59 protein-coding genes (2 of these 59 cut by a window edge) are annotated in these 54,708 nt (G+C 61.4%); 23 read left to right on the top strand and 36 right to left on the bottom strand.

Annotated features, from left to right (window positions below; all coding sequences use genetic code 11):
* The 4 genes from SIB46_RS01940 to SIB46_RS01925 form a co-directional block, all read right to left on the bottom strand.
* On the bottom strand, positions 1–108 hold the 5' end (the start) of the coding sequence (locus SIB46_RS01940; RefSeq protein ID WP_413296875.1) for an LptA/OstA family protein. Its footprint begins 360 nt before the window's first position; the window shows 108 of its 468 coding nt (coding positions 1–108); it begins with the start codon at positions 106–108; the stop codon falls past the left edge of the window.
* 38 nt (positions 109–146) lie between these two features.
* Positions 147–515: a DUF309 domain-containing protein gene (locus tag SIB46_RS01935; protein ID WP_413296874.1), complete on the bottom strand. Its 369-nt coding sequence runs from the start codon at positions 513–515 to the stop codon at positions 147–149.
* A gap of 2 nt (positions 516–517) precedes the next feature.
* Complete coding sequence (gene typA / locus SIB46_RS01930; RefSeq protein ID WP_413296873.1) at positions 518–2,326, bottom strand: translational GTPase TypA; 1,809 nt, start codon at positions 2,324–2,326, stop codon at positions 518–520.
* A 64-nt stretch (positions 2,327–2,390) separates the two neighbouring features.
* Positions 2,391–3,125 carry a D-alanyl-D-alanine carboxypeptidase family protein gene (locus tag SIB46_RS01925; RefSeq protein WP_413296872.1) on the bottom strand — a complete coding sequence of 245 codons (735 nt, stop codon included), beginning with the start codon at positions 3,123–3,125 and terminating at the stop codon, positions 2,391–2,393.
* A 117-nt stretch (positions 3,126–3,242) separates the two neighbouring features.
* Between SIB46_RS01925 and chlP the strand changes: the two genes are divergently transcribed.
* Positions 3,243–4,646, top strand: coding sequence for a geranylgeranyl reductase (gene chlP, locus SIB46_RS01920; protein ID WP_413296871.1), 1,404 nt, complete (start codon positions 3,243–3,245; stop codon positions 4,644–4,646).
* Here the strand turns inward: chlP and glyS are convergent.
* On the bottom strand, positions 4,636–6,849 hold the full coding sequence (glyS, locus tag SIB46_RS01915; RefSeq protein WP_413296870.1) for a glycine--tRNA ligase subunit beta: 2,214 nt from the start codon (positions 6,847–6,849) through the stop codon (positions 4,636–4,638). The two genes, chlP and glyS, sit on opposite strands and share 11 nt — an antisense overlap.
* A 44-nt stretch (positions 6,850–6,893) precedes the next feature.
* Between glyS and SIB46_RS01910 the strand changes: the two genes are divergently transcribed.
* Positions 6,894–8,630, top strand: coding sequence for an NADPH-dependent assimilatory sulfite reductase hemoprotein subunit (locus SIB46_RS01910; RefSeq protein WP_413296869.1), 1,737 nt, complete (start codon positions 6,894–6,896; stop codon positions 8,628–8,630).
* On the opposite strand, the gene SIB46_RS01905 is transcribed toward SIB46_RS01910, so the two are convergent.
* The 11 genes from SIB46_RS01905 to SIB46_RS01855 all read right to left on the bottom strand — a co-directional run bounded on the left by SIB46_RS01905 (position 8,621) and on the right by SIB46_RS01855 (position 19,168).
* Positions 8,621–9,274 carry a M15 family metallopeptidase gene (locus tag SIB46_RS01905; RefSeq protein WP_413296868.1) on the bottom strand — a complete coding sequence of 218 codons (654 nt, stop codon included), beginning with the start codon at positions 9,272–9,274 and terminating at the stop codon, positions 8,621–8,623. The two genes, SIB46_RS01910 and SIB46_RS01905, sit on opposite strands and share 10 nt — an antisense overlap.
* Positions 9,274–11,784, bottom strand: coding sequence for an ATP-dependent DNA helicase RecG (gene recG / locus SIB46_RS01900; RefSeq protein ID WP_413296867.1), 2,511 nt, complete (start codon positions 11,782–11,784; stop codon positions 9,274–9,276). Before recG ends, SIB46_RS01905 begins: the two co-directional genes overlap by 1 nt.
* Positions 11,742–12,827, bottom strand: a complete 1,086-nt coding sequence (locus SIB46_RS01895) for a hypothetical protein (RefSeq protein ID WP_413296865.1) — start codon at positions 12,825–12,827, stop codon at positions 11,742–11,744. The genes recG and SIB46_RS01895 overlap by 43 nt, the downstream gene beginning before the upstream one ends.
* Entirely contained in the window at positions 12,824–13,477 is a 654-nt protein-coding gene (gene tsf, locus SIB46_RS01890; RefSeq protein ID WP_413296864.1) for a translation elongation factor Ts, read from the bottom strand. Before tsf ends, SIB46_RS01895 begins: the two co-directional genes overlap by 4 nt.
* Positions 13,478–13,531: 54 nt before the next feature.
* Complete coding sequence (gene rpsB / locus SIB46_RS01885) at positions 13,532–14,239, bottom strand: 30S ribosomal protein S2 (RefSeq protein ID WP_413296863.1); 708 nt, start codon at positions 14,237–14,239, stop codon at positions 13,532–13,534.
* A gap of 134 nt (positions 14,240–14,373) precedes the next feature.
* Positions 14,374–15,306 carry a glycosyltransferase family 2 protein gene (locus SIB46_RS01880; protein WP_413297684.1) on the bottom strand — a complete coding sequence of 311 codons (933 nt, stop codon included), beginning with the start codon at positions 15,304–15,306 and terminating at the stop codon, positions 14,374–14,376.
* Between the two features lie 130 nt (positions 15,307–15,436).
* Positions 15,437–15,592, bottom strand: coding sequence for a hypothetical protein (locus SIB46_RS01875; RefSeq protein ID WP_011935697.1), 156 nt, complete (start codon positions 15,590–15,592; stop codon positions 15,437–15,439).
* A 33-nt stretch (positions 15,593–15,625) separates the two neighbouring features.
* Positions 15,626–16,333 (bottom strand): ATP-binding cassette domain-containing protein, encoded by a 708-nt coding sequence (locus SIB46_RS01870; RefSeq protein ID WP_413296862.1) that lies wholly within the window; start codon positions 16,331–16,333, stop codon positions 15,626–15,628.
* An 8-nt stretch (positions 16,334–16,341) separates the two neighbouring features.
* The gene (devC, locus tag SIB46_RS01865; protein ID WP_413296861.1) at positions 16,342–17,514 is read right to left on the bottom strand and encodes an ABC transporter permease DevC; all 1,173 of its coding nucleotides are present in this window, start codon (positions 17,512–17,514) and stop codon (positions 16,342–16,344) included.
* Positions 17,511–18,434, bottom strand: coding sequence for an efflux RND transporter periplasmic adaptor subunit (locus SIB46_RS01860; protein ID WP_413296860.1), 924 nt, complete (start codon positions 18,432–18,434; stop codon positions 17,511–17,513). The genes devC and SIB46_RS01860 overlap by 4 nt, the downstream gene beginning before the upstream one ends.
* Entirely contained in the window at positions 18,431–19,168 is a 738-nt protein-coding gene (locus SIB46_RS01855; protein WP_413296859.1) for a phycocyanobilin:ferredoxin oxidoreductase, read from the bottom strand. Before SIB46_RS01855 ends, SIB46_RS01860 begins: the two co-directional genes overlap by 4 nt.
* A gap of 77 nt (positions 19,169–19,245) precedes the next feature.
* Between SIB46_RS01855 and SIB46_RS01850 the strand changes: the two genes are divergently transcribed.
* Together SIB46_RS01850 and SIB46_RS01845 are read left to right on the top strand one after the other, a co-directional pair.
* Entirely contained in the window at positions 19,246–20,502 is a 1,257-nt protein-coding gene (locus tag SIB46_RS01850) for a M16 family metallopeptidase (RefSeq protein WP_413296858.1), read from the top strand.
* A complete protein-coding gene (locus SIB46_RS01845) occupies positions 20,499–21,752 on the top strand; it encodes a M16 family metallopeptidase (protein WP_413296857.1) in 1,254 nt (417 codons plus the stop codon). Before SIB46_RS01850 ends, SIB46_RS01845 begins: the two co-directional genes overlap by 4 nt.
* Here the strand turns inward: SIB46_RS01845 and SIB46_RS01840 are convergent.
* Positions 21,721–21,957, bottom strand: a complete 237-nt coding sequence (locus SIB46_RS01840; protein WP_413296856.1) for a DUF3148 domain-containing protein — start codon at positions 21,955–21,957, stop codon at positions 21,721–21,723. The genes SIB46_RS01845 and SIB46_RS01840 overlap by 32 nt on opposite strands.
* Positions 21,958–22,014: 57 nt before the next feature.
* Between SIB46_RS01840 and SIB46_RS01835 the strand changes: the two genes are divergently transcribed.
* Genes SIB46_RS01835 through SIB46_RS01820 form a run of 4 tightly spaced genes read left to right on the top strand, consistent with a single transcriptional unit; the run spans position 22,015 to position 26,779 of the window.
* On the top strand, positions 22,015–22,593 hold the full coding sequence (locus tag SIB46_RS01835; RefSeq protein ID WP_413296855.1) for a biotin transporter BioY: 579 nt from the start codon (positions 22,015–22,017) through the stop codon (positions 22,591–22,593).
* 3 nt (positions 22,594–22,596) lie between these two features.
* On the top strand, positions 22,597–23,052 hold the full coding sequence (lspA, locus tag SIB46_RS01830) for a signal peptidase II (protein ID WP_413296854.1): 456 nt from the start codon (positions 22,597–22,599) through the stop codon (positions 23,050–23,052).
* Positions 23,049–25,175: a transglycosylase domain-containing protein gene (locus SIB46_RS01825; RefSeq protein WP_413296853.1), complete on the top strand. Its 2,127-nt coding sequence runs from the start codon at positions 23,049–23,051 to the stop codon at positions 25,173–25,175. Before lspA ends, SIB46_RS01825 begins: the two co-directional genes overlap by 4 nt.
* Entirely contained in the window at positions 25,172–26,779 is a 1,608-nt protein-coding gene (locus SIB46_RS01820) for a YcjF family protein (RefSeq protein WP_413296852.1), read from the top strand. Before SIB46_RS01825 ends, SIB46_RS01820 begins: the two co-directional genes overlap by 4 nt.
* A gap of 45 nt (positions 26,780–26,824) precedes the next feature.
* Here the strand turns inward: SIB46_RS01820 and SIB46_RS01815 are convergent, their stop codons facing one another.
* Positions 26,825–28,240, bottom strand: a complete 1,416-nt coding sequence (locus SIB46_RS01815; protein WP_413296851.1) for a pyridoxal phosphate-dependent decarboxylase family protein — start codon at positions 28,238–28,240, stop codon at positions 26,825–26,827.
* Between the two features lie 11 nt (positions 28,241–28,251).
* Between SIB46_RS01815 and SIB46_RS01810 the strand changes: the two genes are divergently transcribed.
* The gene (locus SIB46_RS01810; RefSeq protein WP_413296850.1) at positions 28,252–28,746 is read left to right on the top strand and encodes a nucleoside deaminase; all 495 of its coding nucleotides are present in this window, start codon (positions 28,252–28,254) and stop codon (positions 28,744–28,746) included.
* On the opposite strand, the gene SIB46_RS01805 is transcribed toward SIB46_RS01810, so the two are convergent.
* Together SIB46_RS01805 and SIB46_RS01800 are read right to left on the bottom strand one after the other, a co-directional pair.
* Positions 28,691–29,845 (bottom strand): pyridoxal-phosphate-dependent aminotransferase family protein, encoded by a 1,155-nt coding sequence (locus SIB46_RS01805; protein ID WP_413296849.1) that lies wholly within the window; start codon positions 29,843–29,845, stop codon positions 28,691–28,693. The genes SIB46_RS01810 and SIB46_RS01805 overlap by 56 nt on opposite strands.
* A gap of 87 nt (positions 29,846–29,932) precedes the next feature.
* A complete protein-coding gene (locus SIB46_RS01800; RefSeq protein WP_413296848.1) occupies positions 29,933–30,451 on the bottom strand; it encodes an allophycocyanin subunit beta in 519 nt (172 codons plus the stop codon).
* Positions 30,452–30,641: 190 nt separating this feature from the next.
* Between SIB46_RS01800 and glnA the strand changes: the two genes are divergently transcribed.
* From glnA to SIB46_RS01785, 3 genes are all read left to right on the top strand, one after another.
* Positions 30,642–32,060, top strand: a complete 1,419-nt coding sequence (gene glnA / locus SIB46_RS01795) for a type I glutamate--ammonia ligase (RefSeq protein ID WP_413296847.1) — start codon at positions 30,642–30,644, stop codon at positions 32,058–32,060.
* Positions 32,061–32,170: 110 nt separating this feature from the next.
* Complete coding sequence (locus SIB46_RS01790) at positions 32,171–33,220, top strand: class I SAM-dependent methyltransferase (RefSeq protein WP_413296846.1); 1,050 nt, start codon at positions 32,171–32,173, stop codon at positions 33,218–33,220.
* Positions 33,221–33,323: 103 nt separating this feature from the next.
* Positions 33,324–33,674, top strand: a complete 351-nt coding sequence (locus tag SIB46_RS01785; protein ID WP_413296845.1) for a hypothetical protein — start codon at positions 33,324–33,326, stop codon at positions 33,672–33,674.
* Here the strand turns inward: SIB46_RS01785 and SIB46_RS01780 are convergent.
* Positions 33,636–33,881 (bottom strand): hypothetical protein, encoded by a 246-nt coding sequence (locus SIB46_RS01780; RefSeq protein WP_413296844.1) that lies wholly within the window; start codon positions 33,879–33,881, stop codon positions 33,636–33,638. The two genes, SIB46_RS01785 and SIB46_RS01780, sit on opposite strands and share 39 nt — an antisense overlap.
* Positions 33,882–33,925: 44 nt before the next feature.
* Here SIB46_RS01780 and SIB46_RS01775 point away from each other — a divergent pair, with 44 nt between their 5' ends.
* A complete protein-coding gene (locus SIB46_RS01775) occupies positions 33,926–34,189 on the top strand; it encodes a DUF6439 family protein (protein WP_413296842.1) in 264 nt (87 codons plus the stop codon).
* Here SIB46_RS01775 and SIB46_RS01770 read toward each other — a convergent pair.
* Together SIB46_RS01770 and SIB46_RS01765 are read right to left on the bottom strand one after the other, a co-directional pair.
* Positions 34,186–34,668 (bottom strand): ATP-binding protein, encoded by a 483-nt coding sequence (locus SIB46_RS01770; protein ID WP_413296841.1) that lies wholly within the window; start codon positions 34,666–34,668, stop codon positions 34,186–34,188. The two genes, SIB46_RS01775 and SIB46_RS01770, sit on opposite strands and share 4 nt — an antisense overlap.
* The gene (locus SIB46_RS01765; RefSeq protein WP_413296840.1) at positions 34,619–35,293 is read right to left on the bottom strand and encodes a GUN4 domain-containing protein; all 675 of its coding nucleotides are present in this window, start codon (positions 35,291–35,293) and stop codon (positions 34,619–34,621) included. Before SIB46_RS01765 ends, SIB46_RS01770 begins: the two co-directional genes overlap by 50 nt.
* A gap of 70 nt (positions 35,294–35,363) precedes the next feature.
* Between SIB46_RS01765 and mnmH the strand changes: the two genes are divergently transcribed.
* The 5 genes from mnmH to SIB46_RS01740 all read left to right on the top strand — a co-directional run bounded on the left by mnmH (position 35,364) and on the right by SIB46_RS01740 (position 39,789).
* The gene (gene mnmH / locus SIB46_RS01760; RefSeq protein ID WP_413296838.1) at positions 35,364–36,422 is read left to right on the top strand and encodes a tRNA 2-selenouridine(34) synthase MnmH; all 1,059 of its coding nucleotides are present in this window, start codon (positions 35,364–35,366) and stop codon (positions 36,420–36,422) included.
* 26 nt (positions 36,423–36,448) lie between these two features.
* Positions 36,449–36,787, top strand: a complete 339-nt coding sequence (gene psb28, locus SIB46_RS01755; protein WP_413296837.1) for a photosystem II reaction center protein Psb28 — start codon at positions 36,449–36,451, stop codon at positions 36,785–36,787.
* Positions 36,768–37,808, top strand: a complete 1,041-nt coding sequence (locus SIB46_RS01750; protein ID WP_413296836.1) for an AI-2E family transporter — start codon at positions 36,768–36,770, stop codon at positions 37,806–37,808. The genes psb28 and SIB46_RS01750 overlap by 20 nt, the downstream gene beginning before the upstream one ends.
* Positions 37,808–38,845: an AI-2E family transporter gene (locus SIB46_RS01745; RefSeq protein ID WP_413296835.1), complete on the top strand. Its 1,038-nt coding sequence runs from the start codon at positions 37,808–37,810 to the stop codon at positions 38,843–38,845. Before SIB46_RS01750 ends, SIB46_RS01745 begins: the two co-directional genes overlap by 1 nt.
* 197 nt (positions 38,846–39,042) lie before the next feature.
* Positions 39,043–39,789, top strand: a complete 747-nt coding sequence (locus SIB46_RS01740; protein WP_413296834.1) for a hypothetical protein — start codon at positions 39,043–39,045, stop codon at positions 39,787–39,789.
* Here SIB46_RS01740 and SIB46_RS01735 read toward each other — a convergent pair.
* The 9 genes from SIB46_RS01735 to SIB46_RS01695 form a co-directional block, all read right to left on the bottom strand.
* Positions 39,775–40,791, bottom strand: coding sequence for a Zn peptidase (locus SIB46_RS01735; protein ID WP_413296833.1), 1,017 nt, complete (start codon positions 40,789–40,791; stop codon positions 39,775–39,777). The two genes, SIB46_RS01740 and SIB46_RS01735, sit on opposite strands and share 15 nt — an antisense overlap.
* Positions 40,788–40,994, bottom strand: coding sequence for a hypothetical protein (locus tag SIB46_RS01730; RefSeq protein ID WP_413296832.1), 207 nt, complete (start codon positions 40,992–40,994; stop codon positions 40,788–40,790). The genes SIB46_RS01735 and SIB46_RS01730 overlap by 4 nt, the downstream gene beginning before the upstream one ends.
* Entirely contained in the window at positions 40,991–41,950 is a 960-nt protein-coding gene (gene secF, locus SIB46_RS01725) for a protein translocase subunit SecF (RefSeq protein WP_413296831.1), read from the bottom strand. The genes SIB46_RS01730 and secF overlap by 4 nt, the downstream gene beginning before the upstream one ends.
* Positions 41,947–43,419 carry a protein translocase subunit SecD gene (gene secD / locus SIB46_RS01720; protein WP_413296830.1) on the bottom strand — a complete coding sequence of 491 codons (1,473 nt, stop codon included), beginning with the start codon at positions 43,417–43,419 and terminating at the stop codon, positions 41,947–41,949. Before secD ends, secF begins: the two co-directional genes overlap by 4 nt.
* Positions 43,416–44,393: an alpha-ketoacid dehydrogenase subunit beta gene (locus SIB46_RS01715; RefSeq protein ID WP_413296829.1), complete on the bottom strand. Its 978-nt coding sequence runs from the start codon at positions 44,391–44,393 to the stop codon at positions 43,416–43,418. Before SIB46_RS01715 ends, secD begins: the two co-directional genes overlap by 4 nt.
* A gap of 195 nt (positions 44,394–44,588) precedes the next feature.
* Positions 44,589–44,876: a DUF3082 domain-containing protein gene (locus SIB46_RS01710; protein WP_413296828.1), complete on the bottom strand. Its 288-nt coding sequence runs from the start codon at positions 44,874–44,876 to the stop codon at positions 44,589–44,591.
* Complete coding sequence (ispE, locus tag SIB46_RS01705; protein WP_413296826.1) at positions 44,869–45,792, bottom strand: 4-(cytidine 5'-diphospho)-2-C-methyl-D-erythritol kinase; 924 nt, start codon at positions 45,790–45,792, stop codon at positions 44,869–44,871. The genes SIB46_RS01710 and ispE overlap by 8 nt, the downstream gene beginning before the upstream one ends.
* Positions 45,789–46,613: a 16S rRNA (adenine(1518)-N(6)/adenine(1519)-N(6))-dimethyltransferase RsmA gene (gene rsmA, locus SIB46_RS01700; RefSeq protein WP_413296824.1), complete on the bottom strand. Its 825-nt coding sequence runs from the start codon at positions 46,611–46,613 to the stop codon at positions 45,789–45,791. The genes ispE and rsmA overlap by 4 nt, the downstream gene beginning before the upstream one ends.
* A 15-nt stretch (positions 46,614–46,628) precedes the next feature.
* A complete protein-coding gene (locus SIB46_RS01695) occupies positions 46,629–46,973 on the bottom strand; it encodes a YraN family protein (RefSeq protein ID WP_413296823.1) in 345 nt (114 codons plus the stop codon).
* A 72-nt stretch (positions 46,974–47,045) separates the two neighbouring features.
* On the opposite strand from SIB46_RS01695, the gene SIB46_RS01690 reads away from it, so the two are divergent.
* Together SIB46_RS01690 and SIB46_RS01685 are read left to right on the top strand one after the other, a co-directional pair.
* Positions 47,046–47,513: a pentapeptide repeat-containing protein gene (locus tag SIB46_RS01690; RefSeq protein ID WP_413296822.1), complete on the top strand. Its 468-nt coding sequence runs from the start codon at positions 47,046–47,048 to the stop codon at positions 47,511–47,513.
* A gap of 6 nt (positions 47,514–47,519) precedes the next feature.
* Positions 47,520–47,876, top strand: coding sequence for a hypothetical protein (locus tag SIB46_RS01685; RefSeq protein WP_413296821.1), 357 nt, complete (start codon positions 47,520–47,522; stop codon positions 47,874–47,876).
* A 142-nt stretch (positions 47,877–48,018) separates the two neighbouring features.
* On the opposite strand, the gene dnaG is transcribed toward SIB46_RS01685, so the two are convergent.
* Genes dnaG through SIB46_RS01670 form a run of 3 tightly spaced genes read right to left on the bottom strand, consistent with a single transcriptional unit; the run spans position 48,019 to position 50,942 of the window.
* Positions 48,019–50,040 carry a DNA primase gene (dnaG, locus tag SIB46_RS01680; protein WP_413296820.1) on the bottom strand — a complete coding sequence of 674 codons (2,022 nt, stop codon included), beginning with the start codon at positions 50,038–50,040 and terminating at the stop codon, positions 48,019–48,021.
* A gap of 52 nt (positions 50,041–50,092) precedes the next feature.
* Entirely contained in the window at positions 50,093–50,452 is a 360-nt protein-coding gene (locus tag SIB46_RS01675) for a hypothetical protein (RefSeq protein ID WP_413296819.1), read from the bottom strand.
* Between the two features lie 25 nt (positions 50,453–50,477).
* On the bottom strand, positions 50,478–50,942 hold the full coding sequence (locus tag SIB46_RS01670) for a hypothetical protein (protein WP_413296818.1): 465 nt from the start codon (positions 50,940–50,942) through the stop codon (positions 50,478–50,480).
* 21 nt (positions 50,943–50,963) lie between these two features.
* Here SIB46_RS01670 and ruvA point away from each other — a divergent pair, with 21 nt between their 5' ends.
* The 3 genes from ruvA to SIB46_RS01655 are packed head-to-tail and all read left to right on the top strand — an operon-like array spanning position 50,964 to position 52,330.
* Positions 50,964–51,590: a Holliday junction branch migration protein RuvA gene (gene ruvA / locus SIB46_RS01665; protein WP_413296817.1), complete on the top strand. Its 627-nt coding sequence runs from the start codon at positions 50,964–50,966 to the stop codon at positions 51,588–51,590.
* 53 nt (positions 51,591–51,643) lie between these two features.
* Entirely contained in the window at positions 51,644–51,913 is a 270-nt protein-coding gene (gene rpsO / locus SIB46_RS01660) for a 30S ribosomal protein S15 (protein ID WP_011935740.1), read from the top strand.
* Positions 51,914–51,922: 9 nt separating this feature from the next.
* Positions 51,923–52,330: a PAM68 family protein gene (locus SIB46_RS01655; RefSeq protein ID WP_413296816.1), complete on the top strand. Its 408-nt coding sequence runs from the start codon at positions 51,923–51,925 to the stop codon at positions 52,328–52,330.
* On the opposite strand, the gene SIB46_RS01650 is transcribed toward SIB46_RS01655, so the two are convergent.
* Positions 52,275–54,708, bottom strand: partial view of a DNA polymerase III subunit alpha gene (locus SIB46_RS01650; RefSeq protein ID WP_413296815.1) — the 3' portion only. 1,094 nt of this gene lie beyond the right edge of the window; the window shows 2,434 of its 3,528 coding nt (coding positions 1,095–3,528); the start codon falls outside the window, past its right edge; it ends in the stop codon at positions 52,275–52,277. The genes SIB46_RS01655 and SIB46_RS01650 overlap by 56 nt on opposite strands.

Genomic DNA, 54,708 nt, shown 5'->3' with positions numbered 1-54,708 from the left:
CATGCCATCAGCACCTGGGCTGAGCTGTTCGCTGACAGGGATGTTTTGAGCGAGAGCCGGGGCTCCACTTCCGAGGACGATCAGTGCCAGAGGTAGCCAGGCATTCATGGGGTTCTGGAACCTCAGGGAATGTGAGTGTACGGAAGTCATTTGCTCAGATCAAAAACCAAACGGGGGCATGGGTGATCAGAGGCGAGGCGGTCGGGGTCTTGCAGTTGCTGCTGCAGCTGGCGGCAAGGCTCCAGCACAGCAGCCGCTTGCCAGCCTGGCGGTGAGGCTTGCGAGCGCATCAAGCGGCCAGTGCCTTCGCCCAGAAGAATCGCAGCACCGTTGAGGTTGTCGCGTCCAAGGTGAACCATGGCCACGGCCACCTGCACGGCCCCTTGCAGCCAACGACGCTCGGGCTCGGCCGTGTCATGCCAGAGCTCTTCAAAAACATCGTGAGCGGCGTACCACTCACCAACATTGAAGAGCTCAACACCGCGGCTGAAGCGGGGATCGCGGAATGGATCCAATCTCAGCGCTTGGCCTTCTTCTTAGACGGCAACTTGCGCAGGCGGATCGATTCGGGGGTCACCTCGAGCATTTCATCGGGTCCGATGTACTCCAGGGCCCGCTCCAGGGTCATCTGAATAGGAGACTGCAGGGTGTCGAGCTCTTCTGCGCCAGCTGAGCGCATGTTGGTGAGCTGCTTGGCCTTGCAGACATTGATCTCCAGATCCTGTGGACGGTTGTTTTCGCCAATGATCATGCCCTTGTAGACCTTGGTGCCCGGGCTGATGAAGAACTGACCACGGTCTTCGGCGTTCTTGAGGGCATAGAAGGTGGCGGTGCCTTCCTCAAAGGAGATCAACACACCATTGCGGCGGGTGTCGAAGTCGCCCTGCATCTTGCGGTATTCCAAGAACGAGTGGCTCATGATTCCTTCGCCGCGGGTGGCGCGGATGAAGTCACCACGGAAACCAATCAAGCCCCTGGAGGGCACCACAAATTCCATCTGGGTGCGGCCGTCCTCGCCGTTCTCCATGTTCTGCATCTCCCCCTTTCGGGTTCCCAGCCGCTCAATGCAGCTCCCCACAGCGGCCTCAGGAACATCCAGTACCAAGGTTTCGAAGGGCTCACAGGGGGTGCCATCGATGGTGCGGAAGATCACTTGCGGCTGCGACACCTGGAATTCGTAGCCCTCACGGCGCATGGTCTCGATCAAGATGCCGAGGTGAAGTTCGCCGCGTCCGCTAACCGCAAAGCGGTCGGGGGAATCGGTGTCTTCGACACGCAGGGCCACGTTGGTGAGCAGCTCCTTCTGCAAGCGATCACGCACCTGTCGGCTGGTCACGAACTTGCCTTCTTTACCGGCAAATGGCGAGTCGTTGATGACAAAGGTCATCTGCAGGGTGGGCTCATCCACCTTGATCAGGGGGAGCGCTTCAGGGTTGTCCGGGCAAGCAACCGTTTCACCGATGTTCACCTCATCGAAACCAGCAATCGCAACGAGATCGCCAGCATGAGCTTCCTCTACTTCCACCCGTTGCAGGCCCTGGAAGCCCAGCAATTTGGAGATGCGGCCGCGCTTGATGCTGCCGTCGTCTTTGATCAATGCCGCCTGCTGGCCAGCTTTTATCGAGCCGTTGTGGATCTTGCCGATCACGATGCGGCCCAGGAAGTCCGAATAGTCGAGGGTCGTCACCTGCAGCTGCAGCGGTTTGGTGACATCACCAACCGGCGGCGGAACATGGCGCAGGATCGCGTCGAACAGCGGACGCATGTCCTCGCTGTCGGTGGCCATATCGGGCTTGGCAAAACCACCGAGGCCACTGCCAAAGAGATAGGGGAAGTCGCACTGGTCGTCATCGGCGCCGAGCTCGATGAACAGATCGAGCACCTTGCTGACGGCCACTTCGGGATCAGCCCGGGGTCGGTCGATCTTGTTAACGAACACGATCGGGCGCAGGCCTTTTTCCAGGGCCTTCTTCAGCACGAAGCGGGTTTGGGGCATAGGCCCCTCGTTGGCATCAACGATCAGCAAACAGCCATCCACCATGCCGAGCACTCGCTCGACCTCACCGCCGAAGTCAGCGTGACCAGGGGTATCAACGATGTTGATGCGGGTGTCTTGGTAATCAACAGCGGTGTTCTTCGACAGGATCGTGATGCCTCGCTCACGCTCCAGGTCGTTGGAGTCCAACACGCAGGTGGGCACGGCCTCGCCTTCGCGGAAGATGCCCGACTGGGCCAGCAGGGCATCCACCAGGGTGGTTTTGCCATGGTCAACGTGGGCGATGATCGCAATGTTGCGAATCGCGGCGCGCGTAGTGCTGGCGCTCATTGGGGTTAGATCCTGGTAACGGCCGCTCCGGCTCAGAATGAGACAAGCGGTGGAGTGTGAGACTTTATCGTCTCGCGGAACGTTGGAAACGCTGAGACGCCTCAAACTGCTTTAAAGCGTCTGCTGAACCCTCATAACGCCAGTGCCAGGGCTCATAACTGACCCCCTGAGCGTTCCCTCGGGGGAACGACATCGTGAAGTGGAAGCGATGGGCATTGCGCTTCAACCACTGGAATGAGGGGGTCTCCTCAAAGCTTTCTTCAAAGTCGCTACGGGGGCGATCGGCGTCGCCGACGTCGATGGCAAACCCAGTGCTGTGCTCGGAATACCCAGGCGGGGCACTCACCTTGGCCCGCTCAAGAGCGGTTTGATTGCGTTCAGCCTTGATGTCGAAAAAGATCTCGCGCTGGAGCTCAATGGAGCGGAAGGTGCTGAGCACAATCAGATCCACCCCATCAGCAGCTGCGGCGCGGCTCATGCGCTTGTATGCAGCAGCTGCATCAGGCTGCATTTGGAAGCCAGGGATGAGCTCAACGAGCTGATCAGCTAGGGCTTCGGGATAGGGGAAATGTCCGAGCAGGCGGCCAAAACGATCGGGTTTGGCGTCGATGCCCTCCACCAGTCCGGCAGGGGGCATCCAGCGCTCCAACAGCTGCTCCTGCAACAGGAATAACGCGGCCAATCCACCCCCCAAAGCCAGGCTGACGCTGAGCACCACAGGGCCAATGGGGAAGGGCCTCGGGCTCTTCGAGGCTTGCTGGCGCCGCGCTACAGGCAGTTCCTCACGGGTGCGCAGCATCGAAGCCAAGCGTTTCGAATTGTCAGATCCTAGTCGCAGGAATGGATTTCACCAGCATTCAACCGGCTTGCAGTGTTAGTTTCAAAGAACTGTCTGTGCCCAACCGGGTTCTCAGGAATGTTGCGTGTTGCCGTTGTCGGCGGGGGGCCCAGTGGCTCCTGTGCTGCTGAAGTTTTGGCGAAAGCAGGAATTCAAACCTGGATCTTTGAGCGCAAGCTCGACAACGCCAAGCCCTGCGGTGGCGCCATCCCGCTCTGCATGGTCGAGGAGTTCGACCTGCCCGAGGACATCATCGACCGCAAAGTCCGCAACATGCGGATGATCTCCCCCTCCAACCGTGAAGTGGAGATCAACCTGGATAACGAGAACGAATACATCGGTATGTGCCGCCGGGAGGTGATGGATTCCTTCCTGCGCAACCGCGCCGCTGACCTCGGGGCTGTCCTTATTAATGGCCTCGTCACCAAGATCGAGACAGGAGCCAAGCGCCAGGGCCCTTACACCCTCCAGTACACCGATTACAGCGATGGCGCTGCCACCGGAACCGCCAAGATCCTTGAGGTGGATCTGATCATTGGCGCTGATGGTGCCAATAGCCGTGTCGCCAAAGCCATGGATGCCGGCGACTACAACGTGGCCATCGCCTTCCAAGAGCGGATCAAACTTCCGGCCGAGGAGATGAGCTACTACGAGAACTTGGCCGAGATGTACGTCGGTACTGATGTCTCGCCTGACTTCTACGCCTGGGTGTTCCCTAAATACGACCACGTGGCTGTCGGCACCGGCACCATGCAGGAAAACCAAGCCCTGATCAAGGATCTGCAAGTTGGCATCCGTCAGCGAGCCCGCAAGCGCTTGATCAAAGGGGAAGTGATCAAGGTGGAAGCCCATCCGATTCCTGAGCACCCGCGCCCCCGCCGCGTGGTCGGCGGGATGGCGCTGGTGGGCGATGCCGCCGGCTATGTGACCAAGAGCTCAGGCGAAGGGATTTACTTCGCGGCCAAAAGCGGGCGCATGTGCGCCGAAGAAATCGTTGCTGCCAGCCGCGGCGGTGAGCGCGTTCCCACTGAGAAGGATCTCAAGGTCTACCTGCGCAAATGGGACCGCAAATACGGCGCCACCTACAAGGTGCTGGAACTGCTGCAAAACATCTTCTACCGCAACGATGCTGCCCGCGAAGCCTTCGTTGAGATGTGCGATGACAAGGATGTTCAGCGACTCACCTTCGACAGCTACCTCTACAAGCGGGTGGTGACGATGAATCCCTGGCAGCAGCTGAAACTCACCTTCCTCACCGTTGGTGCTGTACTGCGCGGCAACGCCTTGGCACCAGGCAGCTACAAGGCGGTGCCCAGTGCTGTGCGAAGCGAAGACGAAGCCGACCGCTTGCTAGCAGAAGGCGGCATCCGCGGCGGCTTGAAGGCAGGCCGCGAAGCAGCTGCACAAGCCAAATCCAAAGCGGAGTCCCCAGCTGAAGCCCAAGCCCCAAGCGAAAAGCGCGACGTGGTGCTCAGCCGCTAATCGCGGCGAAATCAGCCAACACCGCCGCCTGGTTGCCCAACACGGCCAGCAGGTTCAGGCGGTTGCGACGGATGGCCATGTCATCAGCCATCACCATCACGCTCGTGTCGCCATCAAAGAAGGCCGCGAGGGTGCTGCTACTGGCGGCCAGGGCCTCACACAGCTTCGAATAACGATCAGCTCCCTGCTGGCCCACGATGCCTGCGAGTTGATCGACAACCTTGAGCATGGCGGCTTCGCTGGGCTGCTCGAACAGCGAGGCATCCACCACCCCAGCGCTGCTGAGCACATCAGCCTCCAAATCGCCTTTTTCGGCCAGGCGAACAGCCCGTTGCACCACCGCTTGCACTGGAGCCAGCTCCCCAGCTGAGCGCAATTGTTCCAGCAGGCGCAGCCGATCGAGCGCATCGAGTGGATCGCGCAGCAGGCGCTGATTGGCGCTCTGGGGCGTCACGGCCTGCACCAAATCCACGGATTCCCCCTGCTCTTCCAGTTGGCTGATCAGGCGCTGGCGCAGGAACTCCAGCAAATCGGCCTGCAGCTCGGAGGCATCAATCGCAAAACCAGGCAAGAGCTCAGCCCAGTGGGCGCAGGCCTGCTGCAACAGATCCTGCAAATCAAGGCGCCACTGACGCTCCCAGAGGATCTGCAAGACGCCATTGCCGGCGCGGCGCAGCGCATAGGGATCTGAGGAGCCGCTGGGCCGCTGACCTTTGGCAAAGATGCTGAGCAGGAGCTCCAAGCGCTCCGCCAGGGCCACCACAGCTCCGGCATCAGAGCTGGGCAATACGTCATCAGCGCCCCGGGGCAAGTAGTGCTCTTGCACCGCCAAGGCCACCGATGCTGGTTCACCTTCAGCCAGCAGGTATTTGCCCCCCATCAAACCCTGCAGTTCTGGGAACTCACCCACCATCTGGCTCACCAGATCGTGTTTGCAGAGGTGGGCGGCGCGACAGGCATCGGCTTGTGCTGCAGCATCAAGGGCCATAGAGCGGCCAAAGGTTTGAGCCAGCCACTCCAGGCGCTCACAACGGTCCAGCAAGCTGCCCAGCCCTTCAGCAAAGGTGACCCGGCTCAATTGAGCGCGCCGCTGCTCACTAGCCACAGCGAGATCGGCATCCAAAAAGAAGGCCGCATCAGCCAATCGCGCCTTCAGCACCCGCTCATTGCCGCGGCGGATGGAGTCTTGAGCCCCATCGAGGCCATTGCCAATGCAGAGGAATTGGGGCAGCAAGCAACCGCGTGCCTGCAGGCTGAGCGGATCCACCTCAGCGCTGCGGCGATAGAGCGGCACATAACGCTGATGGCTGCGCATCACCGTGCTGAGCACCTCAGCGGGAAGATCCAAAGACCCATCCTCGATGGAACCCTCAATCAAGCTGGGACGCTCCACCAGATCGGTGAGTTCCTCCAGCAGCTCATCGGGGAGATCAGCGCGAGCATCCCGCTTGCTGGCCCCAGCCTCAATGGCGTCAGCGATCAGCTGGCGTCGCTGCTGGCGGTCCACCATCACACCGGCACTGGCTAAACAGTCGCCATAAGCCGAGGCAGCTGGAATCGAGACCTCTGCTGCCACCAAGCGGTGGCCAGAACTGGTGCGCCCAGACTGCACAGGCGGATCGCTGCCCTCCAAGCTGAGCTCCACCACCTGCTCATCCAGCAGGGCCACAAGCCAGCGAATCGGCCGTGAAAAGCGGCGCTCGCCAGCGCCCCAACGCATGAAACGGCGGCCTTGCAGCGCCGCAATCCAGCCCGGGATGAGCTCAGCAAGCAGATCGGAGGCCTCGCGGCCCTTTTCCAGCACAGAGGCAAACACGAAGGGCCCTTTAGGGGTCTCGCGGATGTCCAGCTCTTCAGGCTTGAGTCCGCAGCGCTGGGCAAAGCCAATCGCTGCCTTGGTGGGCACGCCATCTTGGAAGGCTTGGGCAGCAGGGGGGCCCTTGCGATCTTCTTGAAGATCGCTGGCTGATGGCGCCAAACCATCGATGCAAACAGCGATCCGGCGTGGTGTGCTGGTACAGCTGAGCCCCTCACAGGCCAGGCGCTGCTCACTGAGATCACGGCGCACCATCGGCTCCAGCTGAGCCAACACCTGAGCGGCGAAATCAGCGGGCAATTCCTCGGTGCCGATTTCGAGCAGGAAGCTGGCCACAGAAGCTTTACGAGCAGGTTGTGACTTTATGAATCCGCCGACCCCCTCCATTGCCTAGGGTCGAATTAACTCTGTACGCCGCTGCTGCATCAATCGTGACGATTGCGCCCGAAGGGAAGAAAACGACTGAGCGCAGCAAGTTCGAACAGCTCAAGGTCGATAGCGGCTATTTGCGCGAACCTCTAGCCACCGAGCTGGAAAATGATCTGCCGTATTTCACCGACGATGCGGTTCAGATCCTCAAGTTTCACGGCAGCTATCAACAGGACAACCGCGACAACCGGCGCAAAGGCGAATCCAAAGATTGGGGAATGATGCTGCGCTTGCGCAGCCCGGGAGGACGGATCCCAGCCCAGCTTTATTTAGCCCTCGACGATCTCTCCAATCAATACGGAAACGGCAGCATCCGGGCCACAACGCGCCAGGCCTTCCAACTGCACGGGATCCCCAAAGACGATCTACGCACCGTGGTGGGCACGATCGTGCGCAACATGGGCTCCACCCTGGCGGCCTGCGGTGATATCAACCGCAATGTGATGGCACCGGCGGCGCCTTTCCAGCAGCACGGCTACCCCGTGGCCCGGCGTCTGGCCGATGACATTGCCGATCTGCTGGCACCCAAAGCCGCTGCTGGCGTGTATCTCGAGCTCTGGGTGGATGGCGAGAAGCGCTACAAAATTCGCCCGTCCGTGCTGGCCAGCCGGATCAAAAAGCAACAGCGACAGGGTGAGGTGTTCAGCGGCAACAGCGATGAGCCGCTCTACGGCGACACCTTCATGCCGCGCAAATTCAAGGTGGCTGTCACGGTTCCGGGGGATAACTCCGTTGATCTGCTCACCCAAGACGTGGGCCTGGTGGCCTTCACCGACATGGGCGGGCGGCTACGCGGTTGCAACGTCTACGTCGGTGGCGGGATGGGCCGCACCCACAACAAAGAAGAAACCTTTGCCCGCGCAGCCGATTGCCTCGGCTACATCAAAGGCACTGACGTGTTGCCATTGGTGCAAGCCGTGGTGGCGCTGCAGCGTGACCATGGCGACCGCAAGGTGCGGCGTCACGCCCGCATGAAATATCTGCTGCACGACAACGGCATTGACTGGTTCCGCCAGGAGATCAGCCGTTATTTCACCGGTGAGATCAAGCCAGCCCGGACAGAACAAACCCCCGAGCTGCTGGATTACCTCGGCTGGCATCAGCAGGGTGATGGGCTGTGGTTTGTGGGCCTGCCATTGCTCTGCGGCCGCCTGGAAGGTGAGCTCAAAGCGCAGATGCGCCAGCTGGTGGAGACCTACAAACCTGAGATCCGCCTCACCCCCAATCAGGACCTCTTGCTCTGCAACATCGCCAAGAACCAAAAGCAGGAGATCAGCGAGCAACTCGAAGCCATGGGTTGGGGTGATCCATCCAGCACCTCCCTGCTCAGCCGCCACGCCATCGCTTGCCCCGCGCTACCCACCTGCGGATTGGCCGTTACCGAATCCGAGCGCATCCTTCCCCATGTGTTGGCTCGCCTGGAAACACTGCTGGATGAACTCAAGATCGACTCACCAATCCTGGTGCGCATGACCGGCTGCCCCAATGGCTGCGCCCGTCCCTACATGGCTGAACTCGCCATGGTGGGCAGTGGGGTTGAGCAATACCAGCTCTGGCTTGGAGGCAGTCCTGGATTAACCCGCTTGGCACGACCGGTGCTGCAAAAAATGCCGCTGGCCGAGATGGAATCCACCCTGCGCCCGCTGCTCATCGAGTGGCAAGAGCAGGCTCCCAAGCAAAGCTTCGGCGACTACTGCCATTCACTCGGTGATCAACTCGAGGCGGCGCTTCAAGCCTGAGGGGTGCGGCCGTAAATGGCGCAAGGGGCCCCGCTGCTCCAAGCCCAAAGCTGATCGCCCCAGCTGAAGTGCCACCACTCGTTGGGGTGCCGAACAAAGCCAGCCGATGTCATGGCGCGATGCAATCGGCAGCGCCGCTGGTGGAAGATCGCCTCGGCGGAGGCTGGCTCGGCATCAGCGAAGTGATCGGGATGGCCAATGGCTCCCACCGCATCGATCTCACCGCCCATCTCCAGGGGCACGCCATCGGGGGTGGCCAAGGTGAGATCCACGGCAGCACCGGTGCTGTGGGGTGGAGGTGTGGTGGGATCGGCGCTTGGCTCAGCCCACAAGGCCAGCACTTGCTCTTCGGTAACTCCAGGCTGCGCGCGGGTGTGATCCACCATGAATTGCTGCACGGCCAGGGGCCGGAAGGCATCAAAGATCAGGAATTGCAGGGGCTCGCTGTGATCCCGCAACACCTGCTGCGCTTGCAGCAGGCGCTCCAACACCCTCTGGCGCAACTGAAACGGATCACTGCCAGCTGGATAGGGAGCACCAAGGGCTTGGTAGGGATGGGGCTGCCAGCGCAACAACGCAGGGGATAACGGCAGCAACGGCTCACCGTTGTCGACGATTGGGATCGGATGCCACGGACGGCCCATCAGTTCAGGCGAGCCGATGCGGTGAGGCTGCGGCGCTGGGCTTCCAAGCACTGCGCCAAGTGTGGATGCTGCTCCAAGGTTGGATCGGCATCGAGGATCGCTTGAGCCGTTTGCCGCGCTTCATCGAGCACCGCTCCATCGTCGCTGAGGCTGGCAAGGGCCAAATCAGGCAATCCCGATTGGCGGGTTCCCAGCACTTCACCGGGGCCCCGCAGGCGCAGATCCATCTCAGCAATTTCAAAGCCATCGTTGCTGCGGGCCAGCACCTCCAGGCGTTGTTTGGCCACCACCGAGCTGCTGTCATTCACCAACAGGCAATGGGAGGCGGCCGCTCCCCGGCCAACACGGCCGCGCAACTGGTGCAACTGGGACAAACCAAAGCGTTCGGCGTGATCGATCAACATCACCGTGGCGTTGGGAACATCCACGCCAACCTCCACAACCGTTGTCGAGACCAACAGTTGCGTCTCCCCGCGGCTGAAGGCCTCAATCGCCTGCTGTTTGTCGGCGCTGCTGAGCCGGCCATGCAGAAGTCCCACTTGCAAATCAGGAAACACCTCCTGCTGCAGCCGGCTGTGCTCATCAACGGCCGAACGCAAATCCAACTTTTCAGACTCCTGCACCAGCGGCAACACCACATAGGCCTGACGGCCTTCGTTGATTTGCTCGCGAATCAGCTGATCGGCCTTGGGGCGCTGGGCGGAAGTCAACACAGCGGTCTTGATCGGTTGGCGCCCGGGCGGCAATGCATCAATTTGGCTGACATCCAAATCGCCATGGATGGAGAGCGCCAGGGTGCGGGGGATCGGCGTGGCGGTCATCGTTAGCAAATGGGGCTGCAAGCCTTTGCTGAGCAGGCGATTGCGCTGGCCGACGCCAAAGCGGTGTTGTTCATCCACAACCACCAAGCCCAAACGGGCGAAATCAACCGGGTCCTCCAGCACCGCGTGGGTGCCCACCAGGAGGTGCAACTGGCCATTGGCCAAGTCCTGCAGCAAGGCGCGGCGTTGCTTCGCCGGCGTGGAGCCGGTCAGTAGCGCCACATTGACGTGCAGCTGCGGCATCCATTCGCAGAGCTTGGCGTAGTGCTGCTGGGCCAGCACTTCGGTGGGCGCCATAAACGCCCCCTGCAAACCCGCATCGATGGCCGCCAAGAGGGCTGCGATCGCTACCACCGTCTTGCCGCTGCCCACATCCCCTTGCACCAGCCGGGCCATGGGCTTGGGCTGGCCCATATCGGAGAGCAACTCGCTCAGCACCCGCTCTTGAGCGCCGGTCAATTGAAAAGGCAGCAGGGCACGAAAGGCCTCGAGCCGTTCACCCACGGCCGCAGCCGGCAGTGCTGGTGCCTGACGCTGGCGGTACTGCAACCGCCGCTGGGCCAGGTTCAGCTGCAGCAGTAGAAACTCGTCAAACACCAACCGCCTGCGGCAAGCATCGAGATGCTCCCGGTTGCTGGGTTGATGAATTCCGCTGCGGGCATCGGCCTTGGCCACCAACTTGAGCTGTTGGCGCCAGGGTTCTGGCAAGGGGTCTGGCCCTGGGCGAACCGCTGCTAGCGCCGCTGCCACAGCTTGGCGGAGCCGTTCGGCAGTTAACCCCTCGGTGAGGGCATAGATCGGCACCAATCGGCCGATTTCAGGCGATTGCACCCTGCTGGCCGGTCCTTCCAACACCTCAAGCAGGGGGTCATGCAGGCTGATGCCAAAGCGGTTTTCCTTGACCAGGCCACTGGCAGCGATCGTGGCGCCCGGTGGGTACAAGCGCTGCTGTTGATGCAACCAGCCAGGGGAGGTGAAACGCTTGCCCGCCATGAACTTGCTGATCCGCAGCCGGCCGCTGGGGTCTTGCAATTGCAATTCCAAGATCGCCAGGTTGGGGTTTTTGGGGCTGGCGAAGGCGTGAACCCGGCGCACCGTGGCAACCACCGTGGCGGTTTCGCCTGGAACCAAGGCTTGGATCCGCACCAGACGCGAGTAATCGACGTAATCGCGCGGGTAGTAGCCGATCAAATCCTCGAGACAAAACAGGCCCAGCTGCGCCAGGCGACTAGCGAGCTTGGGGCCAATTCCCTTGAGCTCTGAGAGCGGCAGATCAGCCGTGCTGCGGCCAGCTCTCGTTGGCGTGCTGGAGTCTGGGAGCCGCAGACGCGGCGGGGAGAGCGGCGCTGGTGGATCAAGCTGACGGCGCAATTGATGCAAGTGCTGACGCAGCTGCGTCACCAGGTAGCGGCGCTGAGCTGTGGAAGCCTCGGAGTAGCGGGAAAACTGAGCGGCAAACGGCGCCAGCTGCTGACACTCCTGCGCAGGCAATTGCGATGACGGAGAGCGGCACTGCTGCTCCATAAAGGCGCTAAAGCGCGACCGCTGACCCTGGAGATCTTGGAAACCCGCGTCAGCTTCCAGGCTGAGGCTGCGCTGCAGCTGACGCAGCCAGCGATCCAGCTCCGCAGTCAGCGGAGCTGGGCTCAGATCTGGGGTTGCGCGGTGGGGTTGTTGTCCTGCGACCACAGCTGTTGCGCCTGCAGAACGGCGAGCCGTTGCTGCCAGTGCTGAATGCGACGCTCCATTTTGCGCAGATTGTCATCGAGCTTGTGCAATGCATTGCGCAGGTCGCGCAAGTGGGGCAGCGCGTGCTCCAGTTCCGAGACACGGATCAACAACCCGTTGAGCTGCAACTCATGGCTTGTCAGGCCATCGGGCATGGGTAGCCGCACCGTCAACACGTTGGGGGCGACGCCCTGTTGCTCCACCTGGCCGGCTAATGAGGCATCCAGCAGGGTAAGGGGCATCAGGCTTTGGCACAGGCCACTGCGCAGCAGTTCCACATTGATGGCGTGGCTGAGGTTGCGAAGTCGCCGCTGCAGCGCCTGATCCCATACCCCAAGCCACACGCGCAACTGCTGTGGATCGCGCGGCAAGGGAAATGGGCTGGTGAGCGGATCATCTGCACTCAGGGATGAACCCAAGAGGCTGCCATTGGCCATTTGCCGCAGCCAATTCAAGGCCTGCTCGTGATCCTGTGGTTGAGATGACTCCTCCTCATCCACCAACCCAGCAGGATCAGAAGACAGGGTGGAACAGAACTGCGCTGGGTCAAAGTTGCCCAGCAATGACGGCGACTCGAGGCTGAATTGCAGCCCGGCTCCAGGATCAGGATCAGCAGCGGCCATCAGTGGCTCCACCGAGCCATCGGCCGGGGCCGGCTCATGGGCTTCTGGTTCGGCCATGTCATCGGCGCTCAACAGGCGACTGCCGAGCTGCGCCAGTTGCTCAACGGTCAGCAGCGAACTGCAGCGTTGGGTGAGATGCAGCAAGCGTTCGCGCATGACCTGGCGCTGCTGCTCAGCCATGGCGTTGAACGCCTCGGGCTGGAGCTTGGTGCAGAGGTGAAACACCGCCTGCAGCAGTTGATGGGGCAACTCATGGCGCAGTTGCTCGAGGTAGTCCTGCAGCAAGCTGTAGAGCTTGATGGCAGCCCGTTCACTCAGAGCGTCGAGCGCGTCAAGTTCTTGACGCGCCTGTTCGGCGGTTGCCCCCTCCGAGGAGTTCAAGCAGTCATAGCGGCCACTTCTGCCGCGAAGTCCTCTTGCTTCACTTCAATGCCTTCACCCAGGGTGTAGCGGGTGAAGCGCCGCACTTGGATGTTTTCGCCGATCTTGCCGGCCAGCTGCTTGACCATCTCGGCCACCGAGAGGGAGCTGTCTTTGATGAAAGGCTGCTCCAGCAGGGCCAGTTCCTTGAGGCGCTTGTTGACGCGGCCTTCAACGATCTTGGCCTTCATGGCCTCGGGCTTGTTGCCCAGGTCATCGCGCCCCATCTCAATGTTGGTTTCGCGCTCTTTGACATCAGCCGGGATGTCATCGGTGGTCACGAACTCAACGTTGGGGCAGGCCGCAATTTGCATGGCCACGTTGCGCACCAGCTCTTGGAACGCGTCACCGCGGGCCACGAAGTCGGTTTCGCAGTTCACTTCCACCAAAACGCCCACGCGGGCGCCGGTGTGGATGTAGCTGCCAACGGCGCCTTCAGCGGCGGTGCGACCGGATTTCTTCTCAGCTGAAGCAATGCCCTTCTGACGCAGCCACTCGGTGGCTTTGGTGAGATCGCCAGAGGACTCATTGAGAGCCTTCTTGCAGTCCATCATCCCCGCACCGGTTTGGTCGCGGAGCTCCTTGACGAGCTTGGCGGAAATCTCGGCCATGACGGGGTGCGGGGAAGTGAAAAGCGGGGGGAGTGTAAACAGCGGGGGAGGGCCTTAGCCCTCATCCCCCTGGTCGTTCGAGCCGTGGCGACCTTCGTTGATGCCGTCAGCCAAACGTCCAATGATCAGCTGCACCGAACGCACAGCGTCGTCATTGCAGGGGATCGGCACGTCGCAGAGGTCGGGATCGCAGTTGGTATCCAGCATCGACACCACAGGGATGTCGAGCTTCTGACATTCCAGAACAGCGTTGTATTCGCGCTTCTGGTCGATCAGCACCACCACATCGGGCAGGCGGCGCATGTTCTTCAGACCGCCCAGATACTTCTGCAGACGATCCAGCTCGCGACGCAGAACCGAGGCCTCCTTCTTGGGACGCATCGCAATCGCACCGGAGCTCTCCATGCGCTCGAGGTCCTTGAGACGCTCGATGCGGGCGCGCATGGTGCTCCAGTTGGTGAGCATGCCGCCCAACCAGCGCTGGTTCACATAGCTGGCGCCGCAACGGCTGGCCTCCAGGGCCACCACCTCAGCGGCTTGCTTTTTGGTGCCGACAAAGAGGAAGCGCTTGCCGCTGCGAGCAGCACTGCGCACCCACTTGTAGGCGTTGTTCATGCAGACGGCGGTCTGCACCAAATCGATGATGTGGACGCCGTTGCGAGCGCAGTGGATGTACCGCTGCATCTTCGGATTCCAGCGGCGGGTTTGGTGCCCAAAGTGGGCACCGGCCTCCATCATTTCGGAGAGCGTGACAACTGCCATGTTGTTGGGGTTTCGGGTTGGCCACCACCCGCCAGGGAGGACGGCCCAAATCGGCCAATGTCCTCACCCGAAACGTGCGGGTGTGCGGTTTTGAAGGGACGTCCCAACCTATCAGGCCGTGTCCTGGCCTGGGTTCAGGCGATTCCAGCGGCCTGCGCTTCGCGCTGCATGGCCACCACACTGATGCGATTGAGCGGCAAGCGCAGCAGCTCCATCGCCACGCCCGGGTGACCGCGGCGGATTAACCAGGCCAGCAAGGGCCGCAAGCTGCGCTCATTGAGCAAGCCACCCAAGGTGAGCAGCTCCCAAAGCAGCCGGTGCCAGATGGTGAATTGAATGATGAAACGCACCCGCCGGGTGGGGTGCTTCCGGTAAAACACCAGCCCCATCTTGGCCCGCTCCCGCTCTTTGCGAACCAGCTCGGGAACCTGCTCCAAGTTGAGCGGAGGGTGCCAGTGGTAGCCGGCGGCCGCAGGGCAGCGCACCAACCGCACGCCCATGCGGCGAAGGCGCTCGCCGAGTTCCAGGTCTTCCCAGCCATAGAGCTGGAAGGAGGGATCAAATAACCCTGATTCCTGAAGCACCGTCTTATCGATGGCCACATTGCCCGTGGCGAAGTACGCCCACGACAGATCACTGAGTTTGTGGGGTTCGCTCTCGGGGGATTCGAAGTTGTGGGTATTGATCACCGCCCCATAGGTGAAGCAAAGGCGATTGCCATCCCGCTGCCAGGCTTGGCGCAGCGAATGCACGTGATGCCGCAAAAACTCCGGCACCACCACCAAATCACTATCGATAAAAATGATCACCTCGCCTTTGGCGTGATCAACGCCAAGGTTGCGGCCGATGGCGGGGCCGCCATGTTCCTGGCAGATCAAGCGGACATGGGGCAGTGCTGCTGCCTCCCGTTCAATCCACTCGACGGTGCCGTCGGTGGAGCCGTCATCCACCAAGACCACCTCAAACGAATCACCGGGATCCAGGGGCTGCTGGGCTTCTAGGGCCCTTAGGCACTGCTGCAGGATCGGCAGGCGGTTGTAGGTGGGAATAACAACGCTGACGAGCACAGCTGGATCCAAGGTGCTCCCATGATCGCTGATGCGTTCAGCGGGCATGGGCCGCAAAGCAATAAAAAGCCCTGATCAACCAAAAGCTGATCAGGGTTGGTGATGAATTTGGGTTAGCTCAGCGAACTAATCAGTCGGCAGCGCCGCCATTGTTGGCCGTGCCAGTCACGCCGTTACCAGCACCTTCGCCGCGACCATCGCCACGCAGCTTGCGCTTTTTGAACTTACGGGCGTAGGCGCGGTTGCGTTCTTGCTTCTCGCGTTTCAGGTTGCGGCGCTTGGCCATAAATCGATCAAGCCTGGAAAATCTCCTCTCACCTTACCCGGCAGGCATCGAAGCCACCCTGTTCTCAATCAAGCGGCCGTCTTCCATGGCCAGCAGGCGATCAGCCAGATCAAGAATCCGTGGATCATGGGTCACCATCAGCACACCGCAACCCTGCTCACGGGCTAGCCGTTGCAAGAGCTCCACAATTTCACGGCCGGTGCGGCCATCGAGGGCTGCGGTGGGCTCGTCAGCCAGTAGCAAGCGGGGGCGGGCCGCCAAGGCCCGGGCGATGGCCACACGTTGCTTTTGTCCGCCCGACAGATCATGGGGCACCTTGCTGAGTTGATCCCCCAAGCCCACAGCGCGGAGCCATTCGCGGGCTTGACCGCGCCTTTGGCCGTAACTGAGGCCCGGCAGAAGATCGGCTCCCATCTGCACGTTTTGCTCAGCGGTAAGGCAGCGCAAGAGGTTGTGCCCTTGAAAGATCATGCCGATGCGTTGCCGCAGCCGGCGCCGCTCGCCACGGCCAGCCTGGGCCAAGGGCACCCCCAGCACTTGCAGCTGACCGTGTTGCAAGCTGCGCAGCGCTCCCACCAGGGTGAGCAGGGTTGTTTTGCCGCAGCCAGAAGGTCCCGTGAGCAGCACCACCTCCCCGGGATCCACCCGGAAGTTGATGTCCTGCAAAACCTCACGGCGCATCGAACCGGTGCCGTAGCTGTGGCTGACGTTGGTGGCAACGATGGGAGCTGGATCCGCCATTAGAGCCATTAGAAGATCTCAGCGGGATCAGCGTCCGCCAGTTTGCGCATGGCCACCAGGGCCGAGCCCAAACACATCACCAAAATCATGCTGAACACCAGCACAGCCCGTTGCAGAGACATGCCAACCGGCAACTGGGTGGAGCCACGAATCAGGGCATACAACCCCTCGCCTGCCGCATAGGCCGGCACATACCCCACCAAGGCCAACATCAAGCCTTCACGGACCACCACAGCAAGCAGATCCCGCAGGGGATATCCCATCGCCATCAAGGTGGCGTACTCCGGCAGATGGTCACTCACATCGCCGTAGAGGATCTGATAAACGATCACACAACCCACCACAAAGCCCATGGCAGCTCCGAGGCTGAAGATGAATCCAATGGCTGTGCTGCTGCGCCAATAGTTCTTTTCGAACTCAATGAACGCCTTCTTGCTGAAGACGGTCACGTCATTGGGAAGCCAAGCGCGAAGTCGTTCAGCAACGGCGTCTGGATCAGTACCATCGTGCAGGCGAATCAAACCAAGCTCAATGCTGCCGCGAGCGGTGGAGGGCAGCAGCGAGCGGAAGGTTTCACGGCTGGTGATCAGGTTGCCGTCAGCACCAAACGAGGGGCCCAACTCCACCAGACCCGAGACCCGCACCCGCTGGCCCGCCACCTCACTTTCCACCACTTGGCCGGCATTGAAGCGCTCAGCCACAGGGCCGAATTCAGGCCTTGAGCGCGAATCAAACAAGACGCGGCCCTTCTGGCGCAGGCTGGCCGATTGATCAGCCACCATCGAATCGACAAACAGGGCGTCATCCGGCTCAAACCCCAGGGCCAAAAGGGAGCGGGTTGAGCGGGTCTCGGGATTGCGCCACAACACAAAATTCCAGTGCACCGGGCTGACGCTCTCAACCTCCGGCTCCGCCATGGTTTGGATCAGCCGCCGCTCAGGAAAACCGGCCATGCTGATGGAGCTCATCGAGCGCGGGCTCATCAACACCAGGTCGGCATCAAACAGCCGATGAATCGTGACGCTGGCGTCGAACAGACCATCACGAAAGCCCAGCTGCATGAACATCAAGATCCCGGCGAAGCTGATGCCGGCCAGAGCAATCAGCAGCCGCACTGGTTGACGACTCAGCAGCAACCAAGCCAAGGGAACGCCGCGTCGGCGCCACAGCGCTCGAATCATGGCTGCAGCCGGCCAATCAGCTTCAGACCAGTGAGCTGACGCACGCGCCGCGCATCCGCCGGATCAAGGGTGACGTGCACCTCCACCACGCGGGCATCGGTATCAGCTGTGGGATCGGTGCTGAGCACATCACGCTGCTGAACCAGCGGGTCAATGCGACGCACGCGGCCTTGAAGCTCGCCATCGAAGCCACCGTTTTCGCTCTGCAAGAGCACGCGCTGGCCAACACGCACCCGGCCAATATCGCTCTCATAGACCTCCAAGACCGCTTCCATCTGATCGCTGCGGCCGATGGACAGCACGCCATCAGAGCTAGGGCGCTCACCCGGGCGAGCAAAGATTTCGAGCACCGTTCCACTGAAGGGGGCCACCAGCTCACCATCGGGCAACTTGATGCGCTGACGCTGCAGCTGAGCTTTGGCCTTGCGCAGCTCTTGCTCGAGGCTGAGCAATTTCAAACGACGTATATCGAGAATTTCCGCCGAGATGGCACCACTTGAAAGCAGGTTCTGATAACGAAGAACCTCCTCCTGCAGAAGCTTTTGTCGCTGCTCCAAAGTATCGATCGTGGCTTTGGCCACCTCGAAGTCAGCCAGCTGGTCGGGGTAGGTGTCGAATTGAGCCAGAACCTGGCCCGCCTCGACGCGATCACCCTCCTCCACCAGCAAGGTTTCAACCCGCGGCGATGCCCCCATCGCACCGGAGGGGGCATCCAGCCGGCGCACATTGCCAGCTGGATTCAACCGGCCAAGGGCAGAGACACCACGGGGTTGGGGCGACTGAGCGCTGACTGGAGCGGCCATCGGCTCGGGCTGTGGGCGCGAGCGCCAGCTCCACACCGCCACAACAGCGACGGTTCCCAACAGCGCCGAAAGGAGCACCAAGCCACGACGACCGCTGATGGGAGGCACCAAGGTCACGGATCGCAGGGGGCTGGTGGGTCGTCGAAGAGCAGATTCTGGATGTAGTTATCTGCCCACTGTGGATCGAAGGCCACTTCGAGAACGCGCCTGGTCTTGTCGTTGCGGCGTTGTTGAGCGCAGTAATGCTGCTGTTTCTTCCAGCGCTGTTGCACAGCATCACTGCTGGCTGGTTCTGGCGTTGCTGCTCTCACCGCCTGCAAAAAAATGCGGTGAAAGGCCAGCAGATCACCCTCAAACCAACGCTCTTCTTCGGCAGTGGTGAGACGGGCGAACAAGACCTGTTTCGAGAAGATCGAGCCCCAAGCGGGCACCTCCCGGCGCTCGCTGTAGGGACGCTGTGGCAAGGCCTCCAACGCCTCAATCAGATCAGGCTGCAAGCACTCCCCAGTGGGAGAGAGATCAACAATTGCCGCTGACACCCCAGCAGGACCAGCCACCACATCAGCGCCAAACAACGGCAGGTTGTAGCGAGGGTCAGGAAACAGAACGCAATGGAGGATGTCCAACCGAGCTCCCACCTGGGCCGTTTCCAGGTGCATCTTGCGCAGCCCAGGGCAACACATCAGCTGGTTATCGATGGCCATGGCATCGCCTTCGAGCTCACCACGGATCTCCGCCAAGCCTGCTGGCAAGGCCAAGGTCTGCAGTTCCACCAGCTCCTGCCAGGCTCCCCTGAGGCCCGAGGCGATGACCGGGATCAGGGGATGAAAAGCGCGCAAGCAGGCGGCCAACGGAGCAGCCCAACACCCTAGATGGCGCAGACCCAAGGCGGGATCGCCATAGTGAGTAGATCCGCTGCCTTCATGCGTTGGATCAGCCCGCAGGGCTTGGCTACAGCACCCCACACACCACCTCGCTCAGCAACGGTCTGCCGTTGACCCTGCTGCCGGTGCTCGATTCGCCCGTGGCCTGTCTTCAGTTCTGGTGCCGAGCTGGCAGTGCCGTTGAACAGCACCAGGAGCACGGCATGGCCCATTTCCTGGAACACATGGTGTTCAAAGGCAATGAACTACTCCCAGCCGGAGCCTTTGATTGGCAAGTGGAAGCCACCGGTGGAATCAGCAATGCCGCCACCGGCTTTGATGACGTGCACTACCACGTGCTGATGCCGAAAGAGGCATTGCCCTTGGCCTGTGAGTTATTGCCGCAACTGGTGTTGCAGCCTCAAATCAAGGCCGAGGACTTTGTGCTCGAACGCCAGGTGGTGCTCGAGGAATTAGCCCAAAGTGAAGATCAACCCGAAGAGCAAGCCTTCCAACAGCTCCTGGCTTTGGCTTGCGGTGAGCACGCCTATGGCCGGCCAATCCTGGGAATTCGCGAGCAATTGCTGCAGCAAACACCAGATCAGATGCTGGCCTTTCAACAGCGTCACTACTGCGCGCAATCCTGCGCTGTGAGCCTCAGTGGTTGTTTTGACCTCGGCCATGTTCAGCAGCTGCTTGAGGCCAGCCCGTTTGCCGAGCTTCCAGGCAGTGGCGGGGTGGAACCACAGCAGCCGGGGCTACAGGTTCAACCTGGCCTGCATTCACTGGAGCTGCCTCGGCTCGAGTCAGCCCGGCTGCTGATGCTGTGGGCGGCACCGGCGGCGAAGGAATTGATGGCCTTGAGCGGCACCGATCTGCTCACCACCGTCCTGGCTGAGGGGCGGAGCAGCCGCCTGGTGCGCTGCCTGCGAGAAGAGAAGCAACTCGTTGAATCCATCGATATGGATGTGCATGCCTTGGAGCAGGGCAGCTTGGTGATCCTCGAAGCGATCTGTCCAAGCGACCGGCTGGGTGAGGTGCATCAAGAGGTCTGCGCGATCTTGCGTCAGCTGCAGCAGCAAGCCCCCAGCAGCACCGAGCTCAAGCGTGCCCAACGCTTGCTCGACCACGGGCACCGTTTTGCCATGGAAGGGATTGGCTCACTGGCCCAGCACTTGGGGCAAGCCACCTTGATGAACCGCTTGGAACCCCTCGAACATCCCCTGTCGCGCTGGCACCAATGGCAAGCGGAGGATCTTCAGCAGCTATCCGGCGCCCTCGATCCAGATTTGGCCTGCACCCTGCTGGTGAGGCCCAAATGAGCGCAAGGCTGCGTTGGCTTGAGCCCGGCTTCGGCGATGTGATGGCGGCCCGCTTGGTGTTGCCGCTTGGCAGTGCGGCAGATCCACCAGGCCAAGCAGGACTGCACCAGCTCCTAGCCGGGTCGCTCACCCGCGGCTGCGGCAACCACGATGCGCGCTCCTTTGCCGAGTGGATTGAAAACCAAGGGGCCAGCCTCCGTTGTGAAGCTGGCGATGACCATCTGCAGATCATGCTGAAAGGGGTAGGCAGCGATCGCCATGTGCTGCTGCCGCAGTTGCTTGAGATGGTGGAGCAGCCCGCTGCCAGCGGCGAGCAAATCGAGCTCGAGCGTGACCTCAACCTGCAAACCCTGCAGCGCCTGGAGGAAGACCCCTTCAGCCGCGCCCAAGATCGTTTGCGTCAGCTGATGTTTGGCGATGGCCCCTACGGCCATGACCCCCTAGGCACCACCGCATCGCTGCAACAACTCGGCAGTCAAGACGTCGTCACCCAACGGCCGCGATTAGCCAATCGTCAGGCGTTTCTGGTGGTGAGCGCGGCCCAGGATCAAGCCTTGGCCGATGACCTTGAGCAACGTTTGCAGCGCTTTACCCATGACAGCGCCGGAGCGCCTGATCCATTGCCTCAAGGCGATCGCAGCTGGAGCGCTGATCCCCTCGATACCGAGCAAACCGTGCTGATGGTGGGCTTCCGCAGCCTGCCCGTTCAGCACGCCGATGCCTTGGGTTTGCGGTTGCTTCAGGTGCATCTCGGCTTAGGCATGAGTTGCCGGCTGTTTCTGCGCTTACGCGAAGAGCTGGGGCTCGTCTACGACGTTGGCGCCGAGCTGGCCATGCGCCGGACTGATTCACCGTTTATCTGGCATCTCTCCACCAGTGCCGATCAAGCCTGTGGTGCCCTTGAGGCCTTACTGGATGAATGGCAACGGCTACTCGATGAAACCCTTGCCGAAAGCCAACTCGAGCTGGCCAAAGCCAAATTGCGCGGTCAAGAAGCGATGGGCAGGCAAACCGGTGCCCAGCGGGCGGAACGGCAGGCCTTTTGCCAGGCCTATGGCCTACCCAGCGACTTCCATGCCCAAGCCATGAACCAGCTTGAAGCCATCAGCGCAATGCAGTTGCAACAGGTGGCTCAACGTTGGCTTCAGCAGCCGTGCCTCAGTGGCAGTGGCCCAGCAGCCAGCCTGCACCGGGTTGAGCAACATTGGCAGCAGCGGCTCAGTCGCTGCCTATCTCCTGCAGGGCAGTGAGCGGCACCACAAAACTGCCGCGGCGAAAGCGCACGCCGCGCTGATCCTTGGGGAGCAGGGAAATCACTTCCCCCTCTTCCCCGGCACTCACCAGATCACCAGGCCGCAACATCGGCATGGCATCGGCCGTCTTCAGATAAGGCTGTTGTTCAGACAACACCACGCTGGCGCCAACGGGGCACGCGCTTGCAGCTGGCTCAGACACCGTTGTTGGACTGGGGAACGTGTTGCAGGATGACAGCTAGAGAGCACATGAGCAGCAGTGCGGGCCCTGTTGAACTGGAGTGGTGCCCTGGCCGGCCTGCTGCTACTGATCACTGGGGGACTGCTGCAGCCAGCTTGGTTGCAGTGGAGTGACACCAGCGGATGGCAAAGCATCAATTTGGGCGTTACAGCGCAGCTTCCCGCTCTGTTGCTGACAGCCCTGCTCTGCGGCCCGCGCCCAGCCTTGATGGCTGCGATTGCCTACCTCACCCTCGGCCTCAGCGGTGTGTTGATGGTGTTCCACAGCGGTGGGGGCTTGAGTTACCTGCAGCTGCCGGCCTTTGGCTACATCGCTGGCTTCTTGCCAGCCGCCTGGCTCTGCGGCCGACTGGCCCAACGCGATGACGTCGATCAACTCGAACACTTGATGGCGATTGCGTTATTGGGGGTGTTGACCGTGCAGCTCTGCGGCGGCCTCAATCTGGTGGTGGGCGATTGGGCAGGCCGCTGGGCCGAACCATTGCCCCAACTCCTGCTCAGTTATGGCCTGCTTCCCCTGGGGGGGCAGATCCTGCTCTGCACGGTGGTGGCCGTGATCAGCCGTCTGTTGCGGCCGCTGCTGGCGGTCAACCACTAAGCCATGGCTGGCAAACGTTTCTGGATCCTGCTGAGTGCTGCGGGGCTGGTGCTGCTTGATCAGCTCAGCAAGCAGTGGTGGCTGCAAAACCTGCCACCTGGCGTCAGCCAGCGCTGGATTCCTGGGCTGCTGAACCTGAGACTGGTCTGGAACGATGGCGCCGCCTTCAGCCTGTTTCGCAATGGCGCACTGTGGCTGGGGTGGATCAGCCTGCTCGTCAGTGTTGGCCTGTTGATCTGGATTGGCCGACGTGGGCGGCAGTGGTCCCGCTGGCAAGCCGCAGCTGCGGCATGTCTGTTGGCAGGAAGCTTGGGCAATGGCATCGATCGCTGGCGCTATGGGGCGGTGATCGATGGCCTCGAGCTGGTGCCGTTCTCATTTCCCGTCTTCAATTTGGCCGACGTTGCGATCAACTTGGCCGTGCTGTGTCTGTTGATTGAAGCCATCCGCCAGCGATGAGCGCATTTCTTCGCCTTCACATCAACGGTGAACCCAGTAGGGAGATCCAGCTGCTGGGGGAGGTGTATCGACTCGGCCGCGATCCCGACGCTGAAATCGTGATCCAGCACCCTGCCATCAGCAAGCGCCATGCCTTGCTTGAGCGCCGTCATGGCCACTGGCAGCTCAAGGACCAAGGCTCCACAAATGGTTTGAGCTGGAAGGGCCGATCGGTGCAGCTGTTGGCCCTCCGCGATGGGGACCGCATTCGCCTCGGGCCAGAGGCTGATCCATCACTGCCGGTGCTGGAATTCCTCGACCCCAGCGCCCGCCGTCAGCGGCTCCACTGGTGGAAGGCATTCAGTTCAGGTCTGTTGAGCTTGGCCGGAGCTGGTCTGATGGTGCTTGGCTTCGGGGCCGTCAGCGTGCCGGTGCGCGGCAGTTTGGCTCCCGTGCGCGGGCCCTTGGTGCTCTATGACCGCAGCGGCACGCCGATCAATAGCGGCTTTGATACGAACCACCGCGAAAAGGAGCGTGTTGCTGATTTCTCGCCATCGCTGAGGGAGGCGTTGCTCTCCAGCGAAGACACCCGCTTCTGGTGGCATCCAGGGGTCGATCCAATTGGCATCACCCGTGCCTTGCACGTCAACATCGCAGGCGGCCAAGTGCTGGAGGGCGGCAGCACCCTCACCCAACAGCTGGCCCGCAGCCTCTATCCCAACGAGGTGGGAGAGGGCGACACGCTGCAGCGCAAATGGAATGAACTGCTGGTGGCGTTGCAATTGGAGGCGCGCTTCAGCAAGCAAACGCTGCTGTTGAGCTACCTCAATCGGGTGTATCTCGGCGTGGGGTGGGGTTTTGAAGATGCCGCGCAGGCCTACTTCAACCACTCAGCCAGTGCGTTGACCTTGCCGCAGGCGGCTCTCCTGGTGGGGCTCCTGCCATCACCCAATGGCCATGACCCCTGCCGCTATCCAGAGGCTGCGCTGGCAGCACGCAATGGGGTGCTCAACAAGATGGTTCGCGAAGGCCGCCTCTCGGCTGATCAAGGACGCATCGCCCGGCGAACTCCGATTCAACTGGCGCCTGAAGCCTGCACCGGTGTCGCCCGCAGACCATCTCCCTTCTACAGCGATCAAGTGGAGCGCGATCTCCAGAAGCTGATGGGCAGCGATGTGGCCGCTGAGGGGAACTTCATCGTGGAAACCCATCTCGACCCAACGCTGCAGGAGGTGGTTGAGGTCAGCCTGCAGCGGTTTCTGCAAGCCAACAGCACCAACGGCATCAATGAAGGAGCCGTTGTGGTGCTCGATAGCCGCACCGGCGGAATCCTCACCCTGGTGGGAGGGCGCAACTACAGCACCAGCCAATACAACCGCGCCAGCCAAGCCCAACGGCAGCCCGGCAGCGTGTTCAAACTTTTCCCTTATTTGGTAGCCATCGATCGAGGCGTCAGGCCAACCACACCGGTCTCGGCATCGCCCATCGAGTGGGCAGGCCTGCGTTACAGCCAGGGTTGCCGCGGTAGCGGCAGCCTCCAGCAGACTTTTGCCTCCAGCGACAACTGTGCTGCCTTGCATCTGGCCCGCCGCTACAGCCTGGATGCGGTGGTTCGCAAAGCGCGCGACTTTGGCATCACCACTCCCATGGCCGCTGTCCCGGGCTTGGTATTGGGGCAATCGGAAACGGTGCTACTGGAGCTCACGGCGGCCTATGCCGCTGTGGCTAATGGGGGCATCTGGACCTCGCCGAGCACGATTCGCCGACTGACTGACACCGAAACCTGTCCACTGGATCCCAGCGACTGCGCCCAGCGCTCTCTAGCCAGCCAACGCAGCCGCCGGGTCTTGCCCACCGATCAGGCGTTGGTGATGCAATCACTGTTGCGATCGGTGATCCAATCCGGCACGGGGCGTGCTGCTTCCCTAGGCGGTCAGGAGGGCGGCAAAACCGGAACGACCAATCAGGGTCGCGATTTGACCTTCATTGGCTACGAACCCAAGCGCCATTGGGTGATGGGCGTTTGGCTGGGCAATGACGACAACAGCCCCACAGGCAAAACCAGCGCCGCCGCTGCTGGTCTGTGGAAAGAGATCATGCTCGCGGCAGGCCAGGGCACTGCCGATGCGGAGGGCCGGCCATGAAACGCACACGCCTATGGCTGATCCTCGGCGGTCTGCTGGTGGTGGTGGTGGTGCTGTCGATCGTCATGCAAGCGATCAACAGCTTGATTTGGCAGTTGAGCTATTGGCTTCCCGGATGGCTGGTTGGGCCGATTCTGTTGTTGTTGGTGGGGGCCCTGGTGCTGGCTTTGTTGCCCCTGGTGGAGCCATTGATCCGCAGGAAGCGAGGCCAAACCCAAGCGGGCCAACCCGCACCACCCAGCAACCGCCAGGAAGCGGCCCGCCGCAATCTCGACTCCATCGATCAGCAACTGGCGCAACTCAGCGATGACGTGGCACGTCAAGCCCTGCAACAACAACGTCAACTGGTGCAGGAATCCCTCGAGCGGGGTGATTTCAGGGTGGTGGTTTTTGGCAGCGGCTCCAGCGGCAAAACCTCGCTGATTCGTGCCCTACTCAATGACCAAGTGGGTTCGGTGGGCGCAGCGATGGGCTCCACCACCAGCACCAACAGCTACCGGCTGCGCTTGGCCGGCCTGGGTCGCTCGATCCAATTGCGTGATACACCAGGAATCCTCGAAGCCGGTGAGCAGGGCAGCAACCGGGAGCGGGATGCTCGATCGGAGGCTGTACTGGCCGATCTGATCCTGTTTGTGGTGGATGGCGATCTACGCAGCAGCGAATTCAGCGTGTTGCGCAGCCTCGCCGAGGTGGGCAAACGCACCCTGCTGGTGCTCAACAAATGCGACCTGCGCGGTGAAACCGAAGAGCAACGGCTGCTGCAGTTGTTGCGCCGCCGCTGCACAGGCCAGGTGGAGTCCCAAGACGTTGTTAGTGCCAGCGCCGCCCCACAAAGCGTGCCCAGACCGGGCGAGCGCCCATGGCAACCACCGACTGAGATTGAGCGGTTGCTGCACCGGCTGGCCGCAGTTCTGCGCGCCGATGGAGAGGAGCTCCTGGCCGACAACATCCTCCTGCAGAGCAGCCGCCTGGCCGAAACCTCCCAAGGCCTGCTGGATCGTCAACGGGGCTTGCAGGCGATGGCCGTGGTCGAGCGCTACGGCTGGATCGGCGCTGGGGTGATCGCCGTCACGCCCCTGCCCGGCGTTGATCTTCTGGCGACCGCCGCCGTCAACGCGCAGATGGTGGTGGAGATTGCCCAGGTCTATGGCGTCAGCATCACCCGCGAGCAAGGGCAGCAATTGGCCCTCTCCCTAGGGCGCACCTTGGCCAGCTTGGGCGTTGTCAAAGGGGGGGCCAGCCTGCTGGGGGCAGCACTCAGTAGCCAATTGCCAACCTTGATTGCGGGCAAAGCGATTCAAGCGGTCACCGCCGCCTGGCTAACACGACTGGCGGGCAAAAGCTTCATCACTTACTTCAGCCAGCAGCAAACCTGGGGTGATGGCGGCATCGGCGAGGTGGTACGACGCCAGTACGACCTGGATCGACGCGACCTCGACCTCAGCCGTTTTCTGGAGCAGGCTCTGGCGAAGGTGGTGGAGCCGCTGCGCCGGGGACGGCGCCTGCCGCCGCAAAGGCCTCAGGCGGTGGTGGACGCAGTGGACCTTGACGATCGAGGACCATCACCAGGGCCAAATAGGCCAAGGCCAAGAGCACCGAGATGACCCCGGTCGCAATGGCGACCCAGCGACCACGGGGGGGGGACTCACTCATGAGGCTTGGAGCACCGCAGCAATCTGCTGCAACTCGCTCTCGCCTGTGAATGGATTGCCCAGCACGGCCTTCAACAAGGGTTGGCCATTGAGGTTGGGTTTTGACAGCCACAGGTGCTGTTCGAGCAGGGCTTGGTGGACGCGATCACGCCAGGCCATGGCCGCCTTGCTAGCGAGCGAGGCGTGGCAGAAGCTCAGCAGGTGCAGATCGCCAGGAAGCAGCCTCAGCGGCAGGGGATTCAGCAACTGCAACAAACGCTGGCGGCGCTCGAGAGCAGCCGAAATCACCGCATCAATGCCCTCGAGGCCCAGATGCTGCAAACCGAGCCAGAGCTTCAAAACCTCAGCGCCGCGGGTGCCCTGCAAACCCAGATCACCGCCTTGGGGACTGGCGGTGTCCTCCATGTAGGGCAGCGCTGTGGAGAAGGTGTCGGCCAGGATCTCGCTGCGGCGCACCAACAACACCGAAGAGGGTTTGCTGATTCCCAGGAGCTTTTGGGGATTGAGGCAAACCGAATCGGCCAGCTCCAAGCCAGCCACCCGCCAACGGTGCTGATCACTGAGGCCGCAAACCCCGCCAATGGCGGCATCCACGTGAAACCACACGCCGAATTCACGGCAGAGCGCGCCAAGCTCCGCGAGCGGATCAATGGCCCCTTGGATGGTGCTGCCAGCCACACCCACCACGGCCAGCACAGGCCGACCCTGCTCTTGGGCCAACAGCAGCGCCTGCCGCAACGTCTCAGGGCTGAGCCGCCCGGCTTGATCAAGCGGCAACGCGTGCAGGGCCTCAGGCGGCAGACCCATCACCGTGAGGGCCTTGTGAAACGACACATGGGCTGCAGCGCCGGCCAACACCACTGCATCCGTTCTGGTTTGCAGGCCCGCTTGCTTTCGGGCACACACCAACGCCATCAGGTTGCTGAGGCTGCCGCCACTGGCTGGAACACCACCGGCAGCGGAGCCGAGCCCAAGGCGATCGGCAAGCCAGCGGCACAATTGCCGCTCCAAGCGGGTGAGCGAGGGCGAGAGCTCCTCGGCGAGCAGATTGTTATTGAGACCTGAGGCCACCAAATCAGCCACCACCGAGATGGCCAACGGCGGCGGATCCAAGTGCGCCAAGGCGCCGGGATGGTTGGGGCGGAAGGCACCCGCCATCACCGTGCGCAGATCATCCAGCAAGGCTTCCGGGGGACGACCTTGCTCAAGCGGAGCCGCCCCAGGCACCAAACTCAGATGGGGGCGAGGACCATGCTGATGGGAGTCTCCATACCAACGACACAGCAACTCAGCGCTGTGCTTCAACACCGCTTGCAGCTCGGAATCAACCGCCCCAGGGCCAGGGAACAGGGGGAGACCCTCTGGAAATGGGCTGGAAAGGGCCTGCAAGCAGCGCGTCCGTTGATGGGTCATTCTCACTGCTGATGGAAACCCTGTATCAGTGGTGGATGGATCGCCTGCTGCGGCTGGCCGCCAAGGCCGGTCAGCGGGGCGAAGTGCCGGTGGCGGCGGTGGTGCTCGATCCAAAAGGACGGGCCATCGGCTGGGGCAGCAACCGGCGTGAGGGTGCGCAAGACCCCCTCGGGCATGCGGAACTGGTGGCTCTCAGCCAAGCCAGCAGCTTGCGCCATGACTGGCGCTTCAATCAGCACACCCTGCTGGTGACCCTGGAGCCCTGCCCGATGTGTGCAGGTGCCTTGGTGCAGGCGCGCATGGGCCGGGTGGTCTATGGCGCATCGGATCCCAAGCGCGGGGCTCTGGGCGGTTGCCTAAACCTCAGCACCGATGCATCAGCCCATCACCACATGGAGGTGATCAGCGGTGTGCGCGCCGAGGCCTGCCGTGAGCAATTGCAGGCCTGGTTTAGGCAGCAGCGGAACCCTGACGGAAAGCAGGCAGCTCAAGATCCAACAGATTGAGCAGGCGCTCAACGTTTTCCGGCTTGGAATTGGTGCCCATCAGGCCAACACGCCAGACGCGACCAGCCAGATCACCCAGGCCATTGCCGATCTCAACGCCGTGCTTATTCAGCAGATGGGTGGCAAAGGCTTTGCCATCGACCCCATTAGGGATCTTCACGGTGGTGAGGGTGGGAAGCCTGTGGGAGAGGGGCACGTGCAGCTCAAGGCCCATGCTCTCTAAACCGGCCCACAGCTGCTCGCTGTTGCGGCGGTGGCGGGCCCAGGAATTCTCCAGACCTTCCTCACACAGCAGGCGCAGCGCTTCGCGCAAGCCGTAGTTCATGTTCACCGGCGCCGTGTGGTGATAGGTGCGCTGGCTGCCCCAATAGGACTTCAGACCTGACATATCGAGGTACCAGTTGGGCACCTTGCCGCTGCGGCGATCCAGCTTGTCCTCCGCGCGGGGTCCCATGGTGAAAGGACCCAGTCCTGGAGGGCAGCTCAGACCCTTTTGGCTGCAGCTATAGGCCAAATCAACCTTGGCCTCATCGAGCTTCAGCGGAACACCGCCCAAGGAGGTGACGGTGTCGAGCAGCAAGAGGCAGTCGTGGGCGCGGCAGAGGTCGCCGATGCCATCAAGGGGCTGCTGAACGCCGGTGGAGGTTTCAGCGTGGACCAAGGCGAGCACCGCAGGCTTGTGCTGCTCCACCGCTTGGGTAAGGGTGTCGAGGCTGAGGGCTTCACCCCAAGGAGCCGATACCTCAACGACCTTGGCCCCGTAACGGCCGCACATGTCGACCAAGCGCTTACCGAAATAGCCGATCACGCCAACAACCACCGTTTCACCGGGTTCCACGGTGTTGGCGATGGTGGCCTCCATAGCCGCACTGCCCGTTCCACTCACGGGAATGGTGAAACGGTTGTCGGTTTGCCAGGCGTAGCGCAACATCTCCTGGACCTCATTCATCAGCTCGAGATAGAGCGGATCGAGGTGACTGAGCGGCGGCCTGGCGATCGCTTGCAGAACCCGCGGATCGGCATTGGAAGGACCAGGACCGAGCAGCAAGCGATCAGGCGTTGCGATCGGATCCAGGCGCAGACGATGGGCCTCGTTCACGGACAGTGCTGCGGAAGAAAGCGACGAGACGGTCACGTGACGAGAAAAGGCTTGATGTGGAGAGGTTAGAAGTTCGTGGAATCGGAATCAGCGGCCGCTGATGTTCGTTTCCGCCAAGGCCTTGGCCATGTGCTCAAAAGGAGCACGAACCACAGCGGCCGATTGCACGCCCTCAGCCGAGAGCATTTCTTGAACCACCTCTGAGAGCAGCAGGATGCCCCGTGCCGTGGGCCCTGTTGGAACACCAAGGCTCTTGTAGGTGTCGTTGAGTCCGTTCAAGACCCGCTCATCCAGCATTTTCCAATCGGCCGCGACCAAGGCGTAGGAGGCGTAACGCAAGAAATAGTCGAGGTCGCGCAAGCAGGCCGCCAAACGACGGGTCGTGTAGGCGTTGCCACCAGGCAACAGCAATTCAGGATCGGCAAGCCACAGGCGCTGGCTGGCCTCGCGAACAATCTCTGCCGCCTCGCGATTGATCAACGCAACAGCCGCCAAGCGAAGGTCAGCCTCCGCGAAATAGGCATCGATCTGCTCAATCGCCGGGCGATCGAGATAGCGACCCTGCTGGTCGTAGCGACCGATCAGACCGGTGACTGCGTCCTGCATGCATCCCTGGGTAGTGGCCGGAAACTAGCACTTCTGAACCAGCACAAAGCCAGTTCCCAATTGGATTCCCACGATTTGACAGAAACCGTCACCTGAACGGAAGGTCCATTTTTTTTGTATCAGCTGATACACAGGGGGTCCAAGGTGCTCCGTACGTTCAGCTTTCTGCTCTTCGTCCACTACGTCGTCCATGGCCAAGACACCGCAGGACATCCTTCGCCAGATCAAGGACGAAGGAATCGAACTCATTGATCTGAAATTTGCCGACGTCCATGGCAAGTGGCAGCACCTGACGGTGCACAAGGACCTGGTTGAAGAGGAATCCTTTACCGAAGGCCTGGCCTTTGACGGCTCCTCCATCCGCGGTTGGAAAGCCATTAACGAATCCGACATGGCGATGGTGCCCGATGCCAGCACCGCCTGGGTGGATCCGTTTTATGGCGAAAAAACTCTCAGCCTGATCTGCTCGATTCAGGAGCCCCGCAGCGGCCAGCCCTATGAGCGCTGCCCCCGTGCCCTCGCCCAAAAGGCCATCAATCACCTGGCCAGCACAGGCCTAGCGGACACAGCCTTCTTTGGCCCTGAACCGGAATTTTTCATCTTTGATGACGTCCGCTTCAACTCCGGCAATGGCAGCAGCTTCTACAGCTGCGATTCCGTTGAGGCCCCCTGGAACACCGCCCGCCAAGAAGAAGGCGGCAACCTGGCCTACAAGATCCAGCTGAAAGAGGGTTACTTCCCCGTCGCCCCCAACGACACCCTGCAGGACATGCGCAGCGAAATGCTGCTCACCATGGCCAACCTGGGGATCCCCATCGAGAAGCACCACCACGAGGTGGCCACCGCCCAACACGAGCTGGGCATGAAGTTCGCCGATTTGATCAGCGCGGCGGACAACGTGATGATTTACAAGTACGTCGTGCGCAACGTGGCCCGTAAATACGGCCGCACCGCCACGTTCATGCCGAAGCCTGTCTTTGCCGATAACGGCAGCGGCATGCACGTGCACCAGAGCCTTTGGAAGGGCGGACAGCCCCTGTTCTTCGGCGAAGGCACCTATGCCAACTTGTCGCAAACCGCCCGCTGGTACATCGGCGGCTTGCTGAAGCACGCCCCCAGCTTCTTGGCCTTCACCAACCCCACCACCAACAGCTACAAGCGCCTGGTGCCTGGTTTTGAAGCGCCGGTGAACCTTGTGTATTCCCAGGGCAACCGCTCCGCTGCCGTGCGGATCCCGCTGACCGGCCCCAGCCCGAAAGCCAAGCGCCTGGAGTTCCGCTCCGGCGATGCCCTGGCCAACCCCTATCTGGCCTTCAGCGCCATGCTCATGGCTGGCCTCGACGGCATCAAGAATCAGATCGATCCCGGCGACGGCACTGACGTTGACCTTTTCGAACTGCCCGCCGAGCAGCTAGCCAAGATCTCCACAGTGCCCTCATCCCTCAATGGGGCCCTTCAGGCTCTCGATGCCGATAAGGACTACCTGCTGGCCGGTGGCGTCTTCACCGAAGACTTCATCGAAAACTGGATTGACCTCAAGTACGAGGAAGTCCAGCAACTGCGTCAGCGCCCCCATCCACACGAGTTCACCATGTACTACGACGCCTGATCACTGGCGACGTCGAATCCAAAGGGGGGGGCCCAAGGGCCCCCTTTTTTTGTGTCCAGGCCACGTTTTTAGTCTGGATCGGTTGAAATGGGTGATCCCCAAAAAGGGCCATGAGCGACCCCGTCACCAAGCTGGCGTACCAAACCATGCAGCAGGGCAAAAGCCTGCTGGGTTTGGCCCATAAAGAGGTGAGCACTCGCCTGATGGATCTGGTGGCTCCTCAGGCCAGCGCCAGCACCGTGCCTGTGCCCCCAGAAATGATGGGGGAATTGCGCAGCAGCATGGACGAGCTGCTGGAGCTGGATTGGAAAGAAGCGCAGCAAGAGCTTTATCCCACCTCATTGCTGTTTGACGCTCCCTGGCTCGATTGGGCTGTTCGCTACCCATTGGTTTGGCTGGATCTGCCCTCCATCTGGCAGCGCCGCACCCGGCGCGATGTGACCGATCTGCCGCTTGAGATCAACACCAAGGATTACCCGGACTACTACCTCCAAAACTTCCACCACCAAACCGATGGCTACCTGAGCGATCGCTCAGCGGAGCTGTACGACCTGCAGGTGGAAATCCTGTTCAATGGCACCGCTGATGCGATGCGGCGGCGCCTGATCCGCCCTTTGCTCGATCAGCTGGGGGCCCGGCGCGCCGATCCCATTCGGGTGCTCGACATTGCCACTGGCACCGGCCGCACCCTGCGCCAATTGCGGGGAGCATTACCAAAAGCGCAGTTGGTTGGCCTGGATCTCTCCGCCTCCTACCTGCGTCAAGCCAACCGTTGGCTATCGGAGATTCCTGGCGAGTTACCGCAACTGGTCCAAGGCAATGGCGAGGACCTTCCTTTTGCCAACGGGGTGATGCAGGCGGTGACCTGCGTGTTCCTGTTCCATGAGCTCCCTGGCGAGGCCCGCCAAAAGGTGCTCGATGAGGCTTGGCGCGTGCTGGAGCCCGGTGGCGTGTTGGTGCTTGCAGATTCGATTCAGCTGGATGACAGCCCCACATTTGGCGCTGTGATGGAGAACTTCAGGCGCGTTTTCCATGAGCCTTATTACCGTGATTACATCGCTGACAACATTCCGGAACGGCTGCAGCGCAGTGGCTTTGAAGTTATTGAAGCCAATTCTTATTTTATGACGAGAGTTTGGACAGCTCGCAAATCTGGCTGATAAAAACTTATCTTGAGTAGATATTCAAATCGCAACATAAACCGGAAGAAAGTTGTAAATCGACCGTTTCTTAGCTCCAATGGGGCTGTAACAGGGGCCGTTGATGACTAACCCATTCCGGGTGCGATGGCTCGAAGGTTGGACCTTTCAGACCGTTCTGCAAGGGGGACAACCGACGATTGAGGCCTACGGCTTTGGTGTGTGCCTGCGGGCTGTGATCGCCCAAGGAGAAACTCCCACTGAAGCGGCCGATCGTTTGGTGCTCGAAGAAGACAGGCTGCGGCGCTCGCTGCGCAATGCCTGGAAGCGTGGCCCGATGCATCTGCTCAACACCGTGCTCGATGTGGAACGCGGCGAAGAGCTGACGCTGCAGGACAACTTGATCCGCAGCGCTCAGCAGCTGGAACCCGCCATCTCACCGCGGGAGGAAGTGATGCAGGGCCTGTCCCACTAGCATTCCAGCGCCTCCCCAGCGCAGTGCCCTCCAAAACCGACCATCGTCAGCGGTGATGGGAAGCTCAGCCGCGCTGAGCAGCTCCAAAAGAAGCCGTTGACGTTGCTGTTGACGGCGCCCGGCCACAGAGCGTTGACGGTCTGCTTTGGACAAGCTGATTTGCAGCACTGGGCTGAGGTGATGCATCCAGCGCAGCGGACGGGGCACGGCGTGCTTCCAAGCGGGAGAATTCCCATTGTTGCCAGTTCTCCATGCAAGGGCTCAGCGAAGACCAAGTGCAGCTGGCCGAAACCTTGCAGCGGCATCTCGCTATCAAAGAGCGGGATTGGCATCGCCTCAAAAGCGACCGCCACCGGCGCGCCGCTGAGCAGCTCTCAGCGGCGTTGTTGTTGTTGCTGCGCAATGGCTCTCAAGCCGATGGGGATGTGCTGGCTTTGCTAGAGAGTGCGCAGCGTTGGATCAAGCGGGAGCAACGCGACCCCGGCTGCCCGGATCACGGCAGCCGCTCGTCTTAACGCCGCTTGGCCAATTGCACGCGATTGCCGCGCTGACTCCAGCGCACATCGTCGAAGCATTGATGCATTAAAAACAGCCCACGACCAGAGATGGCATCCAATTCATCCGGCAGTGAGGCCAAACGCTGCTCGGGCTGCAACCCAGGGCCTTGGTCCTGCACCTGCCAAATCAACCACTGGGGACTGTGGATGCGGCGAATGCGCACAAGCTTGGCGGGATCATTGCCGTTGCCATGGCGCACAGCGTTGACCAGCGCCTCCTGCAAGCCCAGCTGAAGCACGTCGCGATGCTCATGGGCCGCTGGCTGCAGCAGCAGCTCCAGCAATGGCTGCAAAGCCAAGGTGGATGGGGTGATGAACTCAAACCAGCGACAACGCTTTGTCAGGTTCAAGAGCACGTGCCTGCCGCCTGGTACCCGAGTTCTGATCTTATGGAGCCTCGAGGGCTTGGTCGATGGCTGGATGGCGCAAATAGGCATCCATCAGGCGCACCCCACGCAATTGATTCACCAGGGGCATGTGACCCTCTGGGGCCTCATGGCTCCAGGTGAAGGCACCGGGGTAACGGGTCCAGGATCCTTCGTTCTTCCAGCCAATTTGAGGCCACAGTTGCTCCCAGCGCCAACGCAGGCGCTCAATCTTCTGGCGTTGAACACGGAACCCGTAGCGGCCACCGCTGTAGAACCACCACAGCGCATCGAGGTGGGCAAGCTCAGCAATGGGCATGCCAGGCACTTCACTGAAATACACGTATCCGCGCTCTTCGGCCGCTGGCCCGGCCAAGGAGCGCAACTGGGCTGTGGTCAGGCGATCAGCCTCCTCCAGCTCTCCCTGCATCAGGCACCACTGCAGCTCTATGCAGCGCTCGGCTTCCACGCCTGGAGGCACCAGCCAACCTTTGGGGTAGGTGGTTTGCAGCTTGGCGAGCTGATCGGGATCAGCGGCCAATAGGCGCAACAGACTGCCAATCGCCCAGTCATCAACATCCCTGGTTTGCTGATCCAACAGAATCCAAATGGCATCAACAAGCTCATGGCTCTTGGATGCCAAGGTTTTCCAGAGTCGTTGACGCTGGCGGTTATTGCCTTTGAGGAACTCTTCCAAGAGTGCGGCCGGTTCAACAACGGCCTGCTCCGATCCTCGGGAAGCAGCAGATGAGGATGAACCAGACAACATGGCGGATTGGGCCAGTGGCCAGTATCGCAGTGCAGCCGTGAATCAACGGCTTGCGATTCACACATTTATGCGGGCACCCGGCGCTCTGGTGGATGTGCGGAGCCCCAGTGAGTTCGCCAAAGCGCACTGGCCTGGTGCTGTGAATCTGCCCTTGTTCGATGACGAGGGGCGCGCTGAGGTGGGCACCCTCTACAAGCAGCAAGGCCGTCAGCAGGCCATCCAACGGGGATTGGAACTTGTCGGCCCGAAGCTTGCTGCCATGGGCCAGCAGCTGCAGCAGATCGCCCAGCAAGAACCTGGCGGCCTGCGCATCTACTGCTGGCGCGGCGGCATGCGCAGCGGCAGCGTCGCCTGGCTGGCCTCCACCTTGGATCTAGAGGTGGTGGTGCTCGAGGGCGGCTACAAGAGCTTTCGCCGCTGGGTGCTTGGCCAATTCGAGCGGCCTTGGCCAATTCAACTGCTTGGGGGTGGCACCGGCTGCGGCAAAACCGATGTGTTGCATGCCCTGGCCCAGCAAGGCGGAGCCATGGTGGATCTCGAAGGGCTGGCCCACCACCGCGGCAGCAGCTTTGGGGGACTGGGGCAACCCGAGCAACCCAGCACGGAGATGTTTGAAAACAAGCTCGCCCAAGCGCTGGTGGCCCAAGAGGGCCAAGCGCCACTGTGGCTTGAAGCGGAAAGCGTTCAAATTGGCCGTTGCCGCCTGCCCAATGGGCTCTGGAAGCAAATGCAACAGGCTCCTGTGGTGGTGTTGCAACGGCCGCAACAGGAGCGGATTGATGCGCTGGTGGCCCTCTACGGAGCTGAAGCCCATGCAGGATTGCTTGAAGCGACCCAGCGCTTGGAACGGCGGCTTGGTCCACAACGCACCCAAGAGGCCACTGGCAGCATCCGAGCGGGAGATCTGGGCAGCGCCTGCGCGGTGATTCTTGACTACTACGACCGTTGCTACAGCTATGAACTCAATCGGCGCTCGACCCCCATCACAACGTTGCCGGTGGAGGGCTTAAGTGCGGCTGCCGTGGCACACCAGCTTTTGCAACTGAAATCTGCGTAAGCTCTGCGTCTTTCGGGCAGTCAGCGATGGGCGCAGCCATTCAGTTTTTCCGTGGTGTCGACGAGCCCGTCATCCCCGACATCAAGCTGACCCGCTCGCGCGATGGGATGACCGGCCAAGCCAAGTTTGTGTTTGAGGAGCCTGCGGCCTTGGCCCCGGAAACCATGGGCGACATCACCGGCATGTTCATGGTCGATGAAGAGGGCGAACTGACCAGCCGCGATGTCAACGCGCGCTTTGTGAACGGCGTCGCCTTTGCTTTAGAGGCCACCTACACCTGGAAGAGCGAGGCTGACTTCGAGCGTTTCATGCGCTTTGCTGAGCGCTACGCAGCCAGCCACGACCTTGGATTCAGCCAAAGCTGACGGCCAAACCACCTTTGGTCGCTGGGTTGGGTTTGCAGCGCTGATCGCTGCAGTGGTTCTGCTCTGGGATCTGCGCTCTGTCCTGATTGACCTGTTTGGCTCGGTTGTTCTGGCCGTAGCTTTCTGCACCTTGGTGCGCGCTGTTAAAAGGCGGCTGGGTTGGCGGCGCTGGCCCTCACTGCTGCTCTCGCTGCTGCTGGTGCTGCTGCTGGTGATCGTGGTGGTGGTGGCGTTGGTGCCCCCCTTCAGCGCCCAGTTCCGTGAGCTGATCGAGCAATTGCCGCGCGCCGCTCAGGCACTGCAACAACTCATTGGTGGTGATCTGAGCTCGGCGATCCAGAGCAATATCACCAATCCAGATAAGTGGAATCTGGCCAACAGCTTCAGCCGTGTGTTGCAGCTGGCCGGAAATTTCGGCATTGGCCTGGTTCAGCTTGTGTTTGTGGTGGCCGTTGCTCTGATGCTGAGTGTTCAGCCAGATGACTATCGCCAAGTCGCTGTCTTGATGGCGCCCTCCTACTTGCGCCGGCGAATTGCTGGTGTGCTCGATCGCTGCGGGCAAGCACTCAGCAGTTGGATGGTGGGTGTACTGATTAGCTCAGTTGCTGTTGGCCTGATGGCCTTTGTGGGCCTCAGCCTGCTGGGGGTCAAGCTGACCACCGCCAATGCCCTGTTGGCAGGAATGCTCAATGTGATCCCCAACGTGGGGCCCACCTTGAGTGTGGTGTTCCCCATGGCCGTGGCCCTGCTGGACAACCCCTGGATGTCGCTGGCGGTCTTGGCGCTCTATGTGGTGATCCAAAACTTCGAGAGCTACGTAATCACGCCGTCGGTGATGCACCACCAGGTGAAATTGCTCCCCGGGCTCACCTTGGCGGCGCAGCTGATCTTCACGGTGATTTTTGGCTTTAAAGGGCTCTTATTGGCGCTCCCCTTGGCGGTCTGCCTGCAGGTGGTGGTGAGAGAGCTGCTTGTTCGCGATGTGCTCGATACCTGGAAGCGCCCGCGGAGGTTCTGCTAATGGAAGGCCGAAACCTGGTCAGCTGGCCTGCGATTCTTGGCACCTTGGCCCTGGTGGTGCTCGGGCTATTGGCCTGGGAACTGCGCTGGGTGCTGTTGGTGCTCTTTGGCGCTGTGGTACTGGCAGTGGCCCTCGATGTGCCGGTGCAAGTGTTAATGCGGCGCACTCCACTGCATCGTCCGCAGGCCCTGGTGGTGGTGGTGGGCCTGCTGATCTTGCTGGGCTGGGAATTGGGCTTTTTGCTGTTGCCGGAATTGGTGCAACAGGTCGCCACCCTCAATGAATTACTGCCGCAGCTCTTGCAGCGGGTGGGCGCCTTTCTCTCTGAGATCCGCGGCGTGGGCCCGATTGGAAGCAGCCTGGAATCATCCGGTGGTCTTTCGGCCCTGCAACCGCTCGGCAGTCAATTGCTGGGCCTCGCTGGCGGAGCCGCCAACAGCTCGATTCAGGTGTTGCTGATGGCGCTGCTGGCGTTGTTGTTGTGCCTTGATCCGCAACATCACATCAATTTGCTAATCGCAGCCACACCCCGCTTTTATCGCCCGCAAGGTCGCCGTCTGCTGCAGCAATGCCGTGATGCCCTCGGCGGTTGGCTGGCCGGCATGACGATTTCCGCCGTCAGCGTGTTTCTCCTCACCTGGGCGGGACTGGCCTGGTTGCAGGTTCCCCTGGCGTTGCTGAGCGGTCTGGTCTGCGGCCTGCTCACCTTCGTTCCCACCATCGGTCCAACGGTGGCGACGCTGCTGCCCACCGCCCTGGCGCTGGTGGTCTCACCGGAGCTGAGCTTGAAGGTGATCGTGCTGCGATTGATTCTTCAAAACGGCGAGGCGTTTTTGCTCACGCCCCTGTTGCTGTCGCGCACGGTCAACCTTCTGCCCACTGTCGCCTTAATGGCGCAGCTGAGCCTTGGGGCCTTGCTCGGCATACCCGGTGTGTTGCTGGCGCTGCCGTTGGTGGTAGTGCTGCAGGTGCTCCTGCAGGAGGTCTTCGTCAAAGAGATCATGGACCGCTGGACATTGAGCAGCAGCAAGACCTGATTAGTCGTTGCGGCGTTTCCAGCGCTCAAACCAAACCACAGCACCGATGGCCAGGGCTGTACCAATACTCAAGCCGATCAACACCACTCCCAGCTCTATCGGCATCGGTGCCCCTCTGCTGCTCGTTCCGCAACGTCCATCATCTGTGAACGCCACGCAAAACTTCTGGCAGGCTGGGCCTCACTCGTGGATGAACCGTGCGCAGCAGCCAATGGGCAGCCCTGGCGTTAGCCGCTGGCTTGGCTGGTTGCAGCTGGGGCAATCCACCGTGGCAACAGAGCCAGCAGCCAACAGAGAGCGAAGACCAGCTGCGCGCAGCATTGGCCACCACTGCCAAAAATCGGCAGCTCTATGAAAACTGGCGCTACTGGGCGCCACGGCTGTCGTTTGAGCAGCCCAACTGCCAAATCAATGGCCTCACCGAGCAATACGCCGAAGGACTCGAAATCAAGCGGCGCGGCGATGAATTGATGAAGCTCAAACGCTCCAGCTGCATTGTTCCCAGTTCCTTGCTGCCCACCAGCACCGGGGGCTCAGTCTTTGAACTCACCGCCGGCTGGGGTGACCTCAGTGATCGCACCGATCGGCCGCCCGATCTCCAGGGCTATGCCGTCGAATACACCCTCGCTGAAGTGGGGATCACCTGCGACACCGAAGAGGAAACGCGGCGGCCGCTGTTCACCCTGATCGCCCTACCGCAGGGTTCACCGCTGATCATCGATCTCGATAACAACAGCCAAGCGATCCGCATGCTGGGGGTGGAAGACGAGCTCAGTCGCCGCCAAATCAGCTTTGAACAACCGCTGTGGCTGATCGAGGGATCTGAGCAATACGCGGTGGGCACCGTGCGGAATCCACGCACCATGAAGGGAATTGTTGAACCCATCTGCCGCCGGCGGCAGCAGATCATCGATGCCAATCAGCAGCCACTACTGGCCAGCTGAACAGAGCCGTTGGGCAATCCGCTGAGCCTGCCCTTTGCGATCCGCTGAGATCCGCTGCCTCTTGATGCCGTCACCAAGAATGTCGAAGACGCCGTTGTAGCAATTGAGCTGGAGCTTGCGCAGCCGAAACCAACCATCGGGCTTGGCTTGACCTTGGCGTGCCAAAGCACCAGCGCAGGCCCTGGAAGAGCCACCAAAACCGCAGTTCAACACGCCCAATGCAGCGCTGAACAAGTTGCCGGCAATCTGACCGCCGCGCTCCACCTCAAAGCGGTAGACCTTGATCACCGCATCAACCCAGGGTTCCTGCGGGTTGAAGTCGACAATTTCAGAAAACGTCTCCGGCGTGTCCATCGTCCAGCTGCCGAATTGCGAGCCAGGGTCGATTTCTCCATTCACGCCGTTGGTGAAGGCCCGGTAGCGCGTTAAGGGGTAGCCGTGGGGCGAGAGCTGGTGGTAGTCGCCAATGCGAAACAGGATGTTGGCGGCTTCGGTGAACTGCTCAACGCTCAAAACGTTGTTGGCCATCAACCAGCCGAGATAACGGCCTGCGCGCCAGTCAGCCGCATCCTCTTCACGGCCCTTGAAGGGTCCTTGATCAATCGCTTGGTTGACGTGATGGCCCCATTCATGGGCGAGCACGGTGAGCGCCGTGAGCTCAACGCTGGGCGAGGATTGCAGCCGCAAGCGCGAGAGCAAACCGCGGGCATCAATGCCGATTTGGGCTGAGTCAGGGCAGTAGGCATTGCTCGCTGGTGCCTTACCGCAAGCCGAAAAACGCGCTCCAGGCTCGAGCAGCTCCACCTCCGGCAACGCCTGATCGCCATCACTTGCCACATCACGCCAGTAATGGCCCAGCAGGCGGTGGTGAATCGGCAACCTTGCCGATCCCTCAGGGCTCTGCTTCAGCTCCTCAAGCAGAGCGGTCGTAGACAGCAAGGGCGGCGGCGGCGCCGGATCAGCCAGCACCAACACCGCTGTGGCAAACCAGGCGCCAATCATGGGAATCGACTACCGGAGTGGCGCGTTGAGCTCAGCAACCACCAGGGGCTGAGCACCACAATCAAACAGGCGAGCTTGTGGTGAATCACGGCATAAAAAAGGCCGGTCCAGGTGAAGTGCTGCACCAACAACTTGACCTCGCTGCGAAGTTCCAACAGGGCGAGCACCAGCACCACCCAGAACACCGCAGCGGGAATTTTCATGCAACCACGCCAGAGCTTGCTGCCCGTTGCGGCAAACGGCCGCCCATTAAGGGGAGCAGCGGCGGGACCACCGCCACACTCGACCAAGCACCCACAGCAATGCCCACAAACAGGGCCACGGCGAACCACTGCAGGCTGGCACCACCAAACAGGATCAGCGCCAGGATCGGGATCTCAGTACTGAGCGATGTATAGATCGATCGGGTCAAGGTTCCATCAACGGCGCGATCCACCTGATCTTCCACACTCAAATCAGGCAAGAGCCGTTGCTGCTCGCGAATACGGTCAAACACCACCACGGTGTCGTTGACCGAATAGCCGGCCAAGGTGAGCAGCGCCACGGCAAACAAGCTGTTGACCTCAACGCCAGCGAGCAGGCCCAGCCAAGCGAACAAACCACTGGTGATCAGCACATCGTGGGCTAATGCCAACAAGGCCAAAGCGGCATAGAGCCGGGCGTAGCGAGCGGAGATGTAAAGCGCCACGGCCGCAAAGCTGACGGTCAAGGCCAACACGCTGCTGGTCAGCAGCTGTTTGCCCAACACAGGGCCAATAGTGTTGATCTGGGTGTCGGTGGCGATCAGCGGACCCGCCACCTGCTCAAGCGCATCAACAAAGGCACCGCTCTCAGCAGGGCTGAGCGCTGAGCTGCGCACGCTGACAGCCTGGCCATCATCGAGAAGCTGCACCACCGCAGCCGCGGGCAAGGCCTCTTGCACCTGTTGAACACTGAGCTCAGCGCAGCGGTCGCCGCAATTGCGCTCCACCTGGATCGAAGTGCCACCGGTGAAATCAAGGCCTGGCTTCAGGGGAGCCTGGATTGGGGACAGCCAAGAGAGCACCAACCCGAGAACACTGAGCGCCACCAAAACAGCGGTGATGCTGAGGCAAAGCCGGCGATGGCGATTGATGCGCAACCTGGGCTCACGCAGGATGGCGCCGCTGGAGGATGTCATGGCTGGGAAGACGCGGCGAGGAAGAGGGAGGGTTTACGCAAAGCGGGATAACTCAGGGCCAGACGCATCAAGGTGCGGGTGCAGGTCAAAGCGGTGAACAGGCTGAGCAACACCCCGATGGCCAGGGTCACAGCAAAGCCCCGCACCAGGCCGCTGCCCAACCAACCCAGAGCCGCGCAGCTGATCAAGGTGGTGAGGTGACCATCAAAGATCGAGGAAAACGCCCTGGAGAAGCCGGTATCCACCGAGCGGAACAGGGTGTTGCCATCGCGCAGCTCCTCTTTGCTGCGCTCAAAAATCAGGATGTTGGCATCCACAGCCATACCCACAGAGAGGATGAAGCCGGCAATCCCTGGCAGGGTGAGCGTCACCGGAATCAGGGCATACAAGGCCAGGTTGAAGAGTGAATAGAGCAATAGGGCCAGCAGGGCCACCGCTCCTGGAAGGCGGTAGATGATCACCATGAACACACCCACCAGCGCCGTACCGGAACCAGCGGCAATCAAGCTGTTGCGGATGTTCTGGGCCCCCAGCGTGGGACCAACGGAGCGGTTTTCGATGATTTCGACCGGCAGCGGCAAGGCACCACCGCGCAGTTGAACCTCCAAATCACGGGCTTCATCAGCGGAAAAGCGACCGGTGATGGTGGCGGCACCGCCTGTGATGCCCGCTGTGGCGAACTGCGGGCCAACACTGGCTTCACTGATGGAGCGGCCATCCAACATGATTCCGAGCAGTCGATTGGTGCCGGCAATGCTCTTAGTGAGGTCGGCAAACTTCTCGCCGCCCGCCTGGCTAAAGCGCAGCGTCACCTCCCAGCTCTGGCTGCCCTGTTGTTGCTGACGGCCCGCATCCACCAGGTCTGAACCAGTGAGCTCGGGCTCGCCAAACAACGGTGTGATGCGCCGCTCGGTTTCGATCAACAGCGCTTCGAGCTGCTCCTCTTCGCTGGCATTGGCGGGAACCTCAATGCCCTGTTGCTTCAGCAGGTCGGTGAGAGGGCCGCTCACATCTGGGGCCTGCTCCCCATCGCTGGCTTGGTTGCGGCCGGCCAGTTGCTCCTGGCGCGCCACGATTAACCGCTTCAAGCGGGTGAGGTTGGTGAGCTCTTGCTGGGTCTCAGGCTTTTGCGCGCGAAACTCAAGGCGGGCTGTGGTGCCAAGCACCTCAGCAGCCCGGCGCGGATCTTGCACACCAGGCAACTGCACAACGATCCGGTCGCTGCCGGAGGTGGTGACGCTGGCTTCAGAAACGCCCAGGCCATTGACGCGGCGCTCGAGCACTTCCTTAACCGCCTCGAGCTGTTTGGACTCAACCCTGGTGATGTCACCAGCTGGTTTGACCAGCAAGGTGAGTTGGCTACCTCCGCGCAAATCCAGGCCGAGAGATAGCGGTAAGGAGCGCAGCACGAGAAGACTGCCAATGGCCAGCGCCAGGATCAGCGCCAGCCAGCCTTGGGGCCGGGTCATCGCTGCACCAATTGCTGAACGGTCTCGACGATCTGATGGGGCTGGATGATCGTCAGGTTTTCCAACTTGCCGTTGTAAGGCGTTGGGATGTCTTGGCTGGACAGACGGATCGGCGGGGCATCGAGCTCGTCAAAACACTGCTCGGTGATCAGGGCGATCAGCTCGGCGCCGATGCCGCCGGTCTTCATGCACTCTTCAACGATCACCACCCGGTGGGTCTTGGCGATGGAGCGCTTAATGGCCTCCATGTCGAAGGGCTTAAGGCTGATCAAATCGATCAGTTCAGGGTCGTAGCCCTGCTCCACCAGTTGCTTAACAGCTGCTTGGCAGTGGTGGCGCATGCGGGAGTAAGTGAGCAAGGTGACGTCCTTGCCCTCTCGCACCATCTCAGCCTTATCGAGCGCGAAGGTGTAGTCCCCTTCCGGCAGCTCTTCGCTGAGGTTGTACAGCAGCACGTGCTCAAAAAAGAGCACCGGGTTGTTGTCGCGAATCGCGGCCTTCATCAACCCCTTGGCATTGGTGGGGGTGCTGCAAGCAACGATCTTGATGCCCGGGACCGCGTGGAAATAGGCCTCGAGGCGCTGGCTGTGCTCGGCACCGAGCTGGCGGCCCACACCACCAGGTCCCCTCACCACCGTTGGGATCGTGAAGTTGCCACCGCTGGTGTAGCGCAGCATCCCCATGTTGTTGGAGATCTGGTTGAAGGCGAGCAGCAGAAAGCCCATGTTCATGCCTTCCACGATCGGGCGCAGACCGGTCATGGCAGCGCCAACAGCCATGCCTGTGAAGCTGTTTTCAGCAATCGGCGTGTCGAGCACGCGCAGCTCGCCGTATTTCTCGTAGAGATCCTTGGTGACCTTGTAGGAACCGCCGTAATGGCCGACGTCCTCCCCCATCACACAGACATGGGCATCGCGGGCCATCTCTTCATCGATGGCTTCACGCAAGGCGTTGAACAGGAGGGTTTCAGCCACAGGGTCAGGCGCAGGCGGCGTGCCGAGCAAAGCCGGCAAGCGGCCAACTTATCAGCGCCAGGCGGGGATAAGAGCCCTAGCCCCCGGCCGCAAAGGTGGCCAGCAGCAGCACCGAAAGCAGCAGACCAGGAGAGAGCAGCAAGGCCAGCAACCCCAAATCGTGGGGAGTCATGGCAAGAGTTCAGCTAATCCAGGCTAGGCAGCCGGTTTGGTCTCGTTCTGGAAGACAGCCTGGAAAAACAGCAACAGCAAACCTGCCGCAATCAGGCCAAAGCTGAACACCGCCACACAACCACTACCGATGATCAGTGTCTTCAGCGCCGTGGCGATCGACTGGGCGAACTGCTGGCTGTACTGGGGCGGATGCAGGCTGTAGTAGGTGATCAACTTCAGAGTGATCCACACGGAGATCGCGCAGAACAAACCACTGGTGAGGCTGCCGCTGAGATAGCTCAGGGGCCCTTTGCTGGTGGGTTCAGCCATGACGCTCCGCAGTGAACTGGCAAATCCAGTGCTCAAAGCCATTCTCCGCCAACGCCGGAGCCAGGGTGCTCTGGGCGGCGGCGGCGGCCGGCTGATCGCTGTAGAGCGCAAACAGGCTCGGGCCCGATCCGCTCATCGCCACTTGCAGTGGATCGCCCACTGAGGCGAGCAAGGCCAATCCCTTTTTCACGCTTTCGTTCTCAGGTGCCACCACCTGCTGCAGGTCATTGCGCAACGGCGGCAACGGCTGCTGCTCAGCTTGGAGCCACGCCAGCAGCGGCGATTGGCGCAGCGCCTGACGCTGGCGCTCAAAATCAGCTTCCGAGCTGAGATAGCCCGAGCCCAGGCGCTCTTTGCAGAGGCCGTAGGCCCAAGGCGTACTGACACTGACGTTGGGATTTTTGATCAGCAATACAGCGGGCTTAGCAACCGCAGCGATCGCTTCGAGCCGCTCCCCACGGCCAAAGCAGAGTTGCGTCCCGCCCTGCAGGCAAAAGGCCACGTCGGATCCCAGTTGAGCCGCCAAGTTGTGCAGCTCCCCAGCGCTGAGCTGTAGATCCCAATAGCGGTTCAGCAGCAACAAGGCCGTGGCGCCATCACTGGATCCGCCAGCCAAGCCAGCACCAATAGGGATGCGTTTGGTTAATGACAACTGCGCCGAGAGCTCTGGCCTGCGGCAATGGCAGCGCAGCGCCTCGGCTGCCTTAACGATCAAATTGCTGCCATCGACGGGCAACTGGGGATCGCTACATCGCAAGCTCAATTGCCCGGCAGGGGCTGGATCCACGGCCAATTCATCAGCCAAATCCAGGGTCTGCATGACCATGGCCAGCTCATGAAACCCGTCGTCCCTGAGGCCAAGCACCTCCAGGTGCAGGTTGATCTTCGCCGGGGCACGCAGGGACAGCGAACTCACAGAGCCGGTTGCAGAGCAGCGGCTAACGCTACCCACTGCTGCGGTGCAATCTCTTGCGGGCGCTGCTGCGGCGTGATGCCGGCGTCAGCCAGCCAGGCCTCCAAGCCAGCAGCTGGGGCGGCAATGGTCAAGGTGTTGCGCACCATCTTGCGGCGCGCTGCAAAGGCCAGGCGCAGCAGATGTTCCACCTGCTTGGCCACCGCCAGCGGCGGGCGCTGTCCAGCAGGGAGTGGATCGAGGCTGATCACCTCGGACTGCACCTTCGGCGGCGGTTGAAAGCAGCGGGGCGGCACCGGGCACACCGAGCGGCACTGCGCCAACAGCTGCATGCGCACGCTCAAGGCGCTGAAGCTGCTCTGCCCTGGCCGCGCGCTGATGCGCCGGGCCACCTCCTGCTGAACCAGCAGCACCAGCCGCTGATAGGGGGGCTCAACCGGACGGTCCAAGCGACCCACCAAACGCTCCAACAGAGGACCGGTGATGTTGTACGGAATGTTGGCCACCACCTTGGTGGGGCGGCGCTCCCCATCACCCAACTGGGGCAAGGCCAAAACATCGCCGCTCTGCAGTTGGAACCGGGGCTCAGCGGCAAAGCGTTGCTGCAAACCCTCCACCAGATCGCGATCCAACTCCACCGCCTGCACGGAGGCGGCGGGGCTAGCGAGCAGCTGCGCCGTGAGAGCGCCGCGCCCAGGCCCCACCTCCAGCACATGATCATCGGGCTGCAGCGCCGCTGCCGCCACGATCTGAAGCAGCACGCTCTCATCCTTGAGCCAGTGCTGGCCGAAGCGTTTACGCGCGTGATGTCCAGAAAAGGCCATGACTCCAACTGTGCATCAGCCCAGATGCTCCAAAGGGAACCAGCGCACCTGCGCGTCCCCATCCACCAGCGCCAAGTGGGCCTCAATGCTGTGGGAGGCATAGCTGGGATGGGCTGCCAACCAACAGCGCAGTGCCCGGGCCAGGCGGCAGCGCTTGCGGGGTCCGCAGGCCAGCAGGCCGCCGTGATCGAGGCCCCAACGCCGCCTGGCCTTCACTTCCACCAGCAGCAGCCGCTGCGGTTTGGCCAACATCAGGTCCAACTCACCCCAACGGCAGCGCCAGTTGCAATCCAGCAAGCGCCACTGGCGGCGGCAGAGCAAAGCAGCCACCTGGGCTTCCGCCTCGGCACCCCAGGCCATGGCAACTGGCAGCAGCAGCACTCAGCATTCCCCGAAAGCGGCCCTAGGCTCTCGGCCGACTGGTTCAACGTGATGCTGCGACGGCTGCTCGCCCTGCTCTGGCTTCTGCTCCTTCCTGTTCTGCCGGCCGATGCGGCCATGGACTACGCCAAGCAGGTGCTGATTGGCGCTGATTTTTCCAGTCGTGATCTCAGGGGCGTCACCTTCAACCTCACCAACCTGCGCGAAGCCGATCTCTCGGGCTCTGATCTGCGCGCCGCCAGCTTGTTCGGCGCCAAGCTTCAAGACGCCAATCTCTCCGGCAGCGATCTGCGCGAAGCCACGCTCGATTCGGCGGTCTTCAACGGCACCAATCTCAGTGATGCGCGGCTCGAAGGCGCTTTTGCCTTCAACACCCGCTTCAGTGGCGTGACGATCACTGGTGCTGATTTCAGCGATGTTCCCCTTCGAGGTGATGCCCTCAGCACCCTGTGTGCCGTGGCCGAAGGCACCAACTCAGTGACTGGACGCGACACCCGGGACACCCTGGGCTGCCCTTGAGCTGCCATGAGCTTTGATCCCCGCAGCTTGGAGCGTCTCCAGCAACTGGGCCGCCAACTACCCAAGCCCCTGGAGCCGCCTTCGCCCCAACCCCAGGCCAAGCCGCAGCGCCAGCACCGGGTTGAAACCGAAGAGGACCCGGAGGAACTCTTCCGCCAATTGATGCAGGTGAGCCCAGACGGCACGGTGCCTGAACACCTGATGGCCAGGCTGCGCCAACTAGAAGCTCAGCGCAAACGAACGCCGCAGCAACCGAGCTCCAACGCAAGCCATGGCAGTCAGGGCAGAAGCAGCGATCCCAACCAAGACAATTCGCTCTACAGCGAGTTCGAGCAGATGCTGCTGGAAGAGGACGACGCTTAGCTCAAGGGCAGCAGAACCGGGGCAAAGCTCAGCGCAAAGCCGATCTGCCTGAGTGGAACCCCAAAGAGGGTGGAGACCACATCAATGGCGACCGCCGAAACCATCCTCTATGAATTTGATGTAACGAGATTTTAAGCAATGCTTAGGCACTTTGCCGACATCGCTGCTGATCGAGCTGTTGCAGGTACTGGCGCTCGTTGTAATAAAGCTCTTGAAAGCGCAAGGCGTCGGCATTGAGCCGTTGAAACAGCGATTCGATGCGGGTTTCAGCATCCCCCTCGTCCTCTTTGCTTTCAAGCAACATCGCAATGCACTGCTCCAGGCTCTGCAGTCGTTGCGATCCCCAGGCCTCGAGCAGGTGGCGGCAACGGCGCAGCACGCGATGACGCTCCAAGCTCGCGGTCGTGCCGCGCAGCTGATCACTGGGGTTGACCAAGCCGAGCTGCTGCAGCTCACCGGGTTCCAGCAGAGCCGTGAGCCGTTGCAGCAACGGGGAATCTTCGATCAACAGCAGATCTGACAACAGGCGGGGCAACTCCAAATCAGCCAACTGATCCCCCGGCTCGCTGCCACGGCTGATGTTCTCGAGTAAGCCCACACCGAGGTTGTCTTCTTCCAGAGCCGAGAGGTGAGCCCAGAGCTTGCGGTGATGGGGCAGGCCAAAGTCCTCGAGCTCCCGCTGCCGCAGCTCCTGGCGAATCGTGGCCCGCAAGCTGGGCACATGCAGATACAGCCGCAGCAATTGGGCTTCCGCCCGCTCCCGCAAGGAGGCATCCCCCGGCTGCTCATGGCGACTGGAGCGGCCATGCCAGCGCTGGCCTTTGACCTGCTGCCGCAGATCGTCCTCCAGCTGCAACGCCATGCGTGCTTGACCGCCAGAGAGCCGCTCTGCGACCCGCTGCAGGTAGTGACTACGCAGGGCTGACTGGGGCAACTTGCCCAGCAGTTCCACCAACCCTTGAACCGCGAGCTGGAATTGATCAGCGCGGCCGAGATCTTTGCCGCTGAGGACCTGCTCGATCTGCCAGTCCAGCCACAGCGGGGCGTTGTCCTGCAAGGCGAGGTAGTCGGCCTGGCTGTGCTGCTGGAGGAACTCGTCGGGGTCCTTGCCCGCTGGCAGGTGCAACACCCGCAGCTCCAGCTGGCCCTGCAAGGCCTGCTGCTCAACCTCACCAATGGTGCGCTGGGCGGCGCGCACCCCGGCGCCATCGGAATCGAAATTGAGGATGATCCGGCGGCTTTCACTGCAGCGGCAGAGCTGGGTGATCTGCTGGGCGCTCATGGCCGTGCCCAAAGCCGCTACCGCATGGCGCACCCCGGCGGCATGCAGGGCAATCACATCGAAATAGCCCTCCACCACCAGGGCACAGTCCGCGCGGCGGATGGGATCGGCAGCCTTATCGAAGCCATAGAGGTGTTTGCCCTTGTCAAACACCTCCGTTTCAGGGGAGTTGAGGTATTTCGGTTCGCTGCCATCGAGGCTGCGGCCGCCAAAGCCAATGATTCGCCCCTGCCGATCGTGGATGGGCACCATCAACCGATGGCGGAAACGGTCATAGAAACCATTGCCCCCTTTGCGCGGCACCACCAATCCGGCGGCTTCCATCAAGCTGGGATCAATCCCCTCCACCTGCTGGAGGTGACGCAACAGCCCATCCCAAGCCTCGGGGGCATAGCCCAGTTCAAAGGATTCGATCGTGCCGGCGCTCAGCCCCCGCTGCTTGCGCAAATACTCCAGCGCTGCAGCACCCTCGGGGGCCAGCAAGCGTGAGCGAAACCAGCCGCTGGCCAGCGACAGCACGCGGTGCAGCTGATCACGGCGAGAGAGCTGCTGCCGCAAGCGCTCCTGCTGGCTGGCATCGAGCGTTTCAACCGGCAAGGAGTAGCGCCTGGCCAGCTCCATCACCACATCGCTGAAGCTTTGGCGCTTCAGCTCCATGAGGAACTTGAGGCTGTTACCGCCGGCCCCACAGGAGAAGCAGTAATAGAACTGCTTGGCCGGTGAGACCGTCATCGACGGCGATTTGTCGTCGTGAAAGGGGCACAAGCCCACAAATTCACGGCCCTTCTTTTTGAGCACCACGTGCTCACCGACCACATCAACGATGTCGGCACGTTCTTTAACAGCCTCAATCGTGCGGGGATGAAGCCGGGGAACGCTCACGGACTCACCGAAGGGGCCTCATTCTCTAAGACAAATCGGCCAATGCCACTGTTCAGCTGGCAGAAAAACGCATGGCTCCCCCTCGGCTGAGGCGAAAAATCCAGGTGCCATCAGCGGAGGCCTGAAACGATGCAGGCCGCCGATTCACCTGAGCCTTGCCGCCACCCGGGGTGGTTTCAATCACGCTGCGTTGCCCCGATGGCCACTGCACGGTCAACAGCAATTCACCGGCCCCCTGCCAGCCCTCGATGCGGCAGTGGCCAGCCTCCACCCAGCGGCCGGAGCTGCCATCGCTCCAAGCGCACGGGCGCGATTGCTTCAAATCCACCGCTGCATCGCTGTTGGGCTGCTCGGCCTGAAGCGGCAGCGGCAGGGCTACGGCCAGCAGAGCCAACAGCAGCGGGAATTTCATCTGACCAGAGAGTTCTATTGACGGCCTAGCCAGAGGCATCAGCAGCGTCAACAACCAGACCCTGGCGGGTGAGTGGATAACTGCGCCAGCCAACGCCCTCCTGGGCCGGGGGGCGCAGCAAACGCCAGCTCTGGCCTTTGGCACCAGGCAACAACATCAAATCGAAGGGGCTATCCACCCGAATCGGATCGTCGGGCAAGCTCCAATCGAAGCGACCCTGTAAGCGCAGGGCTTGCTGACCTTCCACCGCTTCACGTCCCTGCTGCTCCAGCCGAATGCGGCGCAAACTGGGCTCGCCGCTCAGGGCAGGCAGTTGCAGTGCAGCAGCGAGGTCCTCTTGGGTGAATTGCACTTGCATGGCCAAGGCCTGCATCAAGATCTGCCGTGGGGGTTGCCCTGACGTGCTGCAGGCGGGCAATACCACCACCAGCAGCAACAACAGAGCCATTCCCACCACAAGGCGGCGCAGCACGGCGATCAACGGCAACATGGCAGCACTCCTAGGCACAGCATGATCGGTTGGTTGCATGGAACGATCGGTGATCGGTGGCAAGAGGGCAACCGCTGCTGGCTTCTGTTGCTCTGCGGGCCGGTTGGTTACGAGCTGCAGGTGAGCGAAAGCCTCTGGCAAGGCACCGCATTGGAAGCTCAAACGACTATTCATACCCATCTGCAACAGCGCGAGGACGGCCAACAGCTCTATGGCTTTGAAACCAAAGCCGATCGCAACCTGTTCCGCCTGTTAATCAGCGTCAATGGAGTGGGTCCGCAGGTGGCTCTCGGGCTGATCTCCGGCTTGGGTGCGGTGAGCTTGCTGCAAGCGATGGCCGCAGAAGACGTCAAAGTGCTGTGCCAAGCCCCCGGCGTTGGCAAACGCACCGCCGAGCGGCTGAGCCTGGAATGGCGCTCGCGGCTGCAGGAGCGCTGGCAACAGCAGGGGGGAACCACACCGCTGCGCCTGGTGGAGCCGGTGGCGGAAAGCCGGGAACTGCGCGCCACCCTGGAAGCCCTTGGCTATGGACCAGAAGAGGTGAGCGCGGCGGTGGCCCAAGCAGGCAGCCATGGCCTTGATCCAGAACAACCCATGGAGGAGTGGCTGCGGCATTGCTTGGCCTGGCTCAGCCGTCAAGCGGGATAGAGAACCGCGAACGGTATGCTTTTGGATTACACGAGCTGGGTCTCCCCTCCCGCATGCCCCTCAACACCGAGAAGAAGCAAGAACTGATCAACTCCCACCAGACCCACGCAACAGATACGGGGTCTGTGGAAGTGCAAGTGGCGATGCTGAGTGAGCGGATCACCCAGTTGACGGGCCACCTTCAGAGCAACAAGCACGACTACTCGTCGCGCCAAGGCCTGATGAAGATGCTGGGCCGCCGCAAGAGCCTGTTGGGTTACCTGAAGAGCCAGAGCAGCGAGCGCTACGACACGCTGATTCAAAAGCTCGGCATCCGCGGCTAAGTCGCCGCCATGGCCAGCCCCAAAGAGACTGGCGGATTCGGAGCCAACAGCGCCCCAGCGGTCAAACCAGCTCCCAAACAAGCCAAGCCCAAATCCAACCAGACCATCCCCCCGGTTGTTGCCAATCGCATGGCGCGCCGAGTGGCGATTTGTGCTGCCACACCAACGGCGTTGGGCATGGCCTCGTTCCTGGTGAGCTACTGGCTGGTCTCCCGCCAAATCATCGACGTGCCACCAGCGCTAACGCTGCTGGTCTCAGGCGGGTTCTTTTTGTTGGGTCTGCTGGGCTTGAGCTACGGCCTGTTTTCCAGCAGCTGGCTCGAAGCGCCAGGAAGCTTCCTGGGTTTTGAGCAAATCGGGGTCAACATCCAGCGGCTGCGCAATGGCGCAGTTGCACGTCGAAGCGAGCAGCCGTAAGGCTTGCGGCAGCTGCTTGGGCATCGTTCACGCAGAACTGATGCCCCAAACGCACAAAGCACCGTTGATCGGCGGCTTGCACCTCAGCCACCACCGGCACGCGGCTGCCCAAGGTTTCAGGATCGATGCGGTGCTGCTGCAAGCACTCGCGCAACTGATGCTGAACGGTGATGTCGGCAGCTTGCTGGCCATCGAGGCGCACCACAACCAAATCCAGTTGATCGATCAATGACACGTCGTCGACGATCAATTGCACCCGATCATCGCGGCGGTCCACCTGACCCCAGAGCAGCAGTCGGGCGTCCACCATCAGATGGTCGCTGAGGCGGGCATAGGTTTTGGGGAACACCACAGCTTCAGCGCTGCCGGTGAGGTCTTCGATTTGCAAGATCGCCATGCGATCGCCCTTGCGGGTGGTGACCACACGCATCTCAGGCACCATCACCAAGGTGGACACCCGCTGCCGATCGGCCTGCTCAGACAGGCTGCCCAGACCAACGGGCATCAGCAGCCGGCGGGTGTCTTGCAGTTGCTTGAGCGGGTGATCGGAGAGATAGAACCCCACCAACTCCTTCTCCAAGCGCAACTTCTCCGTGGGCGCGTAGTCGGGCACGGCCCCTGCTTTCGGGGCCGAAGCCGGCGTTGAGCTGGCGGCCTCAGCTTCAGAGCCCCCACCAAGCAGATCGAGCAGATTGCCCTGGCCGCTGGCGCGATCACGGGCCCGGGCCGTGGCCCAATCGAGCAGCAGGTCCAAATCGGCCATCAACTGCGCCCGGTTGCCATCGGGCTCCAAGGCATCGAGGGCGCCGCTATGGATCAATGATTCCAGCGCGCGCCGGTTGAGCTGGCCAATGCCCGCCATGCGATCACAGAGCTCAGCAAGCGAGGTGAACGGCCCATCGCTCTGGCGTGAGGCGATCAGGGCATGGATGGCTCCATCGCCGAGGTTTCGAACCGCTGAGAGGCCAAAGAGAATGCGCTGTCCCACGGGAGTGAAGTCAATGCCAGAACGGTTGACATCAGGGGGCAACACCGCGATCCCCATGGCGTTGCTATTGGCGATGTAGCGCTGGACTTTCTCCGTCACGCCGGCGTTCACCGTCAGCAACGCGGCCATGTAGGCCACGGGATAGTGAGCCTTCAGGTAAGCCGTCTGGTACGTCACGGCGCCATAGGCCGTGGAATGGCTCTTGTTGAAGCAGTACTCCGCAAAGAGCACCATCTGATCAAAGAGCTCATCGGCCACCTTGGCGTCAACACCCCGTTGACTCGCCCCTTCAACAAAAATGCCGCGATGCTTCTGCATCTCAGAGACTTTCTTTTTGCCCATGGCCCGGCGCAGCAGGTCGGCTTCACCGAGTGAGTAGCCCGCTAGATCCTGCGCAATCCGCATGATCTGCTCCTGGTACACCATGATCCCGTAGGTCTCCTGCAGGATCGGCTGCAGCTTGGCGTCAGCAAATTCAATGGCCTCGCGGCCATGCTTGCGGTTGATGAATTTGGGAATCAAGCCGGCATCCAAGGGACCCGGCCTGTAGAGGGCCAAGATCGAGGAGATGTCCTCCAGCGACGACGGCTTGAGGTCGCGCACGATCTGGCGCATGCCTGTGGATTCCAACTGGAAGATTCCCTCGAGATCACCGCGTGCCAGCAGCTGGTAGGTCTCCGGGTCATCAGCAGGAAGCTGGTCGGGATCGGGACGATCCCCATGCTCGGCACTGACCAGTTCGAGGGTCTTCTCGATCATGGTCAGGTTCTTGAGGCCGAGGAAATCCATCTTCAGCAGGCCCATGGATTCCACGTCTTCCATGAAGTACTGGGTGATCACCTGCCCATCGTTGTTGCGCTGCAGGGGCACCAATTCATCGAGGGGGTCAGCGGCAATCACCACACCAGCGGCGTGCACACCAAAGGTTTTGTTGGTGCCCTCGATCCGGCGGGCCATATCGACCCAGCGCCTCACCTGGGGATCGCTTTCGTACTTCTGACGGAACTCGGGCTCCGGTGAATCGTCGGAAATCATCTGCGCCAATTTGGCGGGCTTGCCCCGCACCACTGGAATCAACTTCGCCAGTCGGTCGGCATCGCCATAGGGGATATCCAACACCCGCGCCACATCCTTCAGCACGGCCTTGGAGGTCATGCGGTTGAAGGTGATGATCTGCGCCACCTTGTCATCGCCGTAGCGCTCGGTGACGTAGTCGATCACCTCACTGCGCCGAGCAATGCAGAAATCGGTGTCGATATCAGGCATGGATTTGCGCTCTGGATTCAAGAAGCGCTCAAACAGCAATCCATTGCTGACCGGATCGATGTTGGTGATGCCCAGGGCATAGGCCACCAGGGATCCAGCAGCCGATCCCCGGCCGGGGCCCACG

This window comes from Synechococcus sp. MIT S9452 (assembly GCF_047304245.1).
Lineage (GTDB): Bacteria > Cyanobacteriota > Cyanobacteriia > PCC-6307 > Cyanobiaceae > RCC307.
Note: the sequence above shows the minus strand (reverse complement) of the source record. Positions and strands in the feature narration are given on the sequence as shown.

What these genes read in the sequence shown, in the direction of transcription:
- SIB46_RS01735 (WP_413296833.1), bottom strand. Translation starts at nt 40,791, where the DNA reads ATGATTGGCGCCTGGTTTGCCACAGCGGTGTTGGTGCTGGCTGATCCG.
- SIB46_RS01870 (WP_413296862.1), bottom strand. Translation starts at nt 16,333, where the DNA reads ATGGCGGATCCAGCTCCCATCGTTGCCACCAACGTCAGCCACAGCTAC.
- SIB46_RS01845 (WP_413296857.1), top strand. Translation starts at nt 20,499, where the DNA reads ATGAGCGCAAGGCTGCGTTGGCTTGAGCCCGGCTTCGGCGATGTGATG.
- SIB46_RS01825 (WP_413296853.1), top strand. Translation starts at nt 23,049, where the DNA reads ATGAGCGCATTTCTTCGCCTTCACATCAACGGTGAACCCAGTAGGGAG.
- lspA (WP_413296854.1), top strand. Translation starts at nt 22,597, where the DNA reads ATGGCTGGCAAACGTTTCTGGATCCTGCTGAGTGCTGCGGGGCTGGTG.
- SIB46_RS01790 (WP_413296846.1), top strand. Translation starts at nt 32,171, where the DNA reads ATGAGCGACCCCGTCACCAAGCTGGCGTACCAAACCATGCAGCAGGGC.
- SIB46_RS01815 (WP_413296851.1), bottom strand. Translation starts at nt 28,240, where the DNA reads ATGACCCATCAACGGACGCGCTGCTTGCAGGCCCTTTCCAGCCCATTT.
- SIB46_RS01745 (WP_413296835.1), top strand. Translation starts at nt 37,808, where the DNA reads ATGGAAGGCCGAAACCTGGTCAGCTGGCCTGCGATTCTTGGCACCTTG.
- secF (WP_413296831.1), bottom strand. Translation starts at nt 41,950, where the DNA reads ATGACATCCTCCAGCGGCGCCATCCTGCGTGAGCCCAGGTTGCGCATC.
- secD (WP_413296830.1), bottom strand. Translation starts at nt 43,419, where the DNA reads ATGACCCGGCCCCAAGGCTGGCTGGCGCTGATCCTGGCGCTGGCCATT.
- glyS (WP_413296870.1), bottom strand. Translation starts at nt 6,849, where the DNA reads ATGGAGGGGGTCGGCGGATTCATAAAGTCACAACCTGCTCGTAAAGCT.
- SIB46_RS01710 (WP_413296828.1), bottom strand. Translation starts at nt 44,876, where the DNA reads ATGGCTGAACCCACCAGCAAAGGGCCCCTGAGCTATCTCAGCGGCAGC.
- mnmH (WP_413296838.1), top strand. Translation starts at nt 35,364, where the DNA reads ATGGCGGATTGGGCCAGTGGCCAGTATCGCAGTGCAGCCGTGAATCAA.
- SIB46_RS01875 (WP_011935697.1), bottom strand. Translation starts at nt 15,592, where the DNA reads ATGGCCAAGCGCCGCAACCTGAAACGCGAGAAGCAAGAACGCAACCGC.
- SIB46_RS01675 (WP_413296819.1), bottom strand. Translation starts at nt 50,452, where the DNA reads ATGAAATTCCCGCTGCTGTTGGCTCTGCTGGCCGTAGCCCTGCCGCTG.
- glnA (WP_413296847.1), top strand. Translation starts at nt 30,642, where the DNA reads ATGGCCAAGACACCGCAGGACATCCTTCGCCAGATCAAGGACGAAGGA.
- devC (WP_413296861.1), bottom strand. Translation starts at nt 17,514, where the DNA reads ATGATTCGAGCGCTGTGGCGCCGACGCGGCGTTCCCTTGGCTTGGTTG.
- SIB46_RS01800 (WP_413296848.1), bottom strand. Translation starts at nt 30,451, where the DNA reads ATGCAGGACGCAGTCACCGGTCTGATCGGTCGCTACGACCAGCAGGGT.
- SIB46_RS01770 (WP_413296841.1), bottom strand. Translation starts at nt 34,668, where the DNA reads ATGCCTATTTGCGCCATCCAGCCATCGACCAAGCCCTCGAGGCTCCAT.
- chlP (WP_413296871.1), top strand. Translation starts at nt 3,243, where the DNA reads ATGTTGCGTGTTGCCGTTGTCGGCGGGGGGCCCAGTGGCTCCTGTGCT.
- SIB46_RS01775 (WP_413296842.1), top strand. Translation starts at nt 33,926, where the DNA reads ATGCAAGGGCTCAGCGAAGACCAAGTGCAGCTGGCCGAAACCTTGCAG.
- SIB46_RS01670 (WP_413296818.1), bottom strand. Translation starts at nt 50,942, where the DNA reads ATGTTGCCGTTGATCGCCGTGCTGCGCCGCCTTGTGGTGGGAATGGCT.
- SIB46_RS01730 (WP_413296832.1), bottom strand. Translation starts at nt 40,994, where the DNA reads ATGAAAATTCCCGCTGCGGTGTTCTGGGTGGTGCTGGTGCTCGCCCTG.
- SIB46_RS01695 (WP_413296823.1), bottom strand. Translation starts at nt 46,973, where the DNA reads ATGGCCTGGGGTGCCGAGGCGGAAGCCCAGGTGGCTGCTTTGCTCTGC.
- SIB46_RS01925 (WP_413296872.1), bottom strand. Translation starts at nt 3,125, where the DNA reads ATGCTGCGCACCCGTGAGGAACTGCCTGTAGCGCGGCGCCAGCAAGCC.
- SIB46_RS01785 (WP_413296845.1), top strand. Translation starts at nt 33,324, where the DNA reads ATGACTAACCCATTCCGGGTGCGATGGCTCGAAGGTTGGACCTTTCAG.
- typA (WP_413296873.1), bottom strand. Translation starts at nt 2,326, where the DNA reads ATGAGCGCCAGCACTACGCGCGCCGCGATTCGCAACATTGCGATCATC.
- ruvA (WP_413296817.1), top strand. Translation starts at nt 50,964, where the DNA reads ATGATCGGTTGGTTGCATGGAACGATCGGTGATCGGTGGCAAGAGGGC.
- rpsB (WP_413296863.1), bottom strand. Translation starts at nt 14,239, where the DNA reads ATGGCAGTTGTCACGCTCTCCGAAATGATGGAGGCCGGTGCCCACTTT.
- SIB46_RS01810 (WP_413296850.1), top strand. Translation starts at nt 28,252, where the DNA reads ATGGAAACCCTGTATCAGTGGTGGATGGATCGCCTGCTGCGGCTGGCC.
- SIB46_RS01905 (WP_413296868.1), bottom strand. Translation starts at nt 9,274, where the DNA reads ATGGGCCGTCCGTGGCATCCGATCCCAATCGTCGACAACGGTGAGCCG.
- rpsO (WP_011935740.1), top strand. Translation starts at nt 51,644, where the DNA reads ATGCCCCTCAACACCGAGAAGAAGCAAGAACTGATCAACTCCCACCAG.
- psb28 (WP_413296837.1), top strand. Translation starts at nt 36,449, where the DNA reads ATGGGCGCAGCCATTCAGTTTTTCCGTGGTGTCGACGAGCCCGTCATC.
- SIB46_RS01690 (WP_413296822.1), top strand. Translation starts at nt 47,046, where the DNA reads ATGCTGCGACGGCTGCTCGCCCTGCTCTGGCTTCTGCTCCTTCCTGTT.
- rsmA (WP_413296824.1), bottom strand. Translation starts at nt 46,613, where the DNA reads ATGGCCTTTTCTGGACATCACGCGCGTAAACGCTTCGGCCAGCACTGG.
- SIB46_RS01820 (WP_413296852.1), top strand. Translation starts at nt 25,172, where the DNA reads ATGAAACGCACACGCCTATGGCTGATCCTCGGCGGTCTGCTGGTGGTG.
- tsf (WP_413296864.1), bottom strand. Translation starts at nt 13,477, where the DNA reads ATGGCCGAGATTTCCGCCAAGCTCGTCAAGGAGCTCCGCGACCAAACC.
- SIB46_RS01655 (WP_413296816.1), top strand. Translation starts at nt 51,923, where the DNA reads ATGGCCAGCCCCAAAGAGACTGGCGGATTCGGAGCCAACAGCGCCCCA.
- SIB46_RS01685 (WP_413296821.1), top strand. Translation starts at nt 47,520, where the DNA reads ATGAGCTTTGATCCCCGCAGCTTGGAGCGTCTCCAGCAACTGGGCCGC.